The 55,642-nt window shown below is 40.5% G+C and carries 62 protein-coding genes and 2 riboswitches (2 of these 64 only partly in view); of the genes, 20 read left to right on the top strand and 42 right to left on the bottom strand.

From position 1 onward, the window contains the following. Positions 1 to 38: the beginning of an SDR family oxidoreductase gene (locus AC0VZ9_RS13685; protein WP_475397486.1), read on the bottom strand. The gene continues 808 nt to the left of window position 1, outside the view; 38 of the gene's 846 nt are visible here — the first part of the coding sequence; its start codon is at positions 36 to 38; its stop codon lies beyond the left edge, outside the window. A gap of 107 nt (positions 39 to 145) precedes the next feature. On the opposite strand from AC0VZ9_RS13685, the gene AC0VZ9_RS13690 reads away from it, so the two are divergent. Both AC0VZ9_RS13690 and AC0VZ9_RS13695 read left to right on the top strand, forming a co-directional pair. Further along, the gene (locus tag AC0VZ9_RS13690) at positions 146 to 460 is read left to right on the top strand and encodes a hypothetical protein (protein ID WP_475397487.1); all 315 of its coding nucleotides are present in this window, start codon (positions 146 to 148) and stop codon (positions 458 to 460) included. 37 nt (positions 461 to 497) lie between these two features. Then, the gene (locus tag AC0VZ9_RS13695) at positions 498 to 1,511 is read left to right on the top strand and encodes an AI-2E family transporter (RefSeq protein ID WP_009334490.1); all 1,014 of its coding nucleotides are present in this window, start codon (positions 498 to 500) and stop codon (positions 1,509 to 1,511) included. 32 nt (positions 1,512 to 1,543) lie between these two features. On the opposite strand, the gene AC0VZ9_RS13700 is transcribed toward AC0VZ9_RS13695, so the two are convergent. From AC0VZ9_RS13700 to AC0VZ9_RS13755, 12 genes are all read right to left on the bottom strand, one after another. Next, a complete protein-coding gene (locus AC0VZ9_RS13700; RefSeq protein ID WP_009334489.1) occupies positions 1,544 to 1,954 on the bottom strand; it encodes an HIT family protein in 411 nt (136 codons plus the stop codon). Continuing rightward, on the bottom strand, positions 1,955 to 2,803 hold the full coding sequence (locus AC0VZ9_RS13705; protein WP_019379800.1) for a P-loop NTPase family protein: 849 nt from the start codon (positions 2,801 to 2,803) through the stop codon (positions 1,955 to 1,957). Between the two features lie 362 nt (positions 2,804 to 3,165). Then, positions 3,166 to 4,236 carry an undecaprenyldiphospho-muramoylpentapeptide beta-N-acetylglucosaminyltransferase gene (locus AC0VZ9_RS13710; protein ID WP_475397488.1) on the bottom strand — a complete coding sequence of 357 codons (1,071 nt, stop codon included), beginning with the start codon at positions 4,234 to 4,236 and terminating at the stop codon, positions 3,166 to 3,168. A gap of 39 nt (positions 4,237 to 4,275) precedes the next feature. Further along, positions 4,276 to 4,590, bottom strand: coding sequence for a DMT family transporter (locus AC0VZ9_RS13715; RefSeq protein WP_009334486.1), 315 nt, complete (start codon positions 4,588 to 4,590; stop codon positions 4,276 to 4,278). Next, positions 4,587 to 4,919, bottom strand: coding sequence for a DMT family transporter (locus AC0VZ9_RS13720; protein WP_009334485.1), 333 nt, complete (start codon positions 4,917 to 4,919; stop codon positions 4,587 to 4,589). Before AC0VZ9_RS13720 ends, AC0VZ9_RS13715 begins: the two co-directional genes overlap by 4 nt. A gap of 73 nt (positions 4,920 to 4,992) precedes the next feature. Next, a riboswitch (guanidine-I (ykkC/yxkD leader) is annotated at positions 4,993 to 5,092 on the bottom strand. A gap of 66 nt (positions 5,093 to 5,158) precedes the next feature. Beyond that, a complete protein-coding gene (locus tag AC0VZ9_RS13725; RefSeq protein WP_009334484.1) occupies positions 5,159 to 5,437 on the bottom strand; it encodes a hypothetical protein in 279 nt (92 codons plus the stop codon). 85 nt (positions 5,438 to 5,522) lie between these two features. Then, complete coding sequence (gene xth, locus AC0VZ9_RS13730; protein WP_009334483.1) at positions 5,523 to 6,278, bottom strand: exodeoxyribonuclease III; 756 nt, start codon at positions 6,276 to 6,278, stop codon at positions 5,523 to 5,525. A gap of 146 nt (positions 6,279 to 6,424) precedes the next feature. After that, positions 6,425 to 6,739, bottom strand: a complete 315-nt coding sequence (locus AC0VZ9_RS13735) for a hypothetical protein (RefSeq protein ID WP_009334482.1) — start codon at positions 6,737 to 6,739, stop codon at positions 6,425 to 6,427. A gap of 101 nt (positions 6,740 to 6,840) precedes the next feature. Continuing rightward, positions 6,841 to 7,509, bottom strand: a complete 669-nt coding sequence (thiE, locus tag AC0VZ9_RS13740; RefSeq protein WP_009334481.1) for a thiamine phosphate synthase — start codon at positions 7,507 to 7,509, stop codon at positions 6,841 to 6,843. Then, positions 7,499 to 8,323, bottom strand: coding sequence for a bifunctional hydroxymethylpyrimidine kinase/phosphomethylpyrimidine kinase (thiD, locus tag AC0VZ9_RS13745; RefSeq protein WP_009334480.1), 825 nt, complete (start codon positions 8,321 to 8,323; stop codon positions 7,499 to 7,501). Before thiD ends, thiE begins: the two co-directional genes overlap by 11 nt. Continuing rightward, complete coding sequence (thiM, locus tag AC0VZ9_RS13750; protein WP_009334479.1) at positions 8,286 to 9,146, bottom strand: hydroxyethylthiazole kinase; 861 nt, start codon at positions 9,144 to 9,146, stop codon at positions 8,286 to 8,288. Before thiM ends, thiD begins: the two co-directional genes overlap by 38 nt. Before the next feature lie 13 nt (positions 9,147 to 9,159). After that, a complete protein-coding gene (locus AC0VZ9_RS13755; protein WP_009334478.1) occupies positions 9,160 to 9,921 on the bottom strand; it encodes a 3-oxoacyl-ACP reductase in 762 nt (253 codons plus the stop codon). Between the two features lie 103 nt (positions 9,922 to 10,024). Continuing rightward, positions 10,025 to 10,135: riboswitch (TPP riboswitch) on the bottom strand. A gap of 116 nt (positions 10,136 to 10,251) precedes the next feature. Here AC0VZ9_RS13755 and AC0VZ9_RS13760 point away from each other — a divergent pair. Continuing rightward, positions 10,252 to 10,713 carry an OsmC family protein gene (locus tag AC0VZ9_RS13760; protein WP_009334476.1) on the top strand — a complete coding sequence of 154 codons (462 nt, stop codon included), beginning with the start codon at positions 10,252 to 10,254 and terminating at the stop codon, positions 10,711 to 10,713. Positions 10,714 to 10,746: 33 nt separating this feature from the next. Here the strand turns inward: AC0VZ9_RS13760 and AC0VZ9_RS13765 are convergent, their stop codons facing one another. Beyond that, the gene (locus tag AC0VZ9_RS13765) at positions 10,747 to 11,496 is read right to left on the bottom strand and encodes a Cof-type HAD-IIB family hydrolase (RefSeq protein ID WP_034297155.1); all 750 of its coding nucleotides are present in this window, start codon (positions 11,494 to 11,496) and stop codon (positions 10,747 to 10,749) included. 378 nt (positions 11,497 to 11,874) lie between these two features. On the opposite strand from AC0VZ9_RS13765, the gene AC0VZ9_RS13770 reads away from it, so the two are divergent. Both AC0VZ9_RS13770 and AC0VZ9_RS13775 read left to right on the top strand, forming a co-directional pair. After that, positions 11,875 to 12,441: a sigma-70 family RNA polymerase sigma factor gene (locus AC0VZ9_RS13770; protein ID WP_009334474.1), complete on the top strand. Its 567-nt coding sequence runs from the start codon at positions 11,875 to 11,877 to the stop codon at positions 12,439 to 12,441. Then, positions 12,434 to 13,513: a hypothetical protein gene (locus AC0VZ9_RS13775; protein ID WP_009334473.1), complete on the top strand. Its 1,080-nt coding sequence runs from the start codon at positions 12,434 to 12,436 to the stop codon at positions 13,511 to 13,513. Before AC0VZ9_RS13770 ends, AC0VZ9_RS13775 begins: the two co-directional genes overlap by 8 nt. 42 nt (positions 13,514 to 13,555) lie before the next feature. Here the strand turns inward: AC0VZ9_RS13775 and AC0VZ9_RS13780 are convergent, their stop codons facing one another. Continuing rightward, on the bottom strand, positions 13,556 to 13,846 hold the full coding sequence (locus AC0VZ9_RS13780) for a hypothetical protein (protein ID WP_009334472.1): 291 nt from the start codon (positions 13,844 to 13,846) through the stop codon (positions 13,556 to 13,558). A gap of 141 nt (positions 13,847 to 13,987) precedes the next feature. Here AC0VZ9_RS13780 and AC0VZ9_RS13785 point away from each other — a divergent pair, with 141 nt between their 5' ends. After that, on the top strand, positions 13,988 to 15,049 hold the full coding sequence (locus AC0VZ9_RS13785; RefSeq protein ID WP_009334471.1) for an AbrB family transcriptional regulator: 1,062 nt from the start codon (positions 13,988 to 13,990) through the stop codon (positions 15,047 to 15,049). Between the two features lie 43 nt (positions 15,050 to 15,092). On the opposite strand, the gene AC0VZ9_RS13790 is transcribed toward AC0VZ9_RS13785, so the two are convergent. Next, complete coding sequence (locus tag AC0VZ9_RS13790) at positions 15,093 to 15,845, bottom strand: C39 family peptidase (protein ID WP_009334470.1); 753 nt, start codon at positions 15,843 to 15,845, stop codon at positions 15,093 to 15,095. Positions 15,846 to 16,142: 297 nt separating this feature from the next. On the opposite strand from AC0VZ9_RS13790, the gene AC0VZ9_RS13795 reads away from it, so the two are divergent. Beyond that, on the top strand, positions 16,143 to 17,078 hold the full coding sequence (locus AC0VZ9_RS13795; RefSeq protein WP_034297034.1) for a MerR family transcriptional regulator: 936 nt from the start codon (positions 16,143 to 16,145) through the stop codon (positions 17,076 to 17,078). 158 nt (positions 17,079 to 17,236) lie between these two features. Here the strand turns inward: AC0VZ9_RS13795 and speD are convergent, their stop codons facing one another. Continuing rightward, on the bottom strand, positions 17,237 to 18,061 hold the full coding sequence (speD, locus tag AC0VZ9_RS13800; protein ID WP_475397505.1) for an adenosylmethionine decarboxylase: 825 nt from the start codon (positions 18,059 to 18,061) through the stop codon (positions 17,237 to 17,239). Between the two features lie 235 nt (positions 18,062 to 18,296). Between speD and AC0VZ9_RS13805 the strand changes: the two genes are divergently transcribed. Continuing rightward, on the top strand, positions 18,297 to 19,439 hold the full coding sequence (locus tag AC0VZ9_RS13805; RefSeq protein WP_284521985.1) for a CAP domain-containing protein: 1,143 nt from the start codon (positions 18,297 to 18,299) through the stop codon (positions 19,437 to 19,439). Positions 19,440 to 19,605: 166 nt separating this feature from the next. Next, positions 19,606 to 20,034, top strand: a complete 429-nt coding sequence (locus tag AC0VZ9_RS13810) for a cell wall hydrolase (RefSeq protein WP_019379782.1) — start codon at positions 19,606 to 19,608, stop codon at positions 20,032 to 20,034. Positions 20,035 to 20,215: 181 nt separating this feature from the next. Here AC0VZ9_RS13810 and AC0VZ9_RS13815 read toward each other — a convergent pair whose 3' ends face one another. From AC0VZ9_RS13815 to AC0VZ9_RS13830, 4 genes are all read right to left on the bottom strand, one after another. Further along, positions 20,216 to 20,815 (bottom strand): YdcF family protein, encoded by a 600-nt coding sequence (locus AC0VZ9_RS13815; protein WP_251174557.1) that lies wholly within the window; start codon positions 20,813 to 20,815, stop codon positions 20,216 to 20,218. Between the two features lie 121 nt (positions 20,816 to 20,936). Beyond that, a complete protein-coding gene (locus AC0VZ9_RS13820; protein ID WP_009334459.1) occupies positions 20,937 to 21,572 on the bottom strand; it encodes an FMN-dependent NADH-azoreductase in 636 nt (211 codons plus the stop codon). A gap of 188 nt (positions 21,573 to 21,760) precedes the next feature. Then, entirely contained in the window at positions 21,761 to 21,910 is a 150-nt protein-coding gene (locus AC0VZ9_RS13825; protein WP_009334457.1) for a hypothetical protein, read from the bottom strand. 189 nt (positions 21,911 to 22,099) lie between these two features. Further along, entirely contained in the window at positions 22,100 to 23,329 is a 1,230-nt protein-coding gene (locus tag AC0VZ9_RS13830) for a CNNM domain-containing protein (protein ID WP_009334455.1), read from the bottom strand. 232 nt (positions 23,330 to 23,561) lie between these two features. Between AC0VZ9_RS13830 and AC0VZ9_RS13835 the strand changes: the two genes are divergently transcribed. Further along, positions 23,562 to 24,806: a TolB family protein gene (locus AC0VZ9_RS13835; RefSeq protein WP_009334454.1), complete on the top strand. Its 1,245-nt coding sequence runs from the start codon at positions 23,562 to 23,564 to the stop codon at positions 24,804 to 24,806. A gap of 48 nt (positions 24,807 to 24,854) precedes the next feature. On the opposite strand, the gene AC0VZ9_RS13840 is transcribed toward AC0VZ9_RS13835, so the two are convergent. The 5 genes from AC0VZ9_RS13840 to AC0VZ9_RS13860 all read right to left on the bottom strand — a co-directional run bounded on the left by AC0VZ9_RS13840 (position 24,855) and on the right by AC0VZ9_RS13860 (position 29,549). After that, positions 24,855 to 25,550 (bottom strand): ABC transporter ATP-binding protein, encoded by a 696-nt coding sequence (locus AC0VZ9_RS13840; protein ID WP_009334453.1) that lies wholly within the window; start codon positions 25,548 to 25,550, stop codon positions 24,855 to 24,857. A gap of 1 nt (position 25,551) precedes the next feature. After that, positions 25,552 to 26,505 carry an ABC transporter permease gene (locus tag AC0VZ9_RS13845; RefSeq protein ID WP_034297030.1) on the bottom strand — a complete coding sequence of 318 codons (954 nt, stop codon included), beginning with the start codon at positions 26,503 to 26,505 and terminating at the stop codon, positions 25,552 to 25,554. Between the two features lie 35 nt (positions 26,506 to 26,540). After that, on the bottom strand, positions 26,541 to 27,014 hold the full coding sequence (locus tag AC0VZ9_RS13850; protein WP_009334451.1) for a nitrous oxide reductase accessory protein NosL: 474 nt from the start codon (positions 27,012 to 27,014) through the stop codon (positions 26,541 to 26,543). Continuing rightward, complete coding sequence (locus tag AC0VZ9_RS13855) at positions 27,004 to 28,356, bottom strand: right-handed parallel beta-helix repeat-containing protein (RefSeq protein WP_034297027.1); 1,353 nt, start codon at positions 28,354 to 28,356, stop codon at positions 27,004 to 27,006. Before AC0VZ9_RS13855 ends, AC0VZ9_RS13850 begins: the two co-directional genes overlap by 11 nt. 131 nt (positions 28,357 to 28,487) lie before the next feature. Continuing rightward, positions 28,488 to 29,549 (bottom strand): multicopper oxidase domain-containing protein, encoded by a 1,062-nt coding sequence (locus tag AC0VZ9_RS13860; RefSeq protein WP_475396348.1) that lies wholly within the window; start codon positions 29,547 to 29,549, stop codon positions 28,488 to 28,490. 331 nt (positions 29,550 to 29,880) lie between these two features. Between AC0VZ9_RS13860 and AC0VZ9_RS13865 the strand changes: the two genes are divergently transcribed. Further along, complete coding sequence (locus tag AC0VZ9_RS13865) at positions 29,881 to 30,711, top strand: undecaprenyl-diphosphate phosphatase (RefSeq protein ID WP_217024726.1); 831 nt, start codon at positions 29,881 to 29,883, stop codon at positions 30,709 to 30,711. An 830-nt stretch (positions 30,712 to 31,541) separates the two neighbouring features. On the opposite strand, the gene AC0VZ9_RS13870 is transcribed toward AC0VZ9_RS13865, so the two are convergent. Further along, complete coding sequence (locus tag AC0VZ9_RS13870) at positions 31,542 to 32,108, bottom strand: DUF1836 domain-containing protein (protein ID WP_341002095.1); 567 nt, start codon at positions 32,106 to 32,108, stop codon at positions 31,542 to 31,544. A gap of 143 nt (positions 32,109 to 32,251) precedes the next feature. On the opposite strand from AC0VZ9_RS13870, the gene trhA reads away from it, so the two are divergent. Then, the gene (gene trhA / locus AC0VZ9_RS13875) at positions 32,252 to 32,899 is read left to right on the top strand and encodes a PAQR family membrane homeostasis protein TrhA (RefSeq protein ID WP_258753454.1); all 648 of its coding nucleotides are present in this window, start codon (positions 32,252 to 32,254) and stop codon (positions 32,897 to 32,899) included. A gap of 44 nt (positions 32,900 to 32,943) precedes the next feature. Here trhA and AC0VZ9_RS13880 read toward each other — a convergent pair whose 3' ends face one another. Continuing rightward, positions 32,944 to 34,317, bottom strand: a complete 1,374-nt coding sequence (locus AC0VZ9_RS13880) for an N-acetylmuramoyl-L-alanine amidase (RefSeq protein ID WP_284521977.1) — start codon at positions 34,315 to 34,317, stop codon at positions 32,944 to 32,946. A gap of 264 nt (positions 34,318 to 34,581) precedes the next feature. Here AC0VZ9_RS13880 and AC0VZ9_RS13885 point away from each other — a divergent pair, with 264 nt between their 5' ends. After that, entirely contained in the window at positions 34,582 to 35,187 is a 606-nt protein-coding gene (locus AC0VZ9_RS13885; RefSeq protein ID WP_009334444.1) for a CotY/CotZ family spore coat protein, read from the top strand. Positions 35,188 to 35,312: 125 nt separating this feature from the next. On the opposite strand, the gene AC0VZ9_RS13890 is transcribed toward AC0VZ9_RS13885, so the two are convergent. Continuing rightward, positions 35,313 to 35,678, bottom strand: coding sequence for a hypothetical protein (locus AC0VZ9_RS13890; RefSeq protein WP_019381055.1), 366 nt, complete (start codon positions 35,676 to 35,678; stop codon positions 35,313 to 35,315). Between the two features lie 11 nt (positions 35,679 to 35,689). After that, positions 35,690 to 36,877 (bottom strand): ParM/StbA family protein, encoded by a 1,188-nt coding sequence (locus AC0VZ9_RS13895; RefSeq protein WP_217024716.1) that lies wholly within the window; start codon positions 36,875 to 36,877, stop codon positions 35,690 to 35,692. 240 nt (positions 36,878 to 37,117) lie between these two features. On the opposite strand from AC0VZ9_RS13895, the gene AC0VZ9_RS13900 reads away from it, so the two are divergent. The 3 genes from AC0VZ9_RS13900 to AC0VZ9_RS13910 all read left to right on the top strand — a co-directional run bounded on the left by AC0VZ9_RS13900 (position 37,118) and on the right by AC0VZ9_RS13910 (position 41,094). Continuing rightward, positions 37,118 to 37,885: a CsxC family protein gene (locus AC0VZ9_RS13900; protein ID WP_475396349.1), complete on the top strand. Its 768-nt coding sequence runs from the start codon at positions 37,118 to 37,120 to the stop codon at positions 37,883 to 37,885. 225 nt (positions 37,886 to 38,110) lie between these two features. After that, the gene (locus tag AC0VZ9_RS13905) at positions 38,111 to 38,887 is read left to right on the top strand and encodes a CsxC family protein (RefSeq protein ID WP_475396350.1); all 777 of its coding nucleotides are present in this window, start codon (positions 38,111 to 38,113) and stop codon (positions 38,885 to 38,887) included. Positions 38,888 to 39,060: 173 nt separating this feature from the next. Continuing rightward, the gene (locus AC0VZ9_RS13910) at positions 39,061 to 41,094 is read left to right on the top strand and encodes a hypothetical protein (protein ID WP_475396351.1); all 2,034 of its coding nucleotides are present in this window, start codon (positions 39,061 to 39,063) and stop codon (positions 41,092 to 41,094) included. Positions 41,095 to 41,242: 148 nt separating this feature from the next. Here AC0VZ9_RS13910 and AC0VZ9_RS13915 read toward each other — a convergent pair whose 3' ends face one another. After that, positions 41,243 to 41,968, bottom strand: a complete 726-nt coding sequence (locus AC0VZ9_RS13915; RefSeq protein ID WP_258753448.1) for a CsxC family protein — start codon at positions 41,966 to 41,968, stop codon at positions 41,243 to 41,245. Positions 41,969 to 42,311: 343 nt separating this feature from the next. On the opposite strand from AC0VZ9_RS13915, the gene AC0VZ9_RS13920 reads away from it, so the two are divergent. Further along, a complete protein-coding gene (locus AC0VZ9_RS13920; RefSeq protein WP_009334436.1) occupies positions 42,312 to 43,076 on the top strand; it encodes a type II toxin-antitoxin system SpoIISA family toxin in 765 nt (254 codons plus the stop codon). Further along, complete coding sequence (locus AC0VZ9_RS13925; RefSeq protein ID WP_009334435.1) at positions 43,057 to 43,236, top strand: type II toxin-antitoxin system SpoIISB family antitoxin; 180 nt, start codon at positions 43,057 to 43,059, stop codon at positions 43,234 to 43,236. The genes AC0VZ9_RS13920 and AC0VZ9_RS13925 overlap by 20 nt, the downstream gene beginning before the upstream one ends. A gap of 263 nt (positions 43,237 to 43,499) precedes the next feature. On the opposite strand, the gene AC0VZ9_RS13930 is transcribed toward AC0VZ9_RS13925, so the two are convergent. The 8 genes from AC0VZ9_RS13930 to AC0VZ9_RS13965 form a co-directional block, all read right to left on the bottom strand. After that, positions 43,500 to 44,870 (bottom strand): aldehyde dehydrogenase, encoded by a 1,371-nt coding sequence (locus tag AC0VZ9_RS13930; protein WP_386849734.1) that lies wholly within the window; start codon positions 44,868 to 44,870, stop codon positions 43,500 to 43,502. Between the two features lie 123 nt (positions 44,871 to 44,993). Continuing rightward, the gene (locus AC0VZ9_RS13935; protein WP_019383155.1) at positions 44,994 to 45,590 is read right to left on the bottom strand and encodes a flavin reductase family protein; all 597 of its coding nucleotides are present in this window, start codon (positions 45,588 to 45,590) and stop codon (positions 44,994 to 44,996) included. A 20-nt stretch (positions 45,591 to 45,610) separates the two neighbouring features. Then, positions 45,611 to 46,858, bottom strand: a complete 1,248-nt coding sequence (locus tag AC0VZ9_RS13940) for an MFS transporter (RefSeq protein ID WP_251264497.1) — start codon at positions 46,856 to 46,858, stop codon at positions 45,611 to 45,613. A 24-nt stretch (positions 46,859 to 46,882) separates the two neighbouring features. Continuing rightward, positions 46,883 to 48,391, bottom strand: coding sequence for a sodium:solute symporter family protein (locus tag AC0VZ9_RS13945; RefSeq protein WP_475396352.1), 1,509 nt, complete (start codon positions 48,389 to 48,391; stop codon positions 46,883 to 46,885). Beyond that, the gene (locus AC0VZ9_RS13950) at positions 48,388 to 48,648 is read right to left on the bottom strand and encodes a hypothetical protein (RefSeq protein ID WP_019383158.1); all 261 of its coding nucleotides are present in this window, start codon (positions 48,646 to 48,648) and stop codon (positions 48,388 to 48,390) included. The genes AC0VZ9_RS13945 and AC0VZ9_RS13950 overlap by 4 nt, the downstream gene beginning before the upstream one ends. 26 nt (positions 48,649 to 48,674) lie before the next feature. Next, on the bottom strand, positions 48,675 to 49,280 hold the full coding sequence (gene leuD / locus AC0VZ9_RS13955; RefSeq protein ID WP_251156390.1) for a 3-isopropylmalate dehydratase small subunit: 606 nt from the start codon (positions 49,278 to 49,280) through the stop codon (positions 48,675 to 48,677). Next, a complete protein-coding gene (leuC, locus tag AC0VZ9_RS13960; RefSeq protein WP_251264498.1) occupies positions 49,277 to 50,704 on the bottom strand; it encodes a 3-isopropylmalate dehydratase large subunit in 1,428 nt (475 codons plus the stop codon). The genes leuD and leuC overlap by 4 nt, the downstream gene beginning before the upstream one ends. A gap of 12 nt (positions 50,705 to 50,716) precedes the next feature. Then, a complete protein-coding gene (locus AC0VZ9_RS13965; protein WP_251264499.1) occupies positions 50,717 to 51,919 on the bottom strand; it encodes a CaiB/BaiF CoA transferase family protein in 1,203 nt (400 codons plus the stop codon). Positions 51,920 to 52,139: 220 nt separating this feature from the next. Here AC0VZ9_RS13965 and AC0VZ9_RS13970 point away from each other — a divergent pair, with 220 nt between their 5' ends. Next, positions 52,140 to 52,811 carry a GntR family transcriptional regulator gene (locus tag AC0VZ9_RS13970; RefSeq protein WP_009334426.1) on the top strand — a complete coding sequence of 224 codons (672 nt, stop codon included), beginning with the start codon at positions 52,140 to 52,142 and terminating at the stop codon, positions 52,809 to 52,811. Then, a complete protein-coding gene (locus tag AC0VZ9_RS13975) occupies positions 52,808 to 53,692 on the top strand; it encodes a hydroxymethylglutaryl-CoA lyase (RefSeq protein WP_009334425.1) in 885 nt (294 codons plus the stop codon). The genes AC0VZ9_RS13970 and AC0VZ9_RS13975 overlap by 4 nt, the downstream gene beginning before the upstream one ends. Positions 53,693 to 53,890: 198 nt before the next feature. Here AC0VZ9_RS13975 and AC0VZ9_RS13980 read toward each other — a convergent pair whose 3' ends face one another. The 3 genes in view from AC0VZ9_RS13980 to AC0VZ9_RS13990 are tightly spaced (at most 58 nt apart) and all read right to left on the bottom strand, a layout consistent with a single transcriptional unit that may run on beyond the window. Then, positions 53,891 to 54,202 (bottom strand): hypothetical protein, encoded by a 312-nt coding sequence (locus tag AC0VZ9_RS13980; protein ID WP_342026160.1) that lies wholly within the window; start codon positions 54,200 to 54,202, stop codon positions 53,891 to 53,893. 21 nt (positions 54,203 to 54,223) lie between these two features. Further along, positions 54,224 to 54,844: a nuclease-related domain-containing protein gene (locus AC0VZ9_RS13985; RefSeq protein WP_009334423.1), complete on the bottom strand. Its 621-nt coding sequence runs from the start codon at positions 54,842 to 54,844 to the stop codon at positions 54,224 to 54,226. Positions 54,845 to 54,902: 58 nt separating this feature from the next. Beyond that, on the bottom strand, positions 54,903 to 55,642 hold the 3' portion of the coding sequence (locus AC0VZ9_RS13990; RefSeq protein WP_009334422.1) for a methyl-accepting chemotaxis protein. Its footprint extends 514 nt past the window's final position; only the last 740 of its 1,254 coding nucleotides appear in the window; the start codon falls outside the window, past its right edge — the gene reads right to left on this strand; the stop codon is at positions 54,903 to 54,905.

Raw genomic sequence — 55,642 nt, forward strand, 5'->3', positions numbered from 1 at the left:
CTGGAACAGCCTGTAACGGCAGCATATTTCCTATCCAACTATCATCATCCTTTCTTCGTAATGATTTTTTCCAATTCGACTGTAAATAGATATATAATTAAATGAAAAAGTATTATAAAATAGTAAATATATTGATAATAAGAGGATGAACAAGGTGGCACACATATTTTTCAGCATTTTCCTGCTTGTATCCGGTTTGTCTTCATCATTGCAGCAAAGCCAGGAGCCGATTGATTTAAATGTGCATTTGAAGGGAAATCCCATTGTTATTGATTCACCTGCCCTTAAAAGCCCTGCATTGAGCAGCACATTAGCAGCTGCAGTAAAATTTACGGCGAAGCTGACCTATTATAAAGAATACCGGATCCATTTTCAGGCGCTAAACTCCCATGCAATTCACAGAAGCAATGAATACATGATCCCATATATGTTCCAGAGTAACTATCTCCGCATTTCATGAAATTTTAAAGAAACTTAAAAAGTGTGGAGGAATGAAATTGGAAACGATAAAATCATTTTTAAATAATAACAGCATCAAACGATTCATTATTTTTGGAATTATTGTCCTGGCTCTTTACCTGCTGAGGAGCATGATTAATTTAATTCTGATTACATTTATATTTTCATTTTTGATGGATAGGCTTGTGAAGCTTGTCCTCTCGAGATTTAAACTGAATAGGAAACTGACGGTCATAACCCTTTATATGGGAATTATCGGCCTGCTTTCTATAGGGATTATCAAGTACCTCCCTTTAATTGTATCTGAAATATCACAGCTGTTTAAACAGGTTGAAAGCTTTTACACCCAAAAACATGACAATATCGTAATTACATATATTGTTCAAATGCTCGAAACAAATGAAATTACGAAATATCTTGAACAGGGCTTTGCGTTCCTGCTTCAATATTTTTCCGATATTAGTCATATTGCCGTACAGGTATTGCTGTCTCTAATCCTTAGCTTGTTTTTCCTGCTTGAAAAACCGAAACTGATTGAATTCACCTTGAAATTTAAGCACAGCAAAATCGCTGACTTTTATAATGAAATCGAGTATTTTGGAAGTAAATTTGTGCAAACATTCGGGAAAGTAATCGAGGCGCAGTTTGTCATTGCCACAGTCAATTGCATCCTGACAACACTTGCTCTATGGATCATGGACTTTCCACAGCTGATGGGATTGTCAATTCTGATTTTCCTGCTGGGATTAATTCCTGTAGCAGGTGTCATTATTTCGCTTGTCCCGCTCTGTACAATCGCCTATTCTCTCGGCGGATTCATCCAAGTATTTTATATAGTACTGGTCATTATGGTGATCCACGCCATTGAAGCGTATATTTTAAATCCGAAGCTTATGTCTTCCAAAACGGATTTGCCGGTCTTTTATACCTTTATTGTCCTGATTTTCTCTGAACATTTCTTCGGTGTTTGGGGATTAATCGTCGGTATACCAGTGTTTGTATTTATGCTGGATGTTCTTGAAGTCAAGAGCAATCCGCCGAAAATTCAGTAATTTAAAAACACACAGTCCCGCTGTGTGTTTTTTCATCTTTTCAGAATCCCCCTTTTATTATCGGGCTGCTTCAGCCAATGCCTGAGCCCTTTTCCTGCGTGTGGTTCATCATTATATCTGGGAATGACGTGCAGATGGCTGTGAAGAATGGATTGATTTGAAGCATCGCCCACATTCCAGCCAAGCGTATATCCATCTGGTGCATACTTTTTATCTAAATAATCCTTAGCTTTTTGCAAAAGTACATATGTATCATTCCATTCTTCCGCTGTCAGGTGAAAAGCATCGGAATGGTGCGCTTTTGGCACTATGACCCCACAGCCCTCCAATACGTCCTGTTCTTTATCGTGCTGAAGAAAATAACAAGTGCTGTTTTCAAAAATGATATTTTGAAGAGGGTCCTTGTGCGGACTGCAAAAAGGACAATGATCCTGATGCGGCATTTAATTTTTTCCTTTCTTTGCGGGGTGATTTATCAACAACTTCTCCAAAGCGGCTTTATGTGAATGCTCATCAAATGCAGAGTTATTGATTACAGCCTTTCGAATGGACAGCTTCTTCAAGATTTCCTCTTCTGCCTGCCTCCTGGCTTTAAGAACCTTTAAAGTGCCATCTTCCCCGCTTAAATGATTTTTCTTTCCATATCCTTGATCGGTATAATAATGGATAAAACCTTCAGACCAGGATTGCGGCCGTTCTTTTATCGCTTTCCTGAAAGAGTAGTCAAGGTTATCCTGACTGATATAAATTAATATCGGATTCAGCTTTTTCACGGAATTTTCCAATGCCAATACATAATTCCGAACCTTTGTAAGCGGAGCTCCATATTTAATCATACCGACTGTAACAGGATTCTGTATAAAACAGCATTCAAAAATATGTACTTTTTTGCCGCTGGCAGCTCGCGTTGAAAATCGTTCCCAATTATTGATTATAAGTTTCATATTTTGATCCAAAGGAAGCTCATAGATATCCTTTTTAGATACTTTCTCATAAAATGTGTCTGGAATGTCAGGTACAAGCTTTTTATAAGGCAATAAATAGCCATTATCTTCCGGAATGCAATTTTCGATAATTTGGTCTCTGAATGCACTATATTCTTCCAGTAATCGATGCCACTGGTCATTTTCAAAATAGGCGACGCTCTCATAATCTGCCGGATGATTCAGATCCCCTTCGCAGTACAGCTCTGACTCAATACCGTTTTGCATCAAAATTTCATGAACCAATCTTGCAGTAGTAGATTTGCCTGAACCAGGCAGACCCTCGATTAAAATTAATTTTGTATCCATCGAATCACCTTCACAATATTTAGAATTCGCATTCTATTGTAATGCATAAAAAGAAAAACAAACAGCATTATTAACTGTTTGTCGTTTGGAAGAGGTTTATTTTATTGCTGAATTTTTTTATGGGAAATTGTCTTGGATATTAATAGCTTTTTGGTGAGCCCACCAGTTTTTGTCGCCATAAACGGACTATGTCGACCTTTTTTTGTGTGGCACTAAATTTTGTTTTTTTATGAACACTTCATTGAGACCTTTTTAAGGTGAGCCACTGAATTTTCGTCTTCATGAAGGTTCTATGGACGCCCATATGTTCGTGAGCCACTGAATTTCCGTCGCCAAGATCATATAAAAGCCTGCACTTAAAATTATCTGCGGTGTTTGTTAATTTCCTTTATCAAAACCGTTAGTGCATCGCTCATTGGCGAGGCTTGCATGTTATTGATGATTTGTCCTCGTTTTTTTTCAAGTTTATCCAGGGATTCAAGAAGGCTTTCTTTTGTTAAGTTCTCCTCTTCCAATGTAAGGGAGAATCCTTTTTTTAAGAAGGATTCTGCATTTTGTATTTGGTCCCCCCTGCTTTGTTTTTTGGTTATCGGGATGATGAGCATAGGAAGCTTCAAAGCAAGGAATTCAAAAATGGCATTGGATCCTCCTCTGGTGACGACTGTATCTGTAGCAGCGAGGATATCAGCAAGCCCGTTGCTGATGTACTCAAATTGTCTGTAGCCTTTAATGTTTATTAAACTCTCATCCTTTTGACCTTTGCCGCATAGATGAACAATTTGGTATATAGAAGTCAGCTCCTGAAGGGATTCCCGGATCGTTTCATTCATTTTCTTAGCCCCCAGACTGCCGCCCATTACAGTCAAGATTGGCCTTTCATCCGTGAACCCTAGAAGCGCCCTTCCCCTCTCCTTTTCACCGGAGAAGATTTCCCTTCTGATCGGAGATCCTATAGCCGTAGTCTTTCTTGCAGGAAAATGCGACGCAGCTTCATCGAATGAAGTAAAAATCCTGTCTGCAAACCGCTGAGAAATTTTGTTTGCAAGTCCTGGAGTCAGGTCACTTTCATGAATATATATTGGTATTTTTAATGAGCTTGCCGCAATTATAACAGGGACCGATACAAATCCGCCTTTTGAAAATACAAGATTTGGCTTCAGCTTTTTAAGCAGCTTTCGTGCTTCGATAATCCCTTTTAATACACGAAAAAGATCTTTTATATTTTCTTTATCCATGTAGCGGCGGAGTTTTCCGCTGTTAATTCCGTAATAAGGTATGTTCATTTCAGAAATCAATTCTTTTTCGATTCCCTTTATTGAGCCGATATAGTGAATAGCCCATTCTCCTTGGGAAAGTTCATTTATTATGGCGATATTTGGAGTCACATGGCCGGCAGAGCCGCCCCCTGTAAAAACAATTGTATTTTTTTTCATTTCCTACCTGCCTAAACCAATTTTAATTACATTATACATCTAAGATACAAGTTTAAGTCCGATTGCAGCACTTAATACCATTGCAATAAAAAATATCCGTTTTACATCTTTGGGCTCTCCGTACAGAATCATGCCAAGAATGGCTCCTCCAGCGGCACCAATTCCAGTCCAGACCGCATAGGCTGTCCCCATCGGCAGTTCTTTCATGGCCAGCGCAAGAAATATGAAGCTGGCGCCAAAACCGCCAATCAGCAGGAAAAATGATTGCCAATTCCTTTTTTTGTGCCAGCTGTTAATCATGGTGACACCTGTCATTTCAAAAAGCCCAGCCAGAATAAGAAACACCCAGCTCATGAAGCTTCAGCTCCTTTATCTTCGTTTGTCACCAGCTTTAAGCCTAAAACACCTAATAACAAAATAAGAACAAGAATTATTTTAGATAATTTCAAAGGCTCTCCGAAAAATACAATTTCAGATAAAACTGTACCAGCAGTGCCCAAGCCCACAAAGACCGCATATACCGTTCCCACAGGCAGGACTTTGCCAGCCATTATCATCAAATAAAAACTGACTGCTATGCATAGGATGGTCCCTGCCCATGATAATGGATCATCCGCATGCTTTAACCCAATCACCCAAAACACTTCAAAAAATGCGGCTATAAATACCTTCAGCCACTGCATGAAATCAGCCCCTTTTTTACGAATATTATTCCCGGAAAAAAGAAAAAAGCCCGGAAGATATCTGATGAACAGTATCTCCCAGGCTTTTATCCTTCCGTGGCATAGCTTTTATAGCTATGAGTTTTCTCTCGGACCAGGCCAGCAGCTGCTGCGGAACCCTAGAAAACCTTTTTATTAGATTTACTGGCATTATAACAAAATAAAAGCCCCTTTTCCATAATAATGAATGGAAATAGATATCAAGACACATGATTAGCAAGGACATATTCTTTTTCCCAATTCCGGCTGTCTGATATTTCAGCTGATAAAGAATGCAATGAGCATCTCGATGCAATATGACTGATTGATGGCGGATAGGGGCTTTTTCTTATATGACCTATTATGCAGCTCAGAGCCATCTCATAGTCGAATTGCTGGCAATAATTAAAATAATAATTAACGATTTCGTTTTTGATCCGAAAAGGCGGATATATTCTTTCAATAAGAACAAAAAGCTTCAGCATCTCTGTTTTGTTCATTTACCCCATCCTTTATGATTAATGTTAATTCAATTATTGCCTTTTTTACTAAAACAATACCCCTGCAACTGGCAGGGGTTTCGCTTTATATTTCCAATTCAAGAGCTACCGGGCAATGATCGCTGCCCATAATGTCGCAGTGGATCTGTGAATCTAGTATTCTTTCTTTTAGCTTTTCGGACACAATAAAATAATCAATCCGCCAGCCGATATTCCGCTCTCTTACCTTGGCCATGTAGGACCACCAGGTATATGCTCCTTCCGCTTCGGGATATTTATAGCGGAATGCATCAACAAACCCGGATCCAAGCAGTCTGGTCATTTTTCCACGTTCTTCATCAGTAAAGCCTGAGTTGCCCCTGTTGGATTTAGCATTTTTTAAATCTATTTCGAAATGAGCCACGTTTAAGTCCCCGCACATGATCACAGGCTTAATCTGATCCAGGCCGAGTAAATACTCCCGGATCCGCTCTTCCCACTCAAGACGGTATGGAAGCCGGGCCAGGTCACGCTGTGAATTCGGAGTATAGACATTAACAAGATAAAAGCCTTCATACTCAAGCGTGAGAATCCTGCCTTCAGGTTCTGTTTCGTTATCGCCCAATCCATAGCGAACAGAGAGCGGCTCTTTTTTTGTAAATACAGCTGTACCGGAATATCCTTTTTTTATCGCATAATTCCAGTATTGGTGATAGCCTTCCAGTATGAGCTCAATCTGTCCTTCCTGCAGTTTGGATTCCTGAATGCAAAATATGTCTGCATCCACTTCTTTGAAGTAATCCATGAATCCTTTTTTCACACATGCCCTTATGCCATTCACATTCCATGAAACGAGTTTCATTGCTATTATATCTCCTTATGTTAAAAAATCTGTCTGAATACAACATTACCACGGATATTCAATACTTGCACAGTTAAAGTACTGTAACGGGAATGGCAAACAACAAAAATTACTGGCAAATGCAGCATACTTTAATTAGCGGTGCTCTATTGCCTGAATATCATGGTACCGGCATTCATTTGCACTAATTTGACCTTTTCACCCCGCTTAATACTTTCATATAATGATGCCGTCAGCTCAAAGGCTTTGCCATTATCCAGCCGAATCCAATATTCTTCATGCGTGCTGAAGTTGCTCAAGTAATTATCAACCGAGGTCTGCCGATATTTTTCCTCTATTCTACCTTCGAATTCTGCGATTTGAGTTTCCTCAGCCACAAGACCTGAAATGAAGCCATAATAGACGACCAGCATGAAAGCTGCCACTTGAACATAGAGGCCTGATTCCATCCACTTTTTCAATTGTTCATCCCTCTGTTTCTATTGTTTGTTAGTGAGCTATCCTCAATAGATTGGGATAAACCTTAGAATTTCAAACATGCATACAATAAAAAATGCCCAAATCAATGGGCATTTCTCATTATTCTATTTACTGCATCATATAACTTGGCGGCTGCTTTTTCTGGTGAATCCGCCTGGCTGATTGCAGAAATGACAGAAACACCGTCTGCTCCTGCCTCAATTAGAGGAGATGCATTTTCAGAAGTAATTCCGCCTATTCCTACAACAGGAATTTGGATGTCGGCAGATCTTAATTCTGTCAAAAAAGTAAGTCCCTGTACTGCTTTGGCATCTGCCTTTGTGGATGTCGGATAAATAGGCCCTATGCCAATGTAATCTGCGCCTTGACGGATCGCTGTTTCCGCTTCCTGCATGCTGTGCACTGAGACTCCCAGGATTTTGCTGCCAATTTTCCTGCGGACCACATCGGCTGCTTCATCGTCCTGGCCTATATGGACACCATCTGCATTTATTTTAACTGCCAATTCAATATCATCATTGACAATAAAAGGGATATTGCTCTGTTTGCAGATTGCTTGAAGCTTTTTTGCGAGCGATTCCTTTTCTTTACCATGAAGGCATCCTGCTCCTTTTTCACGGAATTGAAATAACGTAATGCCTCCCTTGATGGCTGCTTGAAGGACATCTTCAGGATTCTGGCAGCAATTTGTGCTGCCCATTATGAAGTATACTTTTAATAAGCTTCTCATTGCCTGCGGATTAACAGCCATATACTTCAGCCTCCTTCTTCCTTTTATTGAACGCCCAGTGATTGGTAGGTCCATGACCGCTGCCAATTCCTAAATCATTTTCAATTGCTGCCTGGATGAATTTTTTTGCCCGATCAACAGCCTCTGGCACGGTAAGACCGTCAGCGAGGCCAGCGGTGATGGCAGCCGAGTAAGTGCAGCCTGTTCCATGTGTGTTGGCTGTTTGTATTCTGCTGCTTTTAAATTCCGAAAACCTTTCTCCGTCAAAAAGAAGGTCTGCTGCTATGTCTTTTGCTTCATCATGGCCGCCTTTTATGATGACATTTTTCGCTCCAAGGTGATGCAGTTTTTTTGCTGCTTCTATTTTATCCTCTAGTGAACGAATTCTTATGTCCGTTAAAACCTCTGCTTCTGGAATATTCGGGGTAATCACCAGAGAGAGAGGTATAAGATGCTTTTTCATCGCTAATATCGCTTCATTCTGAAGAAGACTTGCTCCTCCCTTTGCAATCATTACTGGATCTATGACGACATTTTTCCAGCCGTATCTAACAATTTCATTGGAAACACTCTCGATTATAACTGCACTAAAAAGCATTCCTGTCTTCACAGCGTCAGGTCTGAGGTCTTCTCCTATCGACTGAATTTGAGCAGAAACTGCCTCTGCTGTCATTGGATAAACTCCTTGAACACCCTTGGTGTTTTGAGCCGTTACCGCAGTTAAAGCAGACATGCCGAAAACACCGAGTTCCTGAAATGTTTTTAAGTCAGCTTGAATGCCCGCGCCGCCGCCGCTATCAGAACCCGCTATGGTTAAAGCTTTGTTCACTTTCATTTATATTGCCTCCTAACTGGTGTTTTTCAAAAGAGCCATATGATTCAACATCTGCAGCTGAAATGTTATATAAGCTATTCAAAAACTCTATTTGGAAAGTGCCTGGTCCTTTGCCATCCGATTTTTCTGCTGCGATTTCGGCTGCAGAGCCATAAACGACCAATGAAGTTACTGCCGCTTTTACAGGATCCTTTTCAATAGCAGCGAAAGCTCCTATTATTGAAGTAAGAAGACATCCGGCACCCGTTACTTTCGTTAGAAGAGGATGGCCATTGTTAATGGCAAAAGTGGATCTTCCATCTGAAACGATATCCTGTTTTCCTGTAATAACGGTTACTGCACCAAGTTCTTTTGCTGCCGACTTAGCAAGCTCTGAAGTGTTACCTGCTGCTTCAACTGCATCTACGCCCTTTATACTCCATTTCTGTCCTGCCGCGTTGGCAATTTCTGCAGCATTCCCTCTTATGATGGTAATATCTAACTCTTCTAATATTCTTTTAGCTGTATCTGTGCGATAAGCCGTGGCCCCGACACCAACCGGGTCAAAAATGACTGGAACCCCATGCTGATTTGCTGATTTACCCGCTATGAGCATACTTTTTACTTCTTTTTCTGTCAGTGTTCCCATATTGAGAACCAATGCACCAGCTATTTTAGCCATTTCAGCTGCCTCTTCATGTGCATATGCCATTACTGGTGATGCCCCAATTGCCAGCAGGCCATTTGCAGTAAAGTTTGTTACCACCACATTTGTAATGTTATGTACAAGAGGGTTTGACACTCTTACTTTTTCCAATAGACTGCTAAACTCCTGAATGTTCATCTAAAATCCTCCTTTAATTCATAACTAATCCGCCATCTACAACCAGATTTTGTCCAGTAACTGCCCTTGCCCATGGAGAAGCGAAGAAGACTATCGCATCAGCCACTTCTTGAGGATCTGTGACTTTTCTTAATGGAGTCGAGTTTTCGATAATTTTAAAGACTTCCTTAGAGGTCGAAGCACTGGCATCTGTCGTTTTTAACAAACCTCCCGATACCATATTTGCCGTAATTCCATATTGGCCCAGCTCATTCGCCATATTTCTGGTGAAGCCTAATAAAGCAGCTTTGCTGGTCGTATAGTCATGATAGGGTACAACTGGATGCTGGAATAGATTGGTGCCGACCGAGATTACCCTGCCAAACTCCAGTTTTTTCATATCTTCAAGACCTGCCTGAACTGTGTTCAATGCTCCCAGAATTGCACCTTCCAGCTGGCTTTTGTAATCGTCCCATTTAATTGTTTCTGCATCTTTTTTCGAAATAGGGTCAAATTGAAAGTTTACCAGTGCATTATTGACTATGGTTGTAATGGGAGCTCCAAAGTGTTCCTTCGTCTCTTGAAACATGGAGTTCACTTGAACACTGTCCCGAATATCAGCACGAATGGCAATGGCTTTTTCGCCAATTTCCTTCTGCAAAGCATGGGCTTTTTCCTCGCTATGGAAATAGTTAATGACAACTTTCGCTCCTTCTCTCGCGAATGCTTTTGCGGTTTCTTTGCCCAGCCCTCTGCTGCTGCCTGTAATAATGACAATCTGATCGTTAAGATTCATAGAAAATCCCCCTTATTGATAGCCAATTCATCTGTTTTAGAGAACAAAATAAAAACCAGATCCGCAATTGGACCTGGCTGAATAATCTAAGAGAATTAGTCGTTCCCCGCAATTACTACTTTCCTACGCTGGTATGATCCAGATCAGGTCCGAAGGGTAAAAAACAGTCCGGTTTCTTTCTCAGCCCGCGCATCGGGCACCCCTAGCAGTAAAACTATTAAGTTGGCTGTTTTCATCTTAGCCTGAAACGTTAAATCTGTAAAGTCTTGCAATTCTGCCTGTTCCTCTTTAAGGTGTAAATAGAAATACATAACTTGGAGGAATTAAAGAATGGCTGAACACCAATTCCAATTAAAAGCATATTGGCCAGGACTTCGGAATGATGTTGGAGAAATTGAAACAGGCGGGCTTAAAACAAAGGTTTCCATTCCGCCAGAAATGGAAGGACCCGGAATCGGAACAAATCCGGATGAAATGCTGCTGGGGGCAGCGGCAACTTGTTATATTATTACCCTGGCAGCTATGATGGAACGAAGTAAACTCGAGAAAGAAAACCTTACGATGGAATCAACTGGTATTGTAGATGTAACTAAAGGTGTGATTACATACAAGAAAATTATTCATCGCCCTGTTATCTTGTTACAGGCGGATGCGACTGAAAAGGATCATTCACTTGCGCGCAAGCTGGCGCAAAAAGCTGAAGCATCCTGTATGATTTCCAGGGCGATTAAAGGTAATGTAGAGGTAGAATTGGAAGAAACGATTCTAACTGCCAAAAATCCTTCGAAATAACCAAAAACCGGCATGATTGCCGGTTTTTATTCTTTAAAGAGCCCACTTCCGGATTGCCTGTGCAACACCAGCTTCATCATTAGTTCCCGTAATAGCATTCGCTGTTTCTTTCACAATATCCTGCGCATTTCCCATTGCTACACCCCAGCCTGATTCCTCGATCATGGCAATATCATTTAAGCTGTCACCCATCGCCATTACATTTTCCATCGAAATGCCAAGAAGCTCTGTTACCTTCTGGATACCTTTGGCTTTATTGATTCCAAGAGCATTTACCTCAATATTAGTTAAGCTGGAATTTGTAATCTCCAGATCCCCTTTTGTTTGAAGCTCTTTATGAATGAGTTCCCTGATTTCATCATCTGATATATCAAATCCAAATTTAAGCCATTCATGGTCATGAATATTTTCAGGCATTTCATTCGTCCAAACCCGTTCGCAGCTTGTTGCCCAGAAATTAGTCTTATGTGACTGGGATAGGTTCCACATCCACTCCATTATTTTTGAATCAACTGGAGTCCTTGAGATTGATTCACCATCAGGGCCAAATATTTCACTGCCGTTGACTGTGATCAAGTAGGAGTCTAATTCCAAAGAATCGGAATGGTCGCCTGCCGTAAGCCTGGATCTTCCAGTGCTCAAAATAACTTCAATTCCTTTTTCCTTTGCCTCTCGTATGGCCTTACGGTTTTCATCAGGAATTTCCCCTCTGGAATTCAACAAGGTTCCATCCATATCAAGAGCGATTAATTTGATCTGTGGAGTAATATTTAATTGTGACATAATAATCTCCCTTCTTTCTTGCACAATATAGCCATTATATAAATAAACAATCCTTCCATCAAAAACAAAGCACTTGAGCAGAATCATTTTTTCAATATAGGGATTATTATTCCCAATCTAAATGTAAAGGCTGGAATTACTCAATAAATGAGGTGATGATGAATGCCTCCCATACTATTTTTGCTCCTACTGTTCTTAACCTATGCATTGATGTAGATTTATTTATATAGGAGCCTACTTAATGGTTTCCGCTTTTTTTGTATAAGCTTAATAAATGCCAAAAAGTTGAAGCGATTTTCTTGCATCTGTCGTCTAACTGTCAGTCAAACAAAAGGCAGCCGGAATAGGCAGCTGGCATTTTAGCAAGGAGGCAGTCATGTGAGCTCTGATGAGTATGTAAAGCGGTCAATTGCTGATCAAGTAGACCGTGCTCTCGTTCTTGAAATGATCATGGATGAGTATGGTACCGTTTTGAAAAGATTGATATACAGCTATGTGAATGATTGGAATGCGGCCAGTGATTTAACACAGGATACCTTTATTACTGTTTATGAAAAGCTGGAAAGTTTCCAGCAAAGATCCTCCTTTAAAACATGGATTTTCACAATTGCTATTAATAAAAGCAAAGACTATCTGAAAAGCTGGCATTACCGCAATATGGTCATGAATGAAAAGGTTTTTTTCCTGAAAAAGGCTAGAGAAAAAGATCCGGAAGCATCATTTCTTGAACGGGATGAACATCAAGAATTGCTGAAAACGATTGAATCCCTCACAGTAAAATACCGGGAAGTCTTCCTTCTCCATTATTACCAGGATCTCAGTCTGGCAGAAATAAGTGAGACCCTTAATATCCCTATTTCTACTGTTAAAACAAGGCTGTACAGAGGACAGGAAAAAGTGAAGAAGATACTATCTGCTTCAGAAAGAGGTGAACAGCATGGCTGAACTGAATCAGGAAGTGAAGAAAGTATTGAAGGCTGCATGGACGAAAGAATCTGTTTTCACAGAAGAGGAAAAACAGAGAGTTAGAAACCGGATCGGCACTTCTGCTGTTAGAACCAGAAAAAAAGACTATGTTCCAAAACTTCTTTCTGCAGCTGCAGCTGCCGGGTTTGTCATACTGATAGGCGGGATTGCCGGGATTCAGACAGATGTATTGAACAAGCAAAATGGACAGGAGACCGCCATTGCAGATAAAGGTTTTTATCCCGGCCTTGCAGATGGCGCTATGCTAAACAACTGGAAATTGAACAGTTTCGAGAAGGACTCATACGGGCACCTTTCTGCAGCTTTTACTGGGAAGGCAGAGGTCACAGGCACTCTGGATTTCCAGGAAGAAATTGTATACTTTCTGCCTGATCATGATTCCTTAAAAGTACTGCCGCTCATGGATGGCAAGAACATAAAAATAACTTTTAATGAGACGGATCAGGAGAAGCTAAAAAAGGTGTTCGGTGTAACCGAACCAATTACAGAAGAGAATGCTTCTTTAATTATAGGTGGATATCGCGCTGGGGAAGGCTCTGTACATCAGGCTGAAGTCTTAGAGGTGGCAACTCCAAAAGATCCTCAAGTGGAAGCTGTTCCATTTCAGCTGGCCCTAAATAATAATACGGAACTGGTCCTTCGGGAGCCATTAAACCATGTGTTTAAAGAATTTTCTTTAAGAGGAACGGATGAAATCTTAAGAGGTTTAAGCCCGGCAGAAGTATTCCAGCTCTATCTGTTTGCAGAGGAAATTGAGGATTATTATACTCAATATGCATTGTTTAACCATGATCAGGATATCGGAAAACCGTTTCCTTCCCTGAATCATTACCTTGATGCTATAAACGAGTCTTCATCTATCCCAGAAAAACAGACATTATTGCATCGAGTGAAGAACGCCCGTTTAGAAGAAGTCATTATCGATGACTCTTCAGCTTATATTTCCATATCTGAAGAGGATGGGTTTGGCTTCGGCCTAAGCAAAAACAGTGAAGGAATATGGAAAGTAAACTGGATGCCAATCCAATAAATTGGCTGAGCTTGTACCTCTGATGGTGCAGGCTCTTTACATTTACCTAAATAGGCCTCCAAAGAATACGATGATGGCTAATACGGATGAAAGAAACAGGGTGAGGATAATGGAAAATAATACATGAAAGCCCGCCTGCCAGTTTTGGACTTTCTTTAAGACAAAAACACTCACGAAGAAGACAAGGACTGTCAGGAGCAGGAGGAGCGTAAATGGACGATGGCCTATTTTATTCAGATAAATATCATACAGAGGCGAAAAACCCAGCATCAAAAATAACCCGAGACATATAAACGATAAGATGAAAACAAAATGGCTTAATTTTTCCGGCATGGTTAGTCCCCCTTCTCTAAAATGATCTTCTCTTTAATAAATTGTATGAAAACATTTGATTATATAAAACTTGTAATTCATTCATTGTTTTTATATGGTATAAATATCTTTAGGTATACTAAATAAAAAGAAGGTTGTTTTGTGAATAAGAATTTATTGATCACCTTTCTATCTGCTGTATTTGGTGCAGTATTATTTTCTTTATTGCATATTCCGGTCGCCTTTTTGCTTGGTGCATTGACTGCCGTTATGATTGGGAGCCGGCTCAGCAGGATTCCGTTTTATTGGCCAGCAGGATTTCGCGATGCCGGGATTATCATCGTCGGATACAGCATCGGCCTTTCTTTTACACAGGAAGCGGTCCTGCTTATCCTGCAGAAGCTCCCTTTTATTTTGCTCATTACCGTTTGCATGGTTCTCTTTAGCGCCATATCTGCACTTCTTATTGCGAAATTAATGGGCATCGACTATCCCACAGTTTTGATCGGCAGTATTCCCGGAGGTCTGTCCCAAATGATTCTTCTGGCAGAGGAAGTCAAAGGAATCGATATCACGGTTGTTACCTTTATGCAGGTCGCACGGCTGACCATGATTATCTTCATCGTCCCTATCCTAGTATTCGGACCTTGGCTGAATGTCTCTGTCGGTCCCGGTTTTGAAGCTGCAGAACCTTTATGGGGTGATTTATTCCCTGGTATTTTACTCTTTGTCTTCGTTTCTTTTACCGGCATTATCCTAAGCAAACGCCTGAAGCTCCCTACCCCGTACCTTCTTGGTCCGATTATGGGAACAGCGGCCCTTGTCATTTCCGGTATAAACGGACCCGAACTCCCGCCACCTGTTTTGGATTTATCACAGCTATTAATCGGGGCTCACATCGGCATGATGATGAAGCCTGAAAAGCTGGCAAATAAATTTAAAACCATTTCACTGGCTGCCTTAAGCGGCCTGCTTCTCATTACGGGTTCGGTGCTGCTTAGTTTTATGATTATGCACTTTTTTCACCTTTCCCCTGCCACCAGCTTTTTGAGTCTTGCACCCGGAGGCATGGACCAAATGGCCATAATCGCCCATGAAACCGGCGCAGACTTAGCCATAGTAACAGGCTATCAACTATTTCGGCTGTTTTTTATATTCTTTGTAGTACCTCCATTTTTAAAATGGATCTTTGTAAAGTTTAAGAAATTAGCATCCTCAAGCTAAAAAGAAGGGACTGCAAGCGGCAGCCCCTTCTTTTGCTATTATTCTAGTTAATGACAATGGCCTGTGAACCCATCAGCTCCCAGGCTTCAATAAACTGCTGTTTGGGCACCTTTTTATTTTTTGTGCCATACGGGTCGTTAATATAGATATAGTCCTCGTCATATCCGGTAATTGCAACACTATGCATCTGGAATGTCACATCAACTGGTCCGCCCGGTGTATTCCAGGTTTCGAAGGATGCTGCGGGTGATAGGCTTGCAGTTGTTATAATCCAGACCGGCGAACCTTCTGCAATTTTTTCAAGGAGCACTTGAAAGGGCTTGCCAGTCAGATTCTCTGCACGTTCAGGAAAATACTTTTTCGCGAGTTCGAAAATTGGCCCCTGATAAACGCCTAATCCTGGTCCATCCTCCATGTTGCCGACAAAGCCTTCATTTGGATTCCCGTATTCACCTCCGCTATATCTAAGCGGCACCCGGTTAATTTCCTGTGCTAATTTATTTTTAGATACTTGAATGCCTTCATAATTTATAATCATTGCTAAACTAGTAATCTCACATCCATTATACAGACGGGGACTATCCATTTGATTGTACAATGGCACATCCAGGAGAACGGATTTCTTTTGAATTTCCTGCTTCACAATCGGTACATGGTTTGCCTCCGCATGCGGAATTGCACTATAGTGTATTTCATTTTTTTTTGAAGGTTCACTGCTCCCCATCTTTATGCTTCCAAAGGTCAGCGTCAATCCAACCCCTGCAGCAACAGACAAAGCAATAATTCTATTAGCCACTTTACCTACTCCCTTTAAATACTTGCAGTTTTTCAATATTCTAGTTTGCTAAACACAGCTTTCATTGTGACATACACGTCCGTATATGACAAATAACTTGCTGGCTGTCAAATTCTTCATGTTTTTTGTCAGAATGGCTCCTTTTTGCTTTTTTCTGATGAATATCGTCTTCTTTTGATAGCTTTTGTCAAGCGGCAGGAAAACACGGGATATCATGCTGAATAGTTAGTTAGAAGTTGTTTCGGAACTGGCATCCGAAAGTTTCAGAATCTATTTTATATGAAAGGGCTGAGTAAAATGGATACGCAATATATGAAAGCTTATACAATCAAAGAGGTTTCGAAAATGCTGAATGTGCCTCCTGGAACATTAAGGCAATGGGAAAAGGATTTAAACGGACTTCTGCTAATTCCCCGTTCAAAACAGGGAGCCCGCTTTTATACAGACCATGAAATCGCATTGCTTGAAAAGGTAAAGCAGATGCGCGATAAAAATTTAAGCAAGGATATGATCCGCGAATTAATGCAAAAACATATGGACTTTGCTTCTGAAACTGGTATTGAAGCAAATGAAACATCCTTGGCGGCAGTCAATCAGGAAACAGCATTACATACAGAGCAACAGGCTGTCATGAACGCCGAACAGTTCATGGCATTGATGGATGGTTTCAGGGACAGTTTAATTGCAGATGTCAGAAATGAAATTCGCAGCGGTGTTCGAAAGGAAGTTTTAGACGAAGTGAAGAAAGAAATTAGCAAAGGATCATTGCATACTGTTAAAAGCCTGTCGGATTCGATCTATAAATCAGGAGAAAAAACCAAAGCGGAAATTGAATCACTTGGCGCAAGGATTGAGCAGTCTTCTGAGAATACTTCCGAAGCGTTCGGAACCCTTTCAAAAAGGGTGGCGAAAAGTACGAAGCGTACTTCTGATCAAATTCACCATTTGACAAACAAGCTGGCAGAATCCTCGGAAGCGTCTTCTGAAGAGTTCAAAACCATGATTCATTACATTTCATCTTCAGCTGAGGTGACCAGCACCGAAATCAGCTCGCTGATAGAAACGTTAAACACAGACAGAGAAATTTATATCGATACCATTAATAAAGAACGTGAACAATACTGGCATGAAGTAAAGCAGCGGGAAGAGATTTTTCAGGATATGATCGTCTCCTTCCGAAGCGCGGCTGCAGCACAGGAACCCGAGAAAAAATGGTGGGAGTTCTGGAAATAGATTATGTAATTATTTTTAAGTTTGTGCCGTTAATGTATGTACATTTATTAAAAGAACCAGGAGAATATAAACTTCTCCTGGTTCTTTTAATGTTCCCCGCCATCTGGTACTATTTGGTTTTGGTTTAATAGAGGCCGATTAACTGAGAGCCTTCAGGATCACTCTGATAAAGATCCGGGGTTAATATTTTTTCCGTAAAAAATTTCGTCCATCTCCGTTGTAAGCCGCTCAGTGATCTCTTCAGCTTCCTTAGGATCCAGCTTTTCCTTCGTGTATCCGAATAAATAATTATCTAAGTCAAAATCCCTTATTTTACACTTTGTGTGAAAGGTATGTGCCTGATAAATATTCACATCGATCATATCAAAATCTTCTTTTACTTCTTCAGGAATATAATTTTGGATTGAACTGATGTCATGGTCGATATAAAGTTTTCTTCCGTCCGTGTCCCGTGTAAATCCCCTGACTTTGTAGTCGATTGTCATGATGTCCGTATCAAAGGAATGGATGAGGTAATTAAGGGCTTTTAGCGGGGAGATTTCACCGCATGTGGATACATCAATATCGGCCCTGAATGTGCTGATTCCTTCGTCCGGATGATATTCAGGATAGGTATGGACGGTAATATGGCTTTTATCCAGCTGCATGACTACATTATCAGGCAGCGGGCCAGGAGATTCATCATAGGATTCATCCGGGACTTCCACTACCGGTCCTTCAGATACCAGGACGGTCACACTTGCACCTTGTGGGACATAATCCTGCTGTGCCACATTTAAGACATGGGCACCAATGATGTCGGAAACATTTTTTAATATTTTTGTAAGCCGCTCCGCACTGTATTGCTCATCAATATAATCTATATAGGCTTCACGCTCTTCCCTCGTCTTTGTATAACAGACATCATACATATTAAAGCTTAGTGATTTCGTCAAATTATTAAAACCATGGAGTTCAATTCTTTGTTCCGGTGTTAATTTCAACATGCTTCCCCCTTTGCAGCAGCTATGCATCTGTTCATTTTTATAATTATGTTACCCAAACTATCCTTTTAAAAACGGAAAATATCTAATCACGCAGCCAAAAGAGTTAGAGAATATGGTAAACAGGGTAGAAAAATAAGGAAGGCATCAATATTTTGCAATTCCGCATTTTTAAATCTTATAATGAATGGGCATACCTTTGATAGGGGTTGAAAGGTATATGGGAGGAGATTTATTGAGGAAGTTTTTATTTATTTTTATCCTGTTATTTATCGGTTTCGCCTTTTCACAGCCTGAAGGGAAATTGGCAGATGAATCTAGTTCAGGAACTGTAATTGATAACATAAAATCTGATATTCAGCTTTTTAAAGACAGTGAAGAAGTGCTGGCTATAATAAACGGTGTGATGGAAGAGGCACAAAACTGGGCAGATGAATTCCTTCTTACAATCAGGCAATATACCGGCGATAAAAATCATACACCAGAGGATAAAGCCGAAAAGCCGGTTTTAGAAGCCCCAGAAGAGCAAACCTTTTCTATTCATAATATAGAAATAGGCGATGACAAGTCTGAAATCGAGAGCAAGCTTGGCTCCTCGAAACGTTCCTCTGCAAATGAATTTGGAACAGACTGGCATGCTTATCATGATCAATATCAAAATTTTGTAATGGTCGCTTATGACAAGCAAGAGAAAGCTGCCGGCATCTATACAAATCAGGATTTGATTTCTTCATCAAAAGAGATTGCCTATGGAACGCCAAAGTCTTCAGTTAGGGAGCAGCTTGGAGAACCGCTGGACAAAATGAGAAAGGGATTTGTTATCTATCAGCTCGAAGAGAATCGGGATTATGATCTATACGAATTGGATGGGAATTATGTAACCATATTCTATGATAAGCATCGTGACAATACGGTAACTTCAATACAAATAATCAGTAAAGCACTTGAAGAGCAAAAAGATTCCTTTTATGCCAATGCCAGCAGCTCTCTAAAGGAAGGATTTGAATATCAGCTTTTCGATATTACAAATGCCGAGAGAGTAAATCACGGAGTTCCCGTTATGGAATGGGATGATACTGTTAAGGAAACGGCGCGAAAGCACAGCAGCGACATGGCGCAGAACAATTATTTTGATCATACCAACCTGCAGGGCCTATCCCCTTTTGACAGAATGCAGGCGGATGAAGTTTCATTTATGGTCGCCGGGGAAAACCTTGCTTCCGGTCAATTCAGCAGTATCTTTGCTCATGAAGGATTAATGAACTCACTTGGCCACCGCAAAAATATTCTGCGTGCCGATTATGAATTTTTAGGTGTTGGCGTTGCTTTTAATTCAAAGTCACAGCCTTATTATACAGAAAACTTTTATGCAAAATAAAAGCTCCCGCTTCTGCAGGAGCTTTTTTTCGTGTCTGTTATAGTTGTTCCCCTCTAAATTATTATGTTCCTCAGCCTTATGGCAAAATCCCGCATTTAACCTTTCCCCCCTTGAGTGCATACCATATATCAGCCTATATAAAATTAGGGAGACGAGGGTGATACAGATGGCAGTTGTGAAGGCACGTGAACAAGATATAGATTTGCTGGCCCGCCTCCTTCGGGCTGAAGCAGAAGGGGAAGGCCAGCAGGGCATGTTAATGGTGGGTAATGTGGGAATTAACAGAGTCAGGGGCAATTGTTCGGATTTCATTGGAATTCGTACTATACCTGAAATGATTTATCAGCCGCATGCTTTTGAAGCTGTCCAGAAAGGCTATTTTTATCAGAGGCCAAGAGAAGTGGAAAGAAGACTCGCACGGAGGGCTGTAAGAGGGGAACGGATTTGGCCGGCCAAATTTGCTCTATGGTATTTCAGGCCTCCTGGGGATTGTCCAGCTACATGGTATAATCAGCCTTTAGTAGGAAGATTCAAGCTTCATTGCTTTTATGAGCCAACAGCGGAAGAATGCGAGAACATTTACAATACTTTTTAAGAAAAGCGGAAGCGCCTTGCCCACTAAAGGATCGCAGACAAAGAACGCCACGTCCTGTGGCAACATCTGCATGACCCCCATCCTGGGGGCCTCCTCGAGGGGGTGGGCAAGGTGCTAGTAAGTTATCGACGTTTAAAAATTATCACTGCTACTTAATTTTGGCGGGGGTTAGTCCGGGAGATTAGATTTCCAAATCCATTAGAATGCCCTTTTTCACGTAGTCAATTATTTTCCGGGCTTCATCAAATGCTCTTTTTCTCCCATAAGGATCCTGCATCCATTGTTCCTTCCCTGTTGCACCATCATCAGAACATACAAGAGAATAGTGAATCCACTTCGGCATATACGTCAACAATGTCATGTGCAGCCTTCTCATATGAAAAGGAGCAGTCACAATGATAATATTGGAGATATTCTCCAGCCCGCACATCCGATCCATAACCAGCATCGAGGCAAGTACATTTTCTTTCGTATGAAGAGAGATATTTTCAATGAAAAGGTCTTTTGGAGGAATTCCGAACCCTATTGCTTTTTTCATAAGCATTTCTGCTTCAGTCAATTCATGTCCAGACCACCTTACACCGCCGGAGAAAAGTAATTTATTTGCCCTGCCTTTTTGATAAAGTCTGATGGCTTCAGGAAGACGATATTCTGCTGCCTTGCTGCTTCCTGGCACAAAGATCAAATCCCCTTTTTGAAGATTATCCTCAATGCCATAGTACAGAAGCCTGGATATATCATTTTCACTTAAATGACTGGGGCTGAATTCTGAGATTTTCACACATCTCCCTCCCTTTCACCCTAGCTATATTTACCTTTATTATACTATTCATCACGGACAAGAGCTCTTCCTACACATGCCTAGAAAAAAATAAAAAGCAGCGGAATCCGCTGCTTTTAGTTTAGAATGTTTTCGCTTTGTCTTTTGCACGTGCAATAGCATCTGCTTTGATTTCTTCGGCTTTATCAGGCATTGCGTTGTGCCCTTCCACAAAAAGTCCTTCAAATGAAGGGACACCGAAGAATTGCATTAATACTGTCAAATAGCGGTGACCCATTTCCATCTCTGCTGCAGGTCCTTCGGAATAAATGCCTCCGCGAGCCTGGATGTGAATCGCTTTTTTATCAGACAATAATCCAATTGGACCTTCTGCCGTATACTTAAAAGCTTTGCCGGCTACTGCCACAGAATCAAGATACGCTTTCATTACTGGAGGGAACGAGAAGTTCCAAAGCGGTGTAACGAAAACATATTTATCGGCTGCAACGAATTGTTCGCTTAATTCGGATAAGCGGCCTACTTTCGCCTTTTCATCTTCTGATAGTTCCTCAAAACCTTTGCCGGACTGAAGTTTACCCCATCCGCTGAATACATCCACATCAATTTGCGGGATATTTTCCTTGTATAAATCAATATGAACTACTTCATCATTTGGATTGGCTTCCTTGTAGGAATCAATAAAAGCCTTTCCTGCTGCCATACTATATGACACCTTATCGTCATGAGGGTGTGCTGTAATATACAAAACTTGAGCCATAATTCAATCACCTTTCCATTTTGAGTTGACATTTTAGTTTGAATCAGAAATAAAGTATGTATTCATCTGCAGTATGAACATTTTTATTCTTAATCCGAGATAATCATATTCAAAATAAAAAAGAAATTCAAATTATCTGCTCATGCTTATCCATCAAAAATAAAAAAGACCCACTACGGGTCCTCCCATTATTCTTGTTCTTCAGTTGAGTATGGATTGGTTCCGATATTTTTTCTCATTTCGTCTGTCAGTTCAAAAGGAATGCTTAAACTTGCTTTATCATCTTTTTCATAATTGATTTGCACACTTCCATCATAATGGAATGGCTTATTTTCCATGCGAAGATCACTCCTAATAGTTTGTTTTAATTTATTATATACTGAAAAGGACCTATTTTGTCAGAAAAATATAAAAATTATATCTTTATTTTCCTGCTTCTATTGTCCCCATTGAACATCCATTTTTATTCTGATTTCTTAAAAAATAAAAAAGCATTATTTCCAATAGGAAATAATGCTCAAATTTCATCAGGGCGTCTTTTTCTTGATTTCCACCAGTTTAAGCCTGTTGTCTTCAATTGATTTTATTTCAAAATGCAGGTGATGATAATCCAGCGTTTCCCCTTCTGCAGGAAAATGACCTATTTCTTTCAATAAGAATCCGGCAAGGATATCCTCATCTTCAGGGATTTTTGTTTTAAAAGCTTCATTAATTCTGCGGATTGAGAGTTTTGCGTGTACAATAATATGGTTTTCAGTTAATTCATCAATAAGGATTTCGCTGCCTTCATCCGTTTCATCCTCTATTTCCTGCCCCAGCATGGCTTCAAGAATATCTTCATGTGAGATGATCCCTTTTGTTCCGCCATATTCATCAAGAACGATTGCGAGGTGCTTCCTTTCTTTCATCATCATTTTGAAGACCTTGTCTATGCTATGAAATTCATATACAAACAAGGGCTCCAGGTCAGTAAAATCTTTCAATGTTTTTTCAGGCTGACTGGACCAGGCGAGCAATATTTTTGAATGAAATACTCCGACAATATTATCCATATTGTCTTTATATACTGGATACCTTGTAAAACGGTTATTCATTACAATATCCTTTGCCTCTTCTATTGTCGCGTCATAAGGAATTCCTTCAATTTCCATTCGAGGGGTTTTCAGTGCGTCGCTGACATCTAAGTTATAAAAATCAATGATCCCTTTAATTCGTTGTGTTTCTTCTTCATGGAAGGTCCCTTCGCTTGTAGCGATATCAACCATGGTAATGAGCTCTTCTTTTGATACAGAAACAGAATCTGCCTGATTTTTAGAAAGGAATTTAATGATGCCTCTAGTGAATTTGGATATTAAAAAAGTGACCGGCTTTAAGATAATCATGAGGACTCGAATTACAGGAAACACTAGATAGGCAATTTTATCGGCAAAGCTTGCAGCAACTGATTTTGGCAGAACTTCTGCAAATAAGATAAGTGCTACAGTCAAAATACCTGTTGCCACACCCACGTTAAATCCGTAATCAAGCGCAATGATGGTAACCAGTGTAGGCAACATGATATTTGCAATATTATTGCCGATTAAAATTGAAGTAATCATCTCATCAGGTTTCGAGACAACCTCTAATATTCTTTGCGATTTCTTATCGTTGTTATCAGCTCTGGATTTTAATTTCATTTTGTTAACGGCAGTCAGTGCCGTTTCACTTCCCGACAGGAAAAAAGACATAAACATAAAAAACATAATAGCAATAAACAAATTTGGTTTCCTCCATTTTTTATATACATTCATTTGTAATTGTTTTTACCCAATTTGCACACGCAAAAACTGTGCCTTGCAAAATTGAATAATTATCCATTCATTATAAGGTAAATGAAAGCTTATCGAAAATAATAAGCATTTTCGAATAGGCTGAACCTATTTCAATAAAATAAGTCTCTTTGCCCATAATATACTTTGAGCAAATTACCTAAAGGAAGAAGGATAAGATATGCGCAAGGTTTTTTTGATTCTTTGGTGCTTCCTGTTTATTATTCCGTCAGCTGCATGGGGAGATACGGGAGAAAATAATGTGCAGGCAGCTTTTATACGCAATGGCTATTTGTGGTTAAAAACAGGAAATATCGAAGAACAGATTACAGCTGACCCTGCTAAGTTCAATCATACGCCAAAGTGGTCCTATGACGGCCAATGGCTTTTATATGAAAAGGAAGCCAAAGAACTGCCTTCGATTGAAAAAAGCACAGAGATATGGGTATACAATGTAAAGGCAAAAAAGCATATAAAGATCTTTCAAGGTGGCGGGAATGCTAAATGGGCACCGTCCGATAATAAGATTGCTTTTACCAGCAACAGTGTTTTAAATATTTCAGATTTGAAAGAATTCCATAACGTAACTTTAGGAGTAGATGATTTTAATTGGTATCCTGACGGAAAAGGCTTTATTGTGTCTTCAAGCGCTGTCTTAAGGCCTGATGGCTGGACAAGTCCCATCCTATATAAGGTTCAGCTGCCGAACGATCTTGAAAAGCTAAATTTGACCGATTACGTTGAACCTCTTTTCACGATTCCTAAGGAAATTGGCAACGGCAAAGCTTCCATTATGTCCATTAATGCAACCACATTTAAATTTTCACCAGATGGAAAATGGATCTCATTCATTGTTAATCCAACTGCATCATGGTCCATGGACAGTGATATGGTCTGTGTCATCTCTGCAAATGGAAAAAATTTTGAAGTTCTTGATGAGATGATCCTTCATTTGGACGTCCCTAAATGGGCACCCGGCAGAAATTTATTGGGCTATATTGCTGGCGGGGGCAGAATTGTGATGGGCTTTAAAAACAAAAAATTGAAGGTGACTGAATTGCCTGCTTTTAAAACCATGAACCTTACACCAGCAAAATCTGCGGAAATGGGCTTTACCTGGGTGGATAATGAGAGGCTGGTTGCATCACGGGTGGATGAAAGTGAATGGTCCAATGATCCTCAGAGGCGGCCCGAACCAACACTTTGTTTGATTCAGCTAAACAAGACCCAGCAAACCAGAATTACCTATCCCAAAAAAACAATTGGGGATTATGAACCTCTTTATATTAAGGATGCCCGTAAATTAATATGGGTCCGAAAAAAGCTTGCCCAGCAAAAAGGAGATTTATGGATTGCAGATCTCAACGGTAAAAATGCGAAGGTGTGGGCAAAGGATGTTGAACAATATTCGTTTTATGTAAAATAAAAAGCTGGCCAAAAAGCGGTTCCTAATTGGAATCGCCTTTTGGACTTATCATGATAGCTGTTCATTCTTGTGAATGAAAAGGAATATTTCTTCCAATGAGGTGCATCCGTATTCCTTATACACCTGTTTAAGTGCTCCATAGAATTTTAACTTCCCATTAAATAAAATGACTACCTTGTCTGCGATCTCAATGGCGTCTCTCATAATATGACTGCTGACAATGATTGTTTTATTCTGCTCTTTCAGTTCCTTTATTATTTTTTTTAGCTGAATTACCCAATAGGGGTCCAATCCGTCTGTCGGTTCATCGAGGATATAAATGTCCGTTTCCGCAAGCAGACACTGAGCAAGATTAAGCCGCTGGGACATCCCTTTTGAGAATCCTCCAGCTTTTTGGTTCCGTTCGCTCCACAGGCCTGTTTTTTGTAATACCCATTTGATGGATTCCTTGTTTTTATTTAGAAATCGCCTGTAATAATCAAGGATTTCGTAAGGTGTAAGTTCAGATGGGAAAATCAATTGGTCAGGCATGTAAGCAAATGTTTTTTGCTGTTTCGAATGGAATACGACACCTCCTTTGGTAGGACTATCAACGCCTGTAAGCATTTTAATCATCGTACTTTTTCCGGCTCCATTCCCTCCGCACAAAACAATACATTCCCCCTTTTCAATGTGGAGATTCAACGGTGCCAATGCTGTCTTTTTTTTATATGATTTGGATAAATCCTTCATTTCCAAAATCATTTTACACACCTCTCTTCGTTAAAAGCCGGGCTGATGTTATGAAAGTTATAAAAATAATGAGGATAATGGATAATGTCAGGGCAAGTGTGAGAGATCCATTTGCTCCCCACTTCTCGATCATTAAGTATTCCGGACCAAATACATATTCGGAATTCAGTTTTGAAATCGACCAGACGCGAACGGATTCCACAGGGTTTAGAAGGATTAAAAAGAATAGACTGATTTGCTTCAATGAATAAGGAATCCACCCGGTGACTGAAAAGATGATGAATTCATATACAAACACCATAATGATCCAGAAAATGATTGCTGCTGACAGTCCTTGCATCCTTGATTTGGAAATTGCTCCTATCAGTAAAGATACTGCTGAGAATACAAGGATTAAAAACATATTAACCAATAAAAATACTTGAAAAATATGTGCTGCAAAGGAACTGCCCGCCAAAGAGTAAATGAAGCCGAAGAGACCATATGATAGGCCTATCACAAAGAATAATGAGAGAACCAAAGAAAGGAATTTACTGATCAGGTAATATCCTGAAGATTCATGATAGGTTCTGTATAAGGATAATCTTCCATTTTCTTTATCGGCAATAATGGAACTGCCGCCAAGGATCATACATATAATGGGCAGCATCCAAAGAGAAAGATTCATCAGCATGGCAATTGAACGATTGTAGGCAGACTGGCTAAAATCGGCCGTATCCCCCTCTTCCGGCTTTATTTCTTTGAGGCCGTAATATTCCGGGTTAACACCCATGGTTTCGATATTGGCATTCACACCTTCCAGTCCATAGGAAACTTCAGCGGGTTCTGAATTGACAGATTGAAGACCATACAAGTAAAGAAGGCCTGCCAGAAAGAAAAAAAGAATCATAAAATTTAAAAGCCACCTGCTTCTTAACAGCAGCCGAAGCTCATATTTAGTCATAGAATACAATAGTTTGGGATTCATATCGTTTCCTCCTCATGCTGAGGGAAAATTAAGCTTTAATGGCTGTGTTTCATTCCTTCTCCTTTAAAGCTCTTAATATCTGCTTTTAGAAGCTCATCTTTCGAATACGCTGTACCTCCGTTTTTTTTCTGAAATTCCTCGGCTTTTTCTAATGATTCAAAGGCTGCAATTCCATAGCTCATGGGACTTTCTATATGGCCGTTCTGTATAAAAGAGCTTGTTTCAAACGATATCCATTCCCTGCTGAGATAATCATGCACAAAGGCAGCATCATATTCAGGATTCTCAGTCTGTATATATTGAGTCATGCAGCCAATGTCATCGAACAAAATAGGCTCCCCGCTTTTCAAAATGAGCTGTGCTGCTGACTCCAGCTCTGCAATACTCATATTGCAGTTATCGCAGCTATCACGATTCTGTTTAATTTCTGTCGGTTCCGTCGCTGAGGATGAGCAGGCACTTAACAATATCACCAGAATCGCCATTAGGAGAATAGTTCTATATTTCATTGTGCTTCCTCCCAAAATTAAATATAAGCAAACTTGCCAAAGTGATCAGGAAAAAGAATAGGATTATAGGAAATTCACGTCTATGATTGATATGATTTTTTTCTGAAATGAATTTTTTCTGTTTCACAGGCACAGGTTCAGCAAGCGGCGATTCATCTATGATAAATGCTTGTGATGGAATCGGGGTGTATTGTTCAATCATATTCCATAGCTCTACGGTTGGACTTTGATAAAAGACCTGCAATAAAGGCTCATCATCTGCCATCTGATAAAATACATCTCCGCTTTTATAGGCAAAGTCCACTTTATGGTCATTATCCAAATTTAATAAATGATGATCATCAAAATAGTTTCCATAATTGTCTTTACTGAATAGATTCCTGTTATCTTTTTCCGAGATGACTTGTCTTGTATTCCCTGAAAAATTATTTAAATAAATGGTATTATCATTTGAATTCTTCCCAATTTCAAGTCCGGTATCATTTCTCAGAACATTGTTAAATTCAAGTCTGTTTCTTTTTGCATGTTCAAGAATAATCCCTCTGAAATTGCCTTTTACAATATTGGAGGATATTTTGGAATCGAATGTGTCATAAATAAAAATTCCTGCTCCGTCAATCTCTGTATTTTTAAAGAAGTAGTTTTCAAGTATAAAAACTTCATAGCTTTGCATGATCATAAGGCCGTTGATGCTTTCGGTTACCTGATTGTCAGCTATTAATATATTTCGCGAATCCATCGTGTGAACGCCATACCGTGCTTTAAACATGATGTTTCCTGTGACTTCACAAAAATCTGAATAGGACACATAAACACCATCCTGTGTGTGATAGAAGTAATTCTCCTTTACTGCAGTATTGGGTGCTTCAACTAAATAAATGCCAAAGCCGCTGTGCCGATTCCTGCCATGGAAGCTGGTAATGAGGTTATTTTCAAACCTGTGTCCATAGGAATTCCTTGCATAGATGCCGTGAAATACATTTCTTAGGGCAATATGATGGAGATAGGCACGGTCTCCTTTCACATATATTCCAGCATTCTGTGATCCGCTTCCCTCCACTTCCAGATTTTCCACAATGACATCATCTGCTGCAATCGTCAGCACATGGCCTTTTTCTGTTCCCAATATTCTTGTTCCTTTATCCCCAATTATGTGAACCTTTCTCTCTATAAGTATGTTTCCTTCATATATTCCGGATTGTAATTTTATGACTGATACCTGTGGGTCTGACAAGGCCGCTTTCAGCTCTTTTGATGAAGCTGCTGTCATTTCCTGAGCGGAAGCTTTTCCGGCAAGGATCAAACTTAAAAATAATAGGAACCATCCGATCTTTTTATACACTCAGCGCTCACCTGCCCGGAAATATGATTTCTGGCCGCCGCCTATTAATTCTAAATAGACCGCCGGAAAAAGGATTCCATTTTTAATTTGTATCTTGTATAATTTATTTTAAGTTGAGTTTTAATTTATATTTAATGGCTCATTGTAGCCTTACCGTCGTCTTCTCCGGTCTCAGTTACCTTCAGGATGGCGACGGCTCCTTTTTGTGCATGGTTAAACTGATGAGTAACAATTGGATAGCTGCCTGCCTTGGTAACTGTAAATTCCACTACTGCACCGCCGCTTGCCGGGAGCATGACCGTTTGGAGACCTTTATAGCGGTTATAAGGGTTGCCATCAATGTAAACATCATCGAACACAGTACCCACCACATGGAAAGAGCTAACTTCATTTGGCCCTACATTATTTATATATATCCTCACCTTATCCCCTACTTTAGCCAGAAGCGGATTATCCTTAAGTGTGAACGTATCCCCATTAGTATTAGGGTCTCCTTTTTTTAAAGCTTTTGTGGAGAAAACCACATGACTGGGAACGCCGTTTGTAAAATCCTCCAGATCGTTGTACTTATACCACTCGTTTTGAATAATTGTATATTCTCTATCAATCTCTTTATCAGTCGGATAGCCGTCTTTAGGCTTTACAATTATAGTTCCGTGCATTCCATTTGCTATATGTGATAATACCGGTGAAGTTCCGCAATGATACATAAACACCCCTGGTTTATTTGCAGGATAACTGAATGTTCCCGTTTCATCTGGCTGAACGTTGGAGAAGTCTTTTGAAGGAGCTGCGTGTACAGCGTGAAAGTCCATGCTGTGCGGTATTGCCGGATCCATGTTTTTTAAGGTGAAATTGATTGTGTCCCCTTCATTAACGACAACTACAGGACCTGGCGCTTCACCATTAAACGTCCATGCTTTATAGAATTTTCCTTTGTCGATTTCAATATCCGTGATTTGGGAAGTCATTTCTACATTTACTTCTTTTGGCCCGACTCTATCAATTTTCAATGGAATGGGCTCCTGATTTAAGTCTCTATGCGGTGCGATTGCCTCGGGCTGAGCTGTTTCTGCTGCCAGAACCTTTTCCTCAGGCTGAAGGGAACTTTCCGGTGATGCCCCCTGGCTGCATCCCGATATTAACCCTATGCCTATAGCCGAAGTAAGCAGATATTTTACTCCTTTTTTCATCTTGATTTCCTCCTTATAATTGATTGGTTTATCTGCTTTTATCATATGGTAAATATGGACCGATTTTGGTGATTTTTCTCACAAGACTTTGAAATTCTGTGAAGAGTTTGTGAATTAGTGATCACTTTTCTATTGTTTAAAAGGATAGTTATTACTTTAATCGCCAGGTGTTTCAATCATGCCGGCTCCATAAGTGCGTCTCAGCTAATTAATGGACACTTTACATCTATATTACTTTGTAAAAAATTGTTCCTATCTATCTTAAATGGTTTATAATCATTAAATGGAGTTTAGTTGAATCAGATAGAATAGAAGGAGAATTAATTAAAAGATGGATTTTATTATGATTTTAAAAGCGATTATTTTGGGATTTGTTGAAGGAATGACGGAGTTTGCTCCAGTGTCATCTACTGGACATATGATTATTGTGGATGATATGTGGCTCAATACAAAAGAGTTTTTGTCAAAATATGAAGCTAATACTTTTAAAGTTGTCATTCAGCTCGGTTCCATTTTAGCGGTTGTAATTATTTTTAAGGAACGGTTCATGGAAATGCTCGGTCTTGGGGGAAGGAGCAAAAACTCTGAAGAAAAACAGAGCCGTCTGAAATTGTCTCAAGTGATTGTCGGATTAATTCCTGCCGGGATTCTTGGCGTTTTATTTGAGGATTATATTGATGAACACCTGTTTTCAACTGAGACAGTACTGATTGGCTTGGTAATTGGTGCATTTCTGATGATTTTTGCTGATATTTTTGGAGGCAAAGACCCGAAAACAGTTTCAGTTGATCAAATCACCTATAAACAGGCTCTATCTATTGGATTGATTCAGTGCTTCTCACTTTGGCCCGGGTTCTCACGTTCAGGTTCAACCATTTCAGGCGGCGTGCTGCTCGGCCTGTCACACCGTGCTGCAGCTGATTTTACTTTTATCATGGCTGTGCCCATCATGGCTGGCGCGAGCTTTCTATCCTTAATAAAAAATCTTGAGTACTTTTCAGTCGATGCGCTTCCTTTCTTTATTGCAGGCTTCATCAGTGCATTTGTTTTTGCCTTGATTTCAATCCGCTTCTTTTTGAAAATGATCAATAAAGTTAAACTTATTCCTTTTGCCATTTACAGAATTGTACTTGCAGGGGTTATATATTTCATATTCTTTTAAAAAATGAACCCGGGCCTTTACAGCCCGGGTTTTGTTTTGGTTTATAGGACGAAGACGGGAGTGGTTTGGACTCTGGCCCGGGGTTGACTACTTTTCTGTCCGAAGTCGTGGCAGGTTCGGACTCTGGCCCGGGAGTTTCTCCTTTTACTGTCCGAAGTCGTGGCAGGTTCGGACTCTGGCACATGGATTTTCTCCGTTTACTGTCCGAAGTCGTGGCAGGTTCGGACTCTGGCAAGGGAGTTTCTCCTATTACTGTCCGAAGTCGTGGCAGGTTCGGACTCTGGCACAGGGATTTTCCCTTTTTCTGTCCGAAGTCGTGGCAGGTTCGGACTCTGGTACGGGAGTTTCTCCTATTACTGTCCAAAGTCGTGGCGGGTTCGGACTCTGGCAAGGGAGTTTCTCCTATTACTGTCCGAAGTCGTGGCGGGTTCGGACTCTAGCACGGGATTTTCTCCTTTTACTGTCCGAAGTCGTGGCAGGTTCGGACTCTGGCAAGGGGTTTTCTCCTTTTTCTGTCCGAGGTCAAGGCAGGTTCGGACTTTGGCACATAGATTTTCCCTTTTTCTGTCCGAAGTTGTGGCAGGTTCGGACTCTGGCACATGAAGTTGTGGCAGGTACGGACTCTATGAGCGTCATGTCGTTTTCTCCTGTCCGAACCAATTGCTTATTTTTAAAACAAATTTTTAAGGAAGTTGAAAATTACCCTCGGAATCCACAGTACGATCCGAATAAATATTGAGATCACAATGGAATCCAGGAATTCATTCAAAATCTCACGCAGCAGCCCTGGTTTTCGTTTTTCGCTTTTCTTAATGGAGTTTCCCGCCTTCCTATTTTTGATCCGCTTCATTTTTTACATCGTCTACAATGCGTTCAGCTGCTTTTCGGTACAAGTTGCTCATGTGAACCAGTGATGTTGCCAGCAGGACTTTTTCAAGCTCAGCTGGCTGATCTTCATTAAGCTCTTTTGCTTCCTCTGCTGCCCTGGATGCCTGATTTTCCAGATCATTCACAAATGCATCAACATTAAGTTTAGTTAAATCGAGGTATAGCTGATAAAAATGGTCCAGATCCATCTTTCCTTCTGCTGTTCGGGTGTTGACGCCATTTAATAGGCTTTTAATATCGTTTATGGATAGAGCCCCTTTAAGCTGATAAATGAAAGCAATTAAAATAAGATGCTCCTTTGAATATTTTTTATTTTTGACAGAAAAAAACAATTTCCCTTTTGCATAGTTATTTATCATTGTCTTAGTTAGCACTTTTTCCTCTTCGTTTCTCGTCGAGCTGCCAAAAGTATTTTCAAATAGCTGGATCACCTGATCCATATATAAATCTATCTGCGGGATATCTTCCAATTGAATTTGATTATCCGCAATGAGTTTACCCATTTCCATATTTATCCCTCAAATCCTCACCTGTTATTATATAAATTCTACTTAAAAAAGCATAAGTTGTAAATATTGACTAGATGACGTTTTGTATATATTATATTAAGTAGTTATTAAAACTACATAAAAGAACATTAGGAGGAGATATTATGAATTCATACATCCGGGAGCCCATAAATGGATTGACCCATTTAGCAGGAGCCATTTTATCCTTTGCCGGATTGCTTGCCATGGTTATCAAAGCCTCACTGACGACATCTTCACCGCTTGCCATTACTGCTGTTGCTATTTTTGGAATCAGTTTGATGCTGCTCTATTCAGCCTCAGCTACCTATCATATGGTGATAGCTAAAGATAAAGTCATTGCCTTTTTAAGAAAGCTGGATCATTCCATGATTTATGTATTGATTGCAGGTTCCTATACACCTTTTTGCCTTATTACTTTAAATGGTGTGACCGGCTGGGTTCTATTTTCCATTGTTTCTGCTGTTGCTTTATCGGGGATTCTGTTTAAAATGATCTGGTTCAGATCTCCCCGCTGGCTATCAACAGCCTTATACATTGCAATGGGATGGATTATTGTTTTTGCCTTTTCGCCGCTTTCTGAGTCTTTAAGCAGTAATGGTGTAATGCTTCTTTTGCTGGGAGGCATCCTATACACGATAGGCGGAGTGATTTATGCGATTAAACCAAAGTTCCTGGAGTTCAAACATTTGGGTTTTCATGAGATTTTTCATATTTTCATTATGATGGGAAGCATGGCACACTTTCTTTGTGTGTTCATGTATGTGATCTGACAGATAGTTAAAAAAGCGGACACCCTCATGTCCGCTTTTTTTGATTAGCTGCCTTCTACATCCTTCACAACAGCTTCTAATTTCTGATCAGAAAATCTAACCATGTTTTTGTAGATGTTCAGGATAGATTGAGCATAATTGGTTCCAGGCACAGCCCATTTGCCATTCAGTTCCTGCCATAGCTTTGCCGAACCTCTTTTCACAAGGCTGAAACGCGGATCCGCCAGTGGATATTTAGGAGGCAGCGGCTGTGTAGAAGCATAGGCATATAAATGCTGAATATGTGCTAAAACGCCTTCTTCCTGTGTGGAAAAGCTTGCTCCTGCCGCACCATTCCCTGTTGCGCCGATTCCTGCATAATTATTCTGGCCAGGTTTAACATCACCAGTGAATCGGAGAAAGTTGGTTTCATGCATGGCCTGTGCAAAAGCTATATCCCCTCTGATACCATAATATTCCCCAATAGCCGAATAGAATGAACCTAAATTGGCAGCATTCGGGTTTACCTGTTTTGCATATTGATTCATATGCTCTGGTGACAAATGCGTTACTCCCAGAATGGAATAGCCTTTGGGTTCAGAAGGCACTGCCGGCGGAGCGTCTGACAGTATATAGGCATCTGTTATTCCCGCTTTTTTTACTGTTTCCAGTTGTTTTTCTGCATTTTCCTTCGTACTGAAAGCACCGGCCTGTACCCTGTACCAGACCGTGCCTGAAATTTCAGCAGTGGCTATAACCGTTTCAATGCTTTTATTTTTTAGAGCGGCAGACCTTTCCTCAGCATTTTTTCTATTTGTAAATGAACCGGCAATCACTCTGTATAGATTACTGGGATCGACTGGCTTTGGCGGCTGCGGCGGGACTGCCGGTTTCGCTTTAAGGCTAAAGGCTTTTGCAATTCCATTAACATGTCCCTGTGCCACCCTTTGTCTCCACAGCGGATCTTTCATTAAAGCGGCATCTGCAGAATTATCAATAAACCCATTTTCTGTTAAAAGGGCTGGCATGGCTGATTCACGCAGTACATGAAAGTCAGCTTTCTTCTTACCTCTATCGATGAGCTTATTCAGTTTAGTGACTTCAGCATGGATAATATTCTGATAGCTGGCTGTCTGGGAAGTGCTGCCAAGGCTGTTATGAATAAAATCTTCATAGCCCCTCGCTGCACCATTCGCGGCATTACAGTGTATGGAGAGGTAAAAATCAGCCCCCCAGCTATTAGCTTCAGATGTCCTTTGGCTCAAACTCTTAGTTGTATCATTTTCACGGCTCATTCTAACTTCTATATTCTGATAGCCGGCCAATAAGATATTTTTTATATTTTTTGCGATATCAAGCGCAATATCTTTCTCTCTTATTCCGTTTCCCTGTGCTCCTGGATCAGTACCTCCGTGTCCAGGGTCTAAATAAAGCTTCATGGTCCTCACTCCTTTATTATTGAATTCTTATATTTCAAAGTTTGGAGCTTCCCAGTTCATTATAAATCAATTTAACACAGCAAGTACTTGCATGTAATAGTGTATGTTTAAAAGCAGAAATGGCTTGTACGCATGACCAGGCAATATTGATTTCCATAGCAGGAATCATAAAAAATTGTCTTTTAATAGGCGACATTCTCATTCAAAAACTTAGGTGCAGCCGTATGCTAATGGTGGAACTAATTTTTCGGGGAGTGAAAAATCATGGGTTTGTGCGGGAAGAAAAACAATAAAGAGTTTGAGAGGCATGATTTTTGCCATGAGCATGATTGCGACTGTGAATGTCATATAAAACCAGACTGGGACGAAGGTAAACACCGGAAAAATTTCTATGAAAATTGTGTTGAAGAGGTTTTGGAGGCCATTTTTAAAGCCCAGAAAAAAGCAGGGTTAGATGATGAATGCAGAAGTTCCTGCCGGGAATCCATTGATGACCTCATGGGAGGACAAAAGAAACCAAAAAAGAATACAATTCCATTCCTTTTATATTGCGGGAGCTGTGAACCATTTAAAGCTACAGGTGTGACCACATTCACTCATCATTCCAAGGAAAAGAAATTTGCTTGTATAACATCATTCATTTTTAGAATTAAAGAATTTGATGGCAAATGTGCTGTATTGGAATTGTTGACTTTCAAGCAATGTAAATCTTCTAAAGACCCGTTTAAATCACATACAAAAGATTTTTGTTCACCTTGCAGCCAAATCGATTGTGAAAACGTAGAAGATCTCATTCCTACAGGTATATGCATAAATGTGGATCTTTCCTGTTTTTGTGCTGTAACCTGTCTGCCTGCCATCCGCTTATAGAACTTTACTATTCCTGCTTGTATTATGGGCTTTGCTAAATGATTCGCCGATTCCTAACACTATGAATAGCCCAGTAAAAAAGGTGCACCATTCTGGCATGGCGCACCTTTTTTGCATTAAGCAGATTAGCCTCCAAAAGCCTCCAGCACATCCTCTACTTCTTTTATATCAACCTCATCTGAAATTGACTCATGAAGAGCCTTCTTCTCTTTATATGCTGGCGTCTGGACTGGAACATAGCCTGATTGCATCATTTTCTTAATTTCATTAATTTCTGCGAGTATGATGTCGCTGTTCATATTTTTGGGATGGAGATAGCTGTTTAAAGCTGATAAAACTAAATGGATCAGCGTATTATTATTGGAATGATAGTCGACTTGATCCTGTATCTTCTTTGAGACTTTTACAGATGCCCCAGTTTTGACATCAATGAACTGATCTGGGATTGTTAATGCGGTCTTATTAACATAGTCGGTATAGGTTCTGAACATTTCCATCATCCTTAACCTTTGGTTGTCATAATATGATTACTTCCTTTATCTCTTTTTAGCTGATTCATTTTTGCCAGAATCATAAGACCAAGGACATTTAATTTCTCCATATTTTCAGGAAACGTTAATTCAATTGGCCTTCCTCTATCCGACCATTTTGCTGCAGCTTCCTGAATTTGCTTTTGGGCGAGTTTGGCTGCTCCTCCAACAGCAATATAACGGACAGCTCCTTTAATCTCTGATGAACTGCTCCTCACCCGATCAAAATGCTCCAGGTATTTAATTGCCATTGACTTCAGCTGCGGCAAAATGTATTTGCTGATATCCTTTCTGACCCCTGCAAAAGGCTCGACATACCACCCTGCGGGTCCTTCTGCCAACTTTTCCTCCAGTTCGGCACGGGAGTCAAATCGGTACATTTCCTTTTTACTCACCCTTTGAATGATGTGATCAAGAAACTGATTGATCCCGAAAGGCTCGCCCTCTACAGATGCGACAGGCTTATTATTTTTTATTCCGACAAAGTCGACAGAGTCTCCCCCAAGGTCTCCGATGATAATCCCTTTTTGTGATTCTTTAACAAGTTCTTCATCCTTGATTCCCAAAGTTTCCTGATCTCTTGTTAATCCCAAATAGGCACAAGCACCTTCTGCACCGACAATGACATCATTGATTATAACTTTAACGGTTAACTCCTTAGGCTCAGAAAGCCCGGGAACTTTATGAAAGATGATCGTATGTGTTCCAGCCAGTTTGTCTTTTAGGCGGGTTTTTCTTTCTTTATACTGTGTTGTCGGAAGAGAAACAGCTAATTGATCAATAGAATAAGTGATTTCTGTTTCTTCCGGATGCTGAAGAACTGCATGATAGCCTGCCAGGCCGAACAGCAGCAAATAGGTTCTATCTTCATCAACTTTCTGGTTATTGAATGCAGTCAGGCTCACGTCCCGCTGTTTAGCCGCTGCTTTTCCGATATAGAAAATTTCCCTTCTATCCACAACGGCCTGGCTCTTTACCTCCACAATTAAATTATCTTCAAACACTATATCATCATCATCGTATGGCTTTTCGTAAAATTCTTCATCAAAAAGAGCAATAGCATTTGGAATTTGATATTCTGACAGAATACCATTTTCAGAAGCTAATGCCTTATACCAGCTGTTTCCGATATCTACAGCAAGAAAATTGTGTCTATCCATTTCTCCTCACTCCTCCTTTTGAATCTTATGCGTGATAGAAGTCCAATTGTGCCCGTACTAATTTAAATTTTATCGCAGCCTTACCGAGTATCAGCGAAGAAAAAAGAAGAACGCAGCTGCATGCAGCTGCGTTTTATCCGCCATTGTATCATCCAGAGAAATTTCCATGTTTGTCCAATGCATTAAACTGCTTAAATGCATAATATATCTTGAAGTAATTATTAATAAGGAGGAACAACATTGAAAAAAGAAAATAAGTGTGTAGATATTAACGTGTCTGCTAATGTTGGAGAGTGTAACTACTCTCCGGGAGCTGCGCCAATTGCTCCTGCAGGCGAAGCTATTATTAAAGTACCTGTAGAACTTGCCGTTTTGAATGTTAGGACAAACCTGGCTGCCAAAATCACATTCCCAGAGCCGGTATTAGAAATCAAAGATATTAAGAAAAGAGTACAAATCGTCCAATGTAAGCTTCTTCTCCCTGGGGTTGCCGCAGGCAGCGATCCATTTGTGGAGGGCTCTTACCATCTATTCATAAAAGGATTTGTACGCAAGAATATTCAATACGCAGCTCCTTGCTATAATTCAGGAGTATGTGTAAACTCTGAAATGCGTTCTTTGACTACTGATGTACCTTTTGAATGTGTTGTGGAAATTGCAGAAGATGATTTTGACAGAACTCCGCAGCTTCCTTTCCTGAACGCGCGTGCTGAATTTGATTTCTTCAGACAGCAGGAACTTGGACGTGGTTTCCCAGAAAAAGATCACTTCTTATCCAGCGACCTTTCCCAATTCCACCAGAATAGCAGCCAGTTCTACAATGAGATGCCATTTTGCGAGCTGATATCAAGTAATATCACGGAATGGGACGAGGCTCTTGACCGAAAGCCGTTCGACCATCACGCCAATTGGGGTGAAGGAACATTTGAAAGTATGTCAGAAAAAATGTTCCTTCAATTTACTGTGAAAGTTCTTCAAAAACAGCAAGTTCGAGTGGCAGCTCTATAATAAAATGAATGGGCAGGACCTATTTTCTCATGGGAATAGGTCCTGCTTTTTTATGCGGATTTTCATATTAGCATAATATTCACAGTTTCATTAAAATGACATTCACCTACACTAATCCCCTTGCCTATTTTTGTTTTGAGTCTCTGTCATTTAATAGGTATACGCCCAAACATAGTCGTTTATCATGCATATGATGTGTTTATCATGATTTCAGGAGGAGCCCATATGTCAGAAGAACATAAAGATCGAGATCAAGCAGAATGCCAGATTTCAGCTCAAAACTGTGAGTGTGAGAGCACCTTCCATCATCCGCATGTAAGCATTGGAAAGATTACTGCAAAGGTTCCAGTAGTTTTGGCAGAACTCTCACTCAAAGTTCATGTGAATGCCTTGATTACTTTTCCCGAACCAGTCCTTGAGATTAAAGACATTAAAAAAACTGTAAAATTAACACAATGCAGGCTTCTATTGCCGACTGACCAATTATTTGTTAAAGGGTTTATCCGAAAGAATATTCAATACGCCAGTCCTTGTCCTGACATCGAGATGCATTCCGATAAAAGCATTGCTTCAGATATTCATTCCTATACAGTTGATGTACCTTTTCAATGTTTGACTGAAATTAAAAAATTCCTGACTTGTCCTGTAATGCCGGAAACTAACCACCGCCATGAATTTGATTTTCTTGTATCAAAACCAATGCCTCGCGGATATCCTGAAAAAGATGAAATGCAGTCGAGTGATCTTTCACAATTTCATCAGAAAAGCGTACAGCACTATAACGAATTGCCCTTTTGTGAATTGATTTCCAGCAGAATTATAGAATGGGATGAAGCAATTGACCGCCGTCCACTGCCTAATCGCTCACCCATTGGGGAAGGCGTCTTCACAAAAGTGGAGGAAAAAATGGTTTTGGACCTGGCCATAAAAGTCCTCCAAAAACAGCAAATTCGTGTATCTTCAACTACGAATGATCACGAAGATTGCTTTGACTGCGAATAGACATCCAATTTGCATTGAAAAAGTAATTAAAAAGGCGTGTTTTCAACAGCCTTCAGTTATTTATTTTGAACAACTTTACCATTTTAATAGAAAAGGTTTTTAAGATTTAACGTAAGGAGGGGACCGGTGAGGATGCTCTAAAATGGCAGCACCTTCCTAAGCATATGAGTGATATGAGAAGTGCCTACAACCGGATTTATCGTATCGGTAAAGACTCAGATAATCCATTGGAACAGCAGCAATTATTCTTTTATACGGGGAATGATTTAAAAAGCCCAAAAACAGCAGAACTGGATAATAAATTGGACTCCGGAGAAAATCAAAAAGATACTGGCAGGTCTATTTCAGGAAAAAAAACTAAATCATTTCCATTAATTTTACCGCCTCCCGCAGTGGAAGCGCGTCAAATAATCAAAACGAGTGTAAAGCCTGAAGAAGCAGCTGATAAGGAGACTCATGAGGAGAATGTTGTGCGTGCTAAATATATTTCCCATACATCCAAGTCAAATAGCATAGTATTGCCAAAATACCTTAAAGAAATGTTGACGCCTTTTTCTCCTATGCTGAGCTGGTCCCCTTCATTACCAAGCAAATATTCTAACAATAGGATCTTGTTAAGCGAAAGTAAATCCAGTATGAGAGAAGATAAACACCTTTTACCAGCCGAGACTATTCCAGCTTATGACCCTTCACAGGAAATGATTCAGATTGACAAGGAAATGGGACCATCTTTAGATAATGAAAAGTCGATTAAAGCGAAATCTTTTGAAGAAGAACTGGATCTGACAGAGGAATTTATACGCTTACTTGATAACCACGATATTGCAGCTGCATCCAAAACCATTCAAACTGGTGGATCCCAAAGTGATTACTCAATTGTGTCGGAAGCAGAAGTGTTCAATGAAGAAGATGGAGCGGAAGACAACACCCCTGCCATGAAATCTTCTTTGTTTTTGGAATCTGTGAATTCATTAGAGGAAGAATTTGCAGACATGCTGGAGGAGTCTTCTTCAGATGATGATGAATCTGCTAACAATCTCTATCGCCAGGACGAAGTATTTGCACTGCTGTTAGATTCCTCTTATAACCAAAGTGAATCCTCCTCCTATCATCATGCAAGAAATGAACGTGTGTACTGTGAAGCTGAGTCATCCGAACCAGTTGAAGCATATCCATTTGAGGAATCATCCAGTGATAAACCCATGAAGGAATGGCAGTCAGACTTAAGTGATGAATCTTCCAGTTATGATGGAGAATTCTCCCGTCTTTTGAAAGAAGCATGCAGCTTGCTCGATATGCAGGCCGAAGACACCATCCCACTGCAGGAGAAATTTTTGGCTTTGATGGAAGAATCAACAGACAGCAATCATTTGTTCTTTGAAGTATCAAATGATGAGTTTTTCTTAGCAAGTGAATGTGAAAGCTCCGAATCTGCAGATGATGATGAAGAGAAATATGATAAAGTATCTTCATTGCTTGAACACTTTTCGGCAATGCTTCAAGATATTACATTCAATGAAGCTCCAAATGCTGAATCGGAAGAGCCCCCCTCTCTAACAACCGAAATTGAGAGTATATCTGAATCCATATCGGAAGAAACTTCTAGTGATGTGAAGTTTGATCATCAATTAGAGGAGTCCTCTTCCAGCAGCTGTATTTTAGTCAACGAACAGCAAACACAATGTTATAAGGAGTCCCGAAGCAATGGGCCAATAGTAAAACTGCCTGTTTTAGTAGGCAAAACAGATATGGAGATTCATATCTTTGATTGCTTTCCAATAAACTGTAAGTCTATGCACATAACTAAAGTGGAATGGCAAGTGGATTCACTAAGCTGTAAGGCTCTTTTTCCATCACGAAGTGTTTTTATTAAAGGCTTGCTCATAGCTGACACGATGTTCACTGCTGATAAGCAGGTGAAAAACATTAGGATCCCAATTTCAATAGAAAAATCGATCGAGCTTGATTGTATATGTATCCCTGATTTGCCGCACTCATCATGTAATAATGAGTTTACGTTCCTGAATGAAAATGCTCTTGATCAACATTTTGAATTCTATCAGCAATTTTCGGAGGAAATCACCTGCAAGCTGAATTCGATCCATGTTCTCTGGTATAGCAATGTATTGGAGAATGAAGGTTTGGAAATACAAGGGAAAGCAGTTTTATCCATTGATTTTCTACAGGAGCAATATGTACAGATTTAAAGGAGGGCAGCTTCGAAAGTGCCCTTCGTGTTTTTTTCTTTGGATAACTTTTAAATATTATTTTTAAAAAGTTATTAATGAGCAGCACTGCTGATTTCAGGACAAATGAAAAAAAGGCACCGGAACGGCACCTTTTTTACAGCATGAATTATTGCTCTTCTTCTGGAAGCAATCCGGTAGCTGGAGTAAATTGAGTCTGTGTCAATCTGATAACAAGATTAATATCATCTTTTTCAGTTAATTTGTTGAATCTTCCCCATTTATCAAAGTTCCTTAAAAAGTTAGCTTCTGTTAAATTCCAGCTGACTAGTTTACAGTGAATAGGCTCATTCAAGAATTCAAAAGTATTGGAACCAAAGGTGCAGCGGTCAGCACCCATACCGTCCTTAGCCAATTCCCTGATTTCCCGGTTATCACTATTCTTTGAGCTTAATGCAGGTACTGGAATTGGAGCTGGCAAAGTAACACGAGTAAAGCACTTGAATGGAACGTTTACCATATAGTCCTTAACATAACCATCGCAATCTTCAACATATTGAATATTTTTATGAATATATCCTTCTACAAACACTTTTACAATATTAGTAGTAGTTCCTGTTGCTGGGCGGAAAGGAACCGCTTCACATTGGGTAAGAAAGATATTTTTTCTGATTACTTTAATATCTGATGCATAATCTGGAAGATGAATTTCGGATTCAGTAAGAGCTTGGATAGGTACTTGTCCGATAACTGTTTCAACTTCAGTACCCCTTACAACAGGACCTGTAACTTCACAAAAATGATCATGTGATTTTGCTGTATCGCAAGCTGGCATAGCTGGACATTTTCCGGAAGAATGCCCTTTTCCACAGCCGCAACCGTTGTTTTTTCTCATATTTTGCACTCCTTATAAAATATTATTCAGCCAAAGTCAAACAAGCTTCTTATACCATTAGCTTGCTTTCTTTTGACTTACTATTTATATATGTTGAGAGTGATGACTTTGAATGGACAAGTATAGTAGGACAATTAATCAATTTTTCATTCTTTGTAAAAAAAACAGAATCTGCGGTGAAGGATGTATCACTTATCGATTCAAAGAAAATAAAAATAGGTATTTTCTCATGTTTTCTTCATCCTTCAATAATCTTCAAATTATTGGCATATTTTCTGTTATAATAAATTTATAAATTATTAAAATATTCAAACTAAATATTCTGGTGGACGAGGCGATTTTTTTGCTGATATTCTTCAAGGTTGCAGTTTGGATTATTGTCGCTTGTCTCGGTTTTTATGTTATTTCTGTCTGGTTGTGGGAAAAGAAAGTAAAAGAAAGAATGCCCGTCATTCGGAAAACCTGGTATATCATTTATGTACTTGGTGCAGTAGTTTATTGGACGAACAAACCAGATTCCATTTTTACTGATTGGCAGAACTACCTCATTGTCGCGGTTATATTTGCTCTGGTTGATGCCTTTGTTTTTCTGGGTTCCTATCTGAAAAGAGTTGGAAATAACGAGTTGGCTACTGACACAAGGGAATTGCTCGAAGAAAACAGTGATTTGCTGAATTCACACATGAATAAGCTAAAATCGTTTCAGTATTTATTGAAAAATGAGCCCATTGAGATTTATTATGGAAACAAGGAAGCATATCTCGCCGGCATTGAAAAACTTCTGGCGGACTTTGCGGAAAAAGTGGATATGAAGATATCCTTATGCAAATACACAACAGAGGAAGAAAAGGACTATCTGCTTGAGCACTACACTGATAAAGCTTTGATTCATAGCCGTCTGGACCGCAGAGAAGTGTATTATGATGCTGAAGAAAAGCTGGCGCTGATTCCTTTTTCCATTCTTGAAGATGACTATGTAATTAAACTTACCTCCGATCAATTTGTTACAGAATTCGACTACTTGCTTTTCACTTCACTCATTTCAATATACGATCTAATGCTCCCTGCCGAACAGGAGGACGAAGACCATGAAGGATCCAGCGGATAAAAAAACGGAGAATCATGAGATACATTCTAAAAACACTATGAAAACGCTCAAAAAAAAATCCCGGATCAGCCTTCCGGGATTTGAAGTAAGTCCCCACACCGAACGGATATTAAAAAAGAACAAAAGATTAATAAGCGTTTATACCAAAACAAAGGCTTGAGCATACTATATGGCGTGGAAGGAAATTTCTTCCGCGCCCTATTCATGTTCAATTGAAGGGGACATATAATAAAGATAAAAAGGGCTGATTCCAATGAAAAAACTGACCAAGAAAGTGAAAAATATTAACTTCCCCACATTCTCGGTTTCACCATATACCAAAAACCTCTCAAAAAAAACAGAGGCCGCCATACAGGATTTAAACAAGGGGCTCAAACCTCCGAAAAATAATGCATAAAAAAACCGCCTTGCAAAATAAGACGGTTATTTTATAAAAAGCTTCACTTTTTTCAATGCATCTTTTGTAGTCGGATATCGGAATGGCAAATCGAATCTGGTGGTTTGCTTCAGTATGCTTTTTTCATGTGAGAACACATCAAAGCTTCCCTTGCCATGATAAGCTCCAATCCCGCTCTCCCCTACTCCCCCGAAAGGCAGATACGGTGAACTAAGATGATAAACGGTATCATTAATGCATCCCCCTCCAAAGGAAATGCTGCTTAGAATCTGGTTTTGGACATCCTCACTTTCAGTGAAGATATATAGCGCTAAAGGTTTCGGGCGTGCTGTAACCTCTGAAATCATTCCGGACAAGTCATCATATTCCAGCACCGGCAGAATTGGTCCAAATATTTCATCCTGCATGACCTCATCAGCCCATGTAATATCCCCAAGTACAGTTGGTTCTATGGTGAGAGAGCTGCAATCATGCCTTCCCCCGTGAACAGTGGTGCCATCGGTTAAAAATTTGGTGAGACGGCTGAAGTGCTTCTCACTGACGATTCTCGTGAATTGGCCGGATGCAATCGGGTTCTTTCCATAAAGCTCCTGAATAGATTGTTTTAATTTTTTCAGGAATTCATCTTTAATTCTGCTGTGAACATAAATATAATCCGGAGCCACACAAGTTTGGCCGGCATTAATATATTTTCCCCAGGCAATTCTCTTCGCAGCAAGTTTCAAGTTGGCATCTTCATGCACGATGCACGGGCTCTTCCCTCCCAATTCAAGGGTAACAGGAGTAAGGTGCCTGGATGCTGCTTCCATGATGATTTTTCCGACAGGGACACTGCCTGTGAAGAAAATATAATCGACCTTTTCATTTAATAGGGCTGTGCTTGTTGCTGCGCCGCCTTCAACAACTGAAATAAATTCTTGAGGGAAATGATTGCTGATCATTTTTGAAAGCAATGCCGAAGTCTGCGGGGTCAATTCCGATGGCTTCAGGATGGCGCAATTCCCTGCGGCTATCGCTCCGATCAGGGGTGCAATCGCCAGCTGGAAAGGATAATTCCAAGGAGCTATGATTAGCGCAACTCCATATGGTTCAGGATATATGCAGCTTTTCGAACCGAATTGTGCAATCGATGACTTCACTTTTCTGGGTTTGGCCCATTTTTTTAAATGTTTCAAGGTAAAACGGATTTCCTCCAGGAGGATTCCAATCTCAGTCAAGTACGCATCGAACTCACTTTTATTGAGATCCGCCTTTAACGCATCCATCAATTCCTGCTCATGCTGCTTAATGACCGAACGAAGCTTGCCGAGCGCTTCCATTCGGAATGTGACATCCTTTGTTTTACCCTGGTTGAAGAAATTTCTTTGTTTTTGAATGAGATCCGCGTAGTTTTCCATGGAATACCTCCAGATGGGGCTATGTTTTAAGGTTATATTATCATCTTGGCTGGAGGAAATACATAAATAGGTATACTCCCATTGCAAAAAAAATGCCGGCCATAAGGTCCGGCTTTTGAAAATTTATCTCGGCAGCTTGAAGAATTCACTGCTTTCACTATAGTTTCCTGCCAGCCTTCCAAGAGGCTGCAGTTTTTCTAAATTCACTTTATAATTACCGAGGTAGTAATCATCGTCAATATGATAATGTACCATTCTCCCAATAATAAGGTGATCGCTTCCCAGCTTAATAATTTGTTCGAGTTTGCATTCCATATGGATTGGTGCTTCTCTTACCCTCTTAGGGGCGACTAAATGACTTTCAGCAGCGGAAAGCCCTGCTGTTTCAAACTCATCAGCATTACTCGGGAGATTCTCTGCACTTTTTTGCATTTGGTTTCCTAATGGCGCGGGAACTACATTGATGACAAACTCTTTTGTCGCCCGGATATTGACCAATGTATCTTTTTCTGTACCTTCCCTCTCGCCAACCCCGGGACCAATAGAAAAACAGAGCATAGGAGGATTTCTTGAAGCAACACTGAAAAAACTGAAAGGTGCGAGATTCTGGCTGCCATCCTCAGATACTGTGGAAACCCAGGCAATCGGCCTTGGGACGACAGATCCGGTTAATAATTTGTACACTTCTTTTTCTCCAAGTTCCGAGGGATTAAATTCCATTCGGATCACTCCTTCCATTTTTAAATAACAAAGTTATTCTTTTTATTCATAATCATTAATGTTGTCAGTAAAGTAAAAACTATAAACATCATACCTGTGATTAAAAACCACCCGGAAGAAAATTGCCCCGTCTGATCCACGATTAAACCAAATAATGGCGGAATGATAATGGCCCCGGCTGACCCTAGAGTGATACTGATCCCGCTTGAGATGCCAGCTTGTTCTTTCGGCACCAATTCACTTGCAAGATTCATCCAGATTCCATTGAAGCCTGAAGCTGCAAATCCAAAGAGAGCTGTAATGGGAGCCATTACCCAAAAAGGGGCTGAAGTAATGACCGCAGCTGACGTACTGGCCAAAGCGGTCATTATGGTAATGATCATTAGGATCACAACACGCTTTCCTTCAAATAGCCTGTCGCTAATGATTCCCCAGGCAACCCTGCCAATAGTTCCGGATATTTCAGATATAACCAGGAGAATACCTGATAAAAAGATGGAAATATTCAGCTGTTCATAGGCAAATAAAACAATATACGTATTTAAGCACATTTGTGTGCCATTCAAACCGAGAGCACTAAAGCTTATCAGCATCAAAGCTTTATTTTTAAACATTTTAAACATTGATTTGTAAAATTGGAGCAAACTCATGCTGCTGCCTTTCGCTTGCTCCAATTCAGGCGGATCCCGGTAAAAATGATAGGAGACGAAGCCGCCCGCCAATAATAGAAGGCAAGCCGTAAGAAGTACAAATCTCCAGCCAAAAGTTACACTAAGCGGAAGCAGTATCAAACTGGCCAGAGCTGATCCTGCTGTGATGCCAGTTTGTTTTATTCCCATTGCTGTGCCCCGCTGTTTGAGCGGGAACCAATAAATGATGCCTCTATTTGTGATCGGGTGCATGGATCCATACCCAATTCCGCCGATAACAATTAATAACAGGACAAGCCAGAAATCATGATGCAATGTCATGAACAGAAAGCCTAACCCCATTAAGGCCGACGCCAGGACCAATAATTTACGGGATCCTGCAAGGTCAGTCAGAAAGCCGGCTGGAACTGAAATGATCGCCTGGCCCAAAAATAGAGCCGCCGGGAGCATGCCGATTTGCGACTTGGTCAGGGAAAGATCCTCCCCGATTAAAACTCCCAAGGGTCCAATGCTTCTGCCAACAAATGCTACCATCAGCTGTGCCAGCAGAAGAAATAATAGCATTTTCCATGGATTTTCATTGATGGCAAATTGCTTTTCTGCCAGTGAATTACTCATAATTTATCATCTCTTTTTTGGCTTTTATGCCTTTAAATTGAGTGCAGACAAATCTTCCTCCAGAACTTTGCTCTTTGAAACAGCAGGACCTAATAGAGAACCTGCAATACAGATAAAGAAGTTCAATCCTAATCCAATGACGCCGCCGTGAATTCCATAGATGGTTTTATAGCCTGTAAGAGTAAGCAATCCTGCTAATATAGCGCCTGCAAGCATCCCCCAGAAGACAGCCTTTCCTGATAAACGCTGCCAATATAAGCCCAGTACAAAAGCCGGGAAAACCTGAACAAGCAATTCGAATTTTAGGACGAAAATTTCATATAGCGTTCCCGGTGGATTCCAGGCAATCCACAGAAGAAAGATGATGGCAATGATTCCGCACACTTTTCCGACCATGACCTTCTTATGTTCAGTTGCTTTAGGATTGATGAATTTTCCATATACGTCATTTGAGAGCATGGATGAAAAGCTGAGCAAAACTGAGTCGGCTGTAGAAATAATGGCAGCAACAATCCCGCCAAAGAAGATGATCATAATCCAGTAATAAAATGGATTAATGGCAGCGATCTCATTGGCCATCAGTCCTACGAGCTGTTCAGACCCAGTCTTATCCAGTCCAGGAAAAAGCATAATTCCAATAATGCCTACCATAAATACAAGCCCAGTTGTAATTGGCGGCATCCATGCCATGCGGGCAAATGATTTCTTCAGGGTTTTCTCGCTTTGCGCAGAATATATTCTTTGAACAGCATGCGGATAAATACTTGCTCCCAGTCCAACAAGCAGGAGCATACTCAGCCAGTTGATATTCACTTCCATTGGAGGGACTGCCGTTTTTGCAGGCTCCAGATCTGCTACATACCTTGTAACATCAAAGAAATTGCCTCCGACGAGATACAAGCCGCCGATGAGGAAGACAATGATTCCGATCATAAGAACAATACCTTGCATAACATCCGTAAAAGCAACTGCCTTCATTCCGTCCATCCACTCATAGGCAAGCATAACAGCTACAAAGACGATAACAGCTATTTGGTATGGGATTGTTCCGCCTGTCATCCCTGATACAGCCTGGCCGATTGCTACAAGCTGTTCTAAAAGATAGTTTCCAAGCCCCCAAAGCATAAGAAAAATACTAAGCAATGTGACTGCTTTCGATTTGAAGCGGTGATCGATCCAGTCAGTAGGTGTAACAAAGTTTCTTTTCTTTGCAATGACATATAATCTTGGTGCAAACAGTAAATAGATTCCGATAATGATTGTCATAAATGAAATGGACTGAATCCACGAGAAACCTGTCCTATATGCTGTTGGGGCATATCCGACAATGGTATTCCCGCTATATTGCGTCGCATATAAGGTGAAAAAGAGTGCGATAAAACCGAGATTCCTTCCGGCAAGATAGTACCCTGAAAGACTGTGATGAAGGTTCTTCTCACCTCTGCCCGATAAGTATCCAATTAACAGCATGATTATGGCAAAGGCTGATAAAATAATGATCCCATCTGTGCCTGCAAAAGCTAAATCATTCATGATTTATCCCCCTTTGCTTTTTCGGCTTCTTCCTGTTCCTCTACGATATTCCACTCATTCACACAAAGCCAGCTTAAATATCCGCACATGATAATGGAAAAAGCTGTCGAAATAAATGCCCATAACGGAAACCCTAGAATATAGGGCTCAGCTGCTGCATCCGGAAAATACCAGGGTACTACTCCAAGTGTAATGATGGCGAGGACTATCCAAATCCATTTTTTTCGAATAGGTTCTTTTATCGTTCTGTTTTCCATATGGCTTCCTCCCTTTTGCTGAAATTTTAAACCTCCAGCTTATAGAAAATCTTATGTGCCGATTCATAGGAGTCTATTAATTCAGCTGATTGAAGCGTTGCCCCGATTTCGTCCAGCCCCTTTAACAGCTGATCTTTTCGGTAAGAAACGATATCGAATTCGACCATGTACCCGAAGGAGTCCTCAATTCTTTGATTCTCTAAATCTACGCTCAGCTGATAACCAGGTGATTCATTGCTTTTTTGAAACAAAACTTCAATATCCTTTTCAGGCAAGACTATTGGCAGGATGCCATTTTTAAAACAATTATTATAGAAAATATCTGCGAATGAAGATGCCAGGATCACTCTAATCCCATATTCTGCAATCGCCCAGGGTGCGTGCTCTCTGGATGAGCCGCAGCCAAAGTTTTTCCTTGCCAGCAGAATCGGTGCATTCCGGTAAGGTTCCCGATTTAGAATGAAATCCGGTTTTTCCCTGCCATCTTCGTATCGCCATTCGTAGAAGAGGAATTCGCCAAACCCAGTTCTTTCAATTCTTTTTAAAAACTGTTTTGGAATGATGGCATCTGTATCAACATTTGCAGTATCAAGTGGAGCAACTATGCCTGTAAATCTGGTAAAAGACTTCATTGTACACTGACCTCCTTGCTATATTTAACAGGCCACTCCCTTACATCTATAAACCGGCCGGCAATCGCTGCAGCAGCAGCCATTTCAGGACTGACCAAATGGGTCCTCGCATTTCTTCCCTGCCTGCCTTCAAAATTCCGGTTGGAGGTCGATGCACAGCGTTCTTCCGGAAGAACCAAATCCTCATTCATACCGAGGCACATGCTGCATCCTGCTTCTCTCCATTGAAAACCGGCGCTGATAAAAATTTGATCTAGACCTTCAGCTTCTGCCTGCATTTTTACAAGCTGTGAACCAGGAACAACTAGCGCTTCCACCTGTTCAGCAACTTTGTAACCGTTTACGATTTTTGCCGCTTTTCGAAGATCTTCTATCCGGCTGTTTGTGCAGGAGCCGATAAAGACTTTATTGACAGCAATTTCTGTGATGGGTGTTCCTGGCTGAAGGTCCATGTACTTTAATGCTTTTTTAGCTGGACCTATTTGATCTGCAGGCAGATCTTCCATTAGCGGTATAACTTTTGTAATACCTGTTACCTGGCCCGGATTCGTCCCCCAGGTAACCTGCGGGATTATTTCAGCTGCATTAAAGTCAGCAGTCAGATCAAATTCGGCATCTTCGTCAGTATAATATTTCTTCCATTCTGCAAGAGCTTCTTCCCACTCGATTCCATCAGGAACAGCTTGTTTCCCTTTTAAATAGTTAAAGGTTTTTTCGTCAGGCTGAATCAGCCCTGCCCTTGCTCCCATTTCAATGCTCATATTGCATACGGTCATTCGCTCTTCCATTGTTAAATTACGAATCGCTTCACCGCGATACTCCACAACATAGCCAGTAGCAAAATCGTGGCCATACTTTCCAATGATTGAAAGTATAAGATCTTTGGCAGTAGTTCCTTGCGGCAAAGTGCCATGTATATTAATTGCTAATGTTTTGGATTTAAATTGCTTTAATGTCTGAGTGGCAAGGACATGTTCTACTTCACTTGTGCCAATGCCAAAGGCAAGTGCCCCGAAAGCTCCATGTGTAGAGGTATGGCTGTCACCGCAGACAATGGTCATCCCGGGCTGTGTTAAGCCAAGCTCCGGGGCAATGACGTGTACAATACCCTGATTTCGGCTATCCAGGTCAAAAAGCTGTATGCCAAACTCCCTGCAGTTGTTTGCCAGAGCGTCAACTTGCTTTTTGGCGATTTGGTCTTTAAAAGGAAGAGAACGGTCGGTTGTTGGGATGCTGTGATCCATGGTAGCCACAGTCAGATCCGGCCTTCTCACTTTGCGATTCTTAATTCTTAAGCCTTCAAATGCCTGTGGTGATGTGACCTCATGCACTAAATGAAGATCAATGTACAAAAGGGAAGGCTGATCCTGTTCATCCACGACTACATGTTTTTCCCAGATTTTCTCATATAAGGTCCGCCCCATTTTGAAGCCCTCCTAAATGATATTATTTTTCTTCAATTCTTCTAATCTCTCTTCATCGAACCCAAGAAGGCCAGTGTATATTTCATGATTATGCTTGCCCATTTCTTCCGGGCCGGCATGCTTCACTTCCCCTGGTGTCCTGCTTAATTTTGGCACAATGCCAGGCATCGGGAATTCTCCCAGCTGCGGATGATCTACTTTAATAATCATGTCGCGTTCCTTATAATGCGGATCTTCCAGAATATCTTTAGCTGTATAAATGAGCCCTGATGGAACGCCCTTATCTTCAAGAATTTTAAGCGCTTCTTTAGCAGAGAGAGTCTTTGTCCATTCCTCGATCATGGAATCAAGAAGCTTCATGTTTTCTCCTCTTGCATGGTGGGTCGCGAATCTTGTGTCATCTGCCAATTCCGGCTGCTCCATGGCCTCGCATAACCTGCGGAACACTCCATCTGCATTGGCTCCTATAACGATGTAAGTTTTGTCCTGCGTGAAGTAAATGTTGGAGGGAGCTACACCTGGCAGGATATTGCCCATCCTTTCCCTTATGTATCCTGCTAAAAGATAATCCGGAATAATGCTTTCCATTACGGAGAATACAGATTCATAGAGGGCCGTATCGACAACCTGTCCCTTTCCGGAGCGCTCCCTCTCGTGTAATGCAACAAGACAGCCAATTGTAGCAAAAAGTGCAGCCAGCGTATCACCCATTGATACACCAATTCTTGATGGCGGCCTGTCAGGGAAACCGGTTACATTTCTGAGCCCGCCCATTGCTTCACCGACGCTGCCAAATCCTGCTCGATGCTTATAGGGTCCTGTCTGTCCATAGCCCGAAGTCCGTACCATGATTAATTTAGGGTTGATTTCGGAAAGTGCTTCATAGGATAGATTCCATTTTTCCATTGTCCCCGGGCGGAAATTCTCGATGACAACATCGGCTTCTTTAATAAGCTCCCTTAAAACCTGCTGTCCTTCTTCCTCCCTGAGATTTAACGAAATCGATTTTTTATTCCGCGATTGAATAGGCCACCAAAGCCCTATTCCATCTTTTGATTTTCCCCAATTTCTCATGGGATCTGATTTACCCGGAGGCTCGACTTTAATAATTTCAGCACCGAAGTCACCTAGAAGCCGTCCGGAGAATGGTCCTGCTAAAAGCGTGCCCAGCTCGATGACTCTGATATCTTCCAGTGGAAGCTGTTTTTCTGACATGGATTTCCCTCCCTGATATTTCTTGAATGCACTGTTAAGTTTTAATTTTCTTAATCTTGTATACAAATTTAATTGTTTGTATACAATAAGTCAATGTAAATTTTATTATTTTTCTGAAATTTCATTAAAAAGCCTTATATAATCATGTTTTAGAATAAATATTCAGAATATTTGTTGTAATAATACTTCTGTTTGTATACAATACAATTGAGGTGTTGATATGGATGCATACGAATTTATTAGAGATGCCATTATTGAAGGGAAATTTGTCCCTGGCATGCGGCTTGCTGAGGAATCATTGGCTAAAGAAATGAATCTTAGCCGCACTCCTATTAGAGAGGCTATTAAGCAGCTTGAAGCAGAAGGCCTCGTCATTCCATTAAAGCGCGGTGTCAGCGTAAGGCATTTTACAAAAGATGATATCCGGCAAATCTATGACCTGCGCACTCTTCTGGAAGGGTACGCTGCCAGTCAGGCGGCGATACACCGGACAGAAAATGATCTGCTGGAAATGGAAAGAGCTAATATTTTATATGAAGAAGCCATTAGCCGATATGTGGAATCTGATATGGACAGCCTGAAAGATATTGTTCAGGTAAACCAGAAGTTTCATGAAACGATAGTGGCTGCTTCAAAAAATGAGCATATACATTTCCATATTTCAAAGGTTGTCGTGGTTCCAATCGTGTTCAGATCCTTCTATTGGTATAACAGCTTTCAGCTTAAACAATCCCTAGAGGTACATAAAACCATTTTGGAAGCAATCAAAAATCGGGAACCCGAGCGTGCCCGCATTGCCATGCATGAGCATATTTATCAAGGCCGTGATCATGTTTTGAAGCACCTGGAACAAATTAAAAACATTCATCTGCTAAAGGAGGAAGTAAAATGATTGAAATTTGTGAAGTTGGTCCGCGCGATGGATTGCAAAATGAGTGCAAAATTGTTCCAACGGAAACAAAAGTTGATTTGATTACAAGATTAATTGATTCCGGCATCCGCAATATAGAAGCTGTTTCTTTTGTCAATCCGAAGGTTGTTCCTCCCATGGCTGATGCAGAGGAAGTTTTGAAATCGCTTCCTAAAAGAAATGGCGTCCGGTTCGGCGGTCTGGTGTTAAGCCGCTCAGGGCTTGAACGGGCACTCAAGACCGATGTGGATTTTCTTCATGTTGTTACAACAACAAGTGATTCATTCAATTTACGGAATGTGAAAAGGACTGTAGAGCAGGCTGTTGGGGAGCTCTCTTTAGTGATTAAGGAAGGAACTGCATCAGAAAAGGGTGTGGCAGGGGTGTTGGGAACGGCATTCGGATGCCCTTTTGAAGGTGATGTACCTTTGGAAAACGTGCTGAAAGTGGCAGAGAGATTTATAGAAGCCGGCTGTACGGAAATCACCCTCGCTGATACAACGGGTATGGCTAATCCCATCCAGGTCCAAAAAATAGCAGAGTCATTTTTTGATGCCTTTGGAAAGGACCTTTCGCTTGGCCTCCATTTCCATAATACACGCGGTTTGGGACTGGCAAATGTTTTGGCGGGATATCAGGCAGGTGTCCGCCGCTTTGATTCCTCCATTGCCGGGCTTGGCGGATGTCCATTTGCCCCAAAAGCAGTCGGAAATGTTTGTACAGAAGATATGATCAATATGTTCCACGGAATGGGTGTTAATACAGGGACAGACCTTCCTTCAGTACTGGAAACAGCAAAGTGGATGGAAACAGTGATGGAACGGCCGCTTGATGGGATGTTGATGAAGGCGGGAATAGCTTAATTGCGGGAAAAGCCATCTTTGCGGGTGGTTTTTTTGGGTATATAAAATGGCGGCAGCACTTTTTGTTTGCAAGTTTTACTGATTTGTTTGCTGAATTTTAGGTTTGTTTGTTAGTTTGGTGTTTTTATTTGCAAATTTTTAAATTTATTTGCAAGTTTAAAGCTTTTATTTGCAAAGTTCACAATTAGAGGTCTCCAATCAAGGTTTTATATAATACCTATTCTTCTTTTCACCGCCATGCTGAAGATTCATCTGGCCAAGTAATCTTGAGGCAGAAAAAACAGATGTTAAATGGGGAAACTTGCGAAATTCAGCATTTGTAATTGACGGTTTAATCAGATAAATATAATCCTCTACAGCTTGATGATGTGCCGTATCCGAAGTGGTTTTACATACTGGACATCTCCACAATCCCCAATGATAAATCATTGGCAGTGAGCCACATTGAGGACAGTGCACACCAGTAAGAGTTGTATCTGGATTTATTTTTATAAATTTCATTACATCCATTTCATGCTCTGACATGTTTTTTCAATAGTGTATGGCTAATTTTTTTATTTGTTTTTCATTTAATCTCTCAATAGAATATGATTTTTCAATAGAGGTAAGTTTACTTAATAGTCGGTGTGCATGAAGAACTTTACTGGAGGTTTGTTTAGAAGGTGATTTTTTGATGGTGGAAGGACTGCTGATAAAGACGTCAAATTCTATCGGGATATCCGGGAAACCATTTGCAGCCAGCCTCTTTTTTAATTGCCGGCTTTGGTGTTCAGCTTTGGAAATCGGGTCGTGGAAAGCTTCCTCCTTTTCGTTATGGATTCGGATGAGCTGGTGGAAATTGGGTTCAAGGATGAAGGTTCCGTTCCAGTTTTTTACCTTAAGGATCATGGCAAATCTTTTTGTAAGGAGTAAAGTATCCATATGAAAAAATTGTTTTCTATTTGAAAGACGCAGCCCATGAAAGATTCTATATTTCTTTTCATCCAGAAAATCTAAATAATAATCCAGCTTTTGTTCACCTATAAATCCAGCTTTGCGCTTGTTTAATTCAGATGCAGCTTTCTCCCTCCCATGTTCCATTTCTGGAATACGCCTTAAAAGTGCATGAAGCTGCATAATGATTTCTGGTACCCTCCTTTCTTTTTCGATCAAATAAAACTTCTCCTATACACAATAATAATAAAAAGAGTTTAGGTTTTTGACCTAAACTCTATAACTTAAATCTGCTGATCAACCCTTTCAAATCCTCCGCCATGCTCGTAAGCTGGTCAGCAGAGAGTGAAATTTCCTCCATTGATGCAGCCTGTTCTTCCGTTGAAGCAAGTACACTTTGTGTGGCCATGGCTGATTCATTTGCCACATGTGATATTTCGTCCATGGACTGAACCATTTTCTGCGAACCGACAGACATATGCTGAATGGCTGAAGCGACTTCCTCCATTTGATTCGTCACCGTGCTGACTGACTGCTGGATTTGTGCAAAAGAATCGCCTGCATCCTTCATGACTTCCATTCCTTCGGTTACTTCATGATTAACCAAGTCCATTGTCTGGACAACCTGATTGGTTTCTTCCTGGATTTTTGATATCAGCTGGCTGATTTGCAGGGTGGATTCTGCAGACTTTTCAGCGAGATTTCTAACCTCGTTTGCTACAACGGCAAAGCCTTTTCCCTGCTCTCCTGCGCGGGCCGCTTCAATAGCAGCATTTAAAGCCAGAAGATTTGTTTGAGCGGCAATGCCTGTAATCACTTCGATAATCTTTCCGATCTCCTGTGACCGCTGGCCAAGGCCTTTTACTACTTTGGATAAATCCTGTACATTTACATGTATGGAGTTCATTTGGCATGCTGCTGTTGAAATGGATGCAGAACCATGATTTGCCTTTTCCAGTGAATCGTTGATTTGCTCTGTAACCTGTTCTGAATTTGCCGCAACCTGTGTCAGGCTTT

This window comes from Cytobacillus sp. QJM3NY_8 (assembly GCF_056173585.1).

What these genes read in the sequence shown, in the direction of transcription:
- AC0VZ9_RS13690 (WP_475397487.1), top strand. Translation starts at nt 146, where the DNA reads ATGAACAAGGTGGCACACATATTTTTCAGCATTTTCCTGCTTGTATCC.
- AC0VZ9_RS13700 (WP_009334489.1), bottom strand. Translation starts at nt 1,954, where the DNA reads ATGCCGCATCAGGATCATTGTCCTTTTTGCAGTCCGCACAAGGACCCT.
- AC0VZ9_RS13705 (WP_019379800.1), bottom strand. Translation starts at nt 2,803, where the DNA reads ATGGATACAAAATTAATTTTAATCGAGGGTCTGCCTGGTTCAGGCAAA.
- AC0VZ9_RS13710 (WP_475397488.1), bottom strand. Translation starts at nt 4,236, where the DNA reads ATGAAAAAAAATACAATTGTTTTTACAGGGGGCGGCTCTGCCGGCCAT.
- AC0VZ9_RS13715 (WP_009334486.1), bottom strand. Translation starts at nt 4,590, where the DNA reads ATGAGCTGGGTGTTTCTTATTCTGGCTGGGCTTTTTGAAATGACAGGT.
- AC0VZ9_RS13720 (WP_009334485.1), bottom strand. Translation starts at nt 4,919, where the DNA reads ATGCAGTGGCTGAAGGTATTTATAGCCGCATTTTTTGAAGTGTTTTGG.
- AC0VZ9_RS13725 (WP_009334484.1), bottom strand. Translation starts at nt 5,437, where the DNA reads ATGAACAAAACAGAGATGCTGAAGCTTTTTGTTCTTATTGAAAGAATA.
- xth (WP_009334483.1), bottom strand. Translation starts at nt 6,278, where the DNA reads ATGAAACTCGTTTCATGGAATGTGAATGGCATAAGGGCATGTGTGAAA.
- thiE (WP_009334481.1), bottom strand. Translation starts at nt 7,509, where the DNA reads ATGGCTGTTAATCCGCAGGCAATGAGAAGCTTATTAAAAGTATACTTC.
- thiD (WP_009334480.1), bottom strand. Translation starts at nt 8,323, where the DNA reads ATGAAAGTGAACAAAGCTTTAACCATAGCGGGTTCTGATAGCGGCGGC.
- thiM (WP_009334479.1), bottom strand. Translation starts at nt 9,146, where the DNA reads ATGAACATTCAGGAGTTTAGCAGTCTATTGGAAAAAGTAAGAGTGTCA.
- AC0VZ9_RS13755 (WP_009334478.1), bottom strand. Translation starts at nt 9,921, where the DNA reads ATGAATCTTAACGATCAGATTGTCATTATTACAGGCAGCAGCAGAGGG.
- AC0VZ9_RS13760 (WP_009334476.1), top strand. Translation starts at nt 10,252, where the DNA reads ATGGCTGAACACCAATTCCAATTAAAAGCATATTGGCCAGGACTTCGG.
- AC0VZ9_RS13765 (WP_034297155.1), bottom strand. Translation starts at nt 11,496, where the DNA reads ATGTCACAATTAAATATTACTCCACAGATCAAATTAATCGCTCTTGAT.
- AC0VZ9_RS13775 (WP_009334473.1), top strand. Translation starts at nt 12,434, where the DNA reads ATGGCTGAACTGAATCAGGAAGTGAAGAAAGTATTGAAGGCTGCATGG.
- AC0VZ9_RS13780 (WP_009334472.1), bottom strand. Translation starts at nt 13,846, where the DNA reads ATGCCGGAAAAATTAAGCCATTTTGTTTTCATCTTATCGTTTATATGT.
- AC0VZ9_RS13795 (WP_034297034.1), top strand. Translation starts at nt 16,143, where the DNA reads ATGGATACGCAATATATGAAAGCTTATACAATCAAAGAGGTTTCGAAA.
- AC0VZ9_RS13810 (WP_019379782.1), top strand. Translation starts at nt 19,606, where the DNA reads ATGGCAGTTGTGAAGGCACGTGAACAAGATATAGATTTGCTGGCCCGC.
- AC0VZ9_RS13820 (WP_009334459.1), bottom strand. Translation starts at nt 21,572, where the DNA reads ATGGCTCAAGTTTTGTATATTACAGCACACCCTCATGACGATAAGGTG.
- AC0VZ9_RS13825 (WP_009334457.1), bottom strand. Translation starts at nt 21,910, where the DNA reads ATGGAAAATAAGCCATTCCATTATGATGGAAGTGTGCAAATCAATTAT.
- AC0VZ9_RS13835 (WP_009334454.1), top strand. Translation starts at nt 23,562, where the DNA reads ATGCGCAAGGTTTTTTTGATTCTTTGGTGCTTCCTGTTTATTATTCCG.
- AC0VZ9_RS13840 (WP_009334453.1), bottom strand. Translation starts at nt 25,550, where the DNA reads ATGATTTTGGAAATGAAGGATTTATCCAAATCATATAAAAAAAAGACA.
- AC0VZ9_RS13845 (WP_034297030.1), bottom strand. Translation starts at nt 26,505, where the DNA reads ATGAATCCCAAACTATTGTATTCTATGACTAAATATGAGCTTCGGCTG.
- AC0VZ9_RS13850 (WP_009334451.1), bottom strand. Translation starts at nt 27,014, where the DNA reads ATGAAATATAGAACTATTCTCCTAATGGCGATTCTGGTGATATTGTTA.
- AC0VZ9_RS13860 (WP_475396348.1), bottom strand. Translation starts at nt 29,549, where the DNA reads ATGAAAAAAGGAGTAAAATATCTGCTTACTTCGGCTATAGGCATAGGG.
- AC0VZ9_RS13865 (WP_217024726.1), top strand. Translation starts at nt 29,881, where the DNA reads ATGGATTTTATTATGATTTTAAAAGCGATTATTTTGGGATTTGTTGAA.
- AC0VZ9_RS13870 (WP_341002095.1), bottom strand. Translation starts at nt 32,108, where the DNA reads ATGGAAATGGGTAAACTCATTGCGGATAATCAAATTCAATTGGAAGAT.
- trhA (WP_258753454.1), top strand. Translation starts at nt 32,252, where the DNA reads ATGAATTCATACATCCGGGAGCCCATAAATGGATTGACCCATTTAGCA.
- AC0VZ9_RS13880 (WP_284521977.1), bottom strand. Translation starts at nt 34,317, where the DNA reads ATGAAGCTTTATTTAGACCCTGGACACGGAGGTACTGATCCAGGAGCA.
- AC0VZ9_RS13885 (WP_009334444.1), top strand. Translation starts at nt 34,582, where the DNA reads ATGGGTTTGTGCGGGAAGAAAAACAATAAAGAGTTTGAGAGGCATGAT.
- AC0VZ9_RS13890 (WP_019381055.1), bottom strand. Translation starts at nt 35,678, where the DNA reads ATGTTCAGAACCTATACCGACTATGTTAATAAGACCGCATTAACAATC.
- AC0VZ9_RS13895 (WP_217024716.1), bottom strand. Translation starts at nt 36,877, where the DNA reads ATGGATAGACACAATTTTCTTGCTGTAGATATCGGAAACAGCTGGTAT.
- AC0VZ9_RS13905 (WP_475396350.1), top strand. Translation starts at nt 38,111, where the DNA reads ATGTCAGAAGAACATAAAGATCGAGATCAAGCAGAATGCCAGATTTCA.
- AC0VZ9_RS13910 (WP_475396351.1), top strand. Translation starts at nt 39,061, where the DNA reads ATGAGAAGTGCCTACAACCGGATTTATCGTATCGGTAAAGACTCAGAT.
- AC0VZ9_RS13915 (WP_258753448.1), bottom strand. Translation starts at nt 41,968, where the DNA reads ATGAGAAAAAACAACGGTTGCGGCTGTGGAAAAGGGCATTCTTCCGGA.
- AC0VZ9_RS13925 (WP_009334435.1), top strand. Translation starts at nt 43,057, where the DNA reads ATGAAGGATCCAGCGGATAAAAAAACGGAGAATCATGAGATACATTCT.
- AC0VZ9_RS13930 (WP_386849734.1), bottom strand. Translation starts at nt 44,870, where the DNA reads ATGGAAAACTACGCGGATCTCATTCAAAAACAAAGAAATTTCTTCAAC.
- AC0VZ9_RS13935 (WP_019383155.1), bottom strand. Translation starts at nt 45,590, where the DNA reads ATGGAATTTAATCCCTCGGAACTTGGAGAAAAAGAAGTGTACAAATTA.
- AC0VZ9_RS13940 (WP_251264497.1), bottom strand. Translation starts at nt 46,858, where the DNA reads ATGAGTAATTCACTGGCAGAAAAGCAATTTGCCATCAATGAAAATCCA.
- AC0VZ9_RS13945 (WP_475396352.1), bottom strand. Translation starts at nt 48,391, where the DNA reads ATGAATGATTTAGCTTTTGCAGGCACAGATGGGATCATTATTTTATCA.
- AC0VZ9_RS13950 (WP_019383158.1), bottom strand. Translation starts at nt 48,648, where the DNA reads ATGGAAAACAGAACGATAAAAGAACCTATTCGAAAAAAATGGATTTGG.
- leuD (WP_251156390.1), bottom strand. Translation starts at nt 49,280, where the DNA reads ATGAAGTCTTTTACCAGATTTACAGGCATAGTTGCTCCACTTGATACT.
- leuC (WP_251264498.1), bottom strand. Translation starts at nt 50,704, where the DNA reads ATGGGGCGGACCTTATATGAGAAAATCTGGGAAAAACATGTAGTCGTG.
- AC0VZ9_RS13965 (WP_251264499.1), bottom strand. Translation starts at nt 51,919, where the DNA reads ATGTCAGAAAAACAGCTTCCACTGGAAGATATCAGAGTCATCGAGCTG.
- AC0VZ9_RS13970 (WP_009334426.1), top strand. Translation starts at nt 52,140, where the DNA reads ATGGATGCATACGAATTTATTAGAGATGCCATTATTGAAGGGAAATTT.
- AC0VZ9_RS13975 (WP_009334425.1), top strand. Translation starts at nt 52,808, where the DNA reads ATGATTGAAATTTGTGAAGTTGGTCCGCGCGATGGATTGCAAAATGAG.
- AC0VZ9_RS13980 (WP_342026160.1), bottom strand. Translation starts at nt 54,202, where the DNA reads ATGGATGTAATGAAATTTATAAAAATAAATCCAGATACAACTCTTACT.